47 protein-coding genes, 3 tRNA genes and 1 pseudogene (2 of these 51 only partly in view) are annotated in these 57395 nt (G+C 74.0%); 23 read left to right on the top strand and 28 right to left on the bottom strand.

The genetic code is table 11. The features are described 5' to 3' along the window. Both J2S46_RS15290 and J2S46_RS15285 read right to left on the bottom strand, forming a co-directional pair. Positions 1-1147 carry the 5' portion of a putative bifunctional diguanylate cyclase/phosphodiesterase gene (locus tag J2S46_RS15290; RefSeq protein ID WP_229912710.1) on the bottom strand. It extends 893 nt beyond the left edge of the window, so the window shows 1147 of its 2040 coding nt (coding positions 1-1147); its start codon is at positions 1145-1147; the stop codon falls past the left edge of the window. Positions 1148-1636: 489 nt separating this feature from the next. Next, the gene (locus tag J2S46_RS15285) at positions 1637-2062 is read right to left on the bottom strand and encodes an OsmC family protein (RefSeq protein WP_191290048.1); all 426 of its coding nucleotides are present in this window, start codon (positions 2060-2062) and stop codon (positions 1637-1639) included. A 489-nt stretch (positions 2063-2551) separates the two neighbouring features. Between J2S46_RS15285 and J2S46_RS15280 the strand changes: the two genes are divergently transcribed. Together J2S46_RS15280 and lepB are read left to right on the top strand one after the other, a co-directional pair. After that, positions 2552-2887: a chorismate mutase gene (locus tag J2S46_RS15280; protein ID WP_191290047.1), complete on the top strand. Its 336-nt coding sequence runs from the start codon at positions 2552-2554 to the stop codon at positions 2885-2887. 361 nt (positions 2888-3248) lie between these two features. After that, on the top strand, positions 3249-4001 hold the full coding sequence (gene lepB, locus J2S46_RS15275) for a signal peptidase I (RefSeq protein ID WP_191290046.1): 753 nt from the start codon (positions 3249-3251) through the stop codon (positions 3999-4001). A 1-nt stretch (position 4002) separates the two neighbouring features. On the opposite strand, the gene J2S46_RS15270 is transcribed toward lepB, so the two are convergent. The 13 genes and pseudogenes from J2S46_RS15270 to J2S46_RS15210 all read right to left on the bottom strand — a co-directional run bounded on the left by J2S46_RS15270 (position 4003) and on the right by J2S46_RS15210 (position 18382). Then, a complete protein-coding gene (locus J2S46_RS15270) occupies positions 4003-5136 on the bottom strand; it encodes an EamA family transporter (RefSeq protein ID WP_191290045.1) in 1134 nt (377 codons plus the stop codon). A 144-nt stretch (positions 5137-5280) separates the two neighbouring features. Further along, complete coding sequence (locus tag J2S46_RS15265; protein WP_191290044.1) at positions 5281-7656, bottom strand: transglycosylase domain-containing protein; 2376 nt, start codon at positions 7654-7656, stop codon at positions 5281-5283. Positions 7657-7843: 187 nt separating this feature from the next. Further along, positions 7844-7917 (bottom strand) — tRNA-Lys (locus J2S46_RS15260). A gap of 127 nt (positions 7918-8044) precedes the next feature. Further along, entirely contained in the window at positions 8045-8689 is a 645-nt protein-coding gene (locus J2S46_RS15255) for a GOLPH3/VPS74 family protein (RefSeq protein ID WP_191290043.1), read from the bottom strand. 113 nt (positions 8690-8802) lie between these two features. Then, a tRNA-Lys gene (locus tag J2S46_RS15250) sits at positions 8803-8876 on the bottom strand. A 123-nt stretch (positions 8877-8999) separates the two neighbouring features. Further along, on the bottom strand, positions 9000-9353 hold the full coding sequence (locus tag J2S46_RS15245) for a DUF6755 family protein (RefSeq protein ID WP_229912709.1): 354 nt from the start codon (positions 9351-9353) through the stop codon (positions 9000-9002). Next, on the bottom strand, positions 9350-9934 hold the full coding sequence (locus J2S46_RS15240; protein ID WP_191290042.1) for a QcrA and Rieske domain-containing protein: 585 nt from the start codon (positions 9932-9934) through the stop codon (positions 9350-9352). The genes J2S46_RS15245 and J2S46_RS15240 overlap by 4 nt, the downstream gene beginning before the upstream one ends. Before the next feature lie 167 nt (positions 9935-10101). Further along, positions 10102-10668: pseudogene (locus J2S46_RS15235) on the bottom strand (4Fe-4S dicluster domain-containing protein); the annotation flags it as partial. Positions 10669-10673: 5 nt separating this feature from the next. Beyond that, positions 10674-12992: a molybdopterin oxidoreductase family protein gene (locus J2S46_RS15230; RefSeq protein WP_191290040.1), complete on the bottom strand. Its 2319-nt coding sequence runs from the start codon at positions 12990-12992 to the stop codon at positions 10674-10676. Continuing rightward, a complete protein-coding gene (locus J2S46_RS15225; protein ID WP_370882312.1) occupies positions 12989-14074 on the bottom strand; it encodes an MFS transporter in 1086 nt (361 codons plus the stop codon). Before J2S46_RS15225 ends, J2S46_RS15230 begins: the two co-directional genes overlap by 4 nt. A 197-nt stretch (positions 14075-14271) precedes the next feature. Then, positions 14272-16338 (bottom strand): ABC transporter ATP-binding protein, encoded by a 2067-nt coding sequence (locus tag J2S46_RS15220; RefSeq protein WP_191290039.1) that lies wholly within the window; start codon positions 16336-16338, stop codon positions 14272-14274. Then, on the bottom strand, positions 16335-17399 hold the full coding sequence (locus tag J2S46_RS15215; protein WP_191290038.1) for an ABC transporter permease: 1065 nt from the start codon (positions 17397-17399) through the stop codon (positions 16335-16337). Before J2S46_RS15215 ends, J2S46_RS15220 begins: the two co-directional genes overlap by 4 nt. Beyond that, positions 17399-18382 (bottom strand): ABC transporter permease, encoded by a 984-nt coding sequence (locus J2S46_RS15210; protein ID WP_191290148.1) that lies wholly within the window; start codon positions 18380-18382, stop codon positions 17399-17401. Before J2S46_RS15210 ends, J2S46_RS15215 begins: the two co-directional genes overlap by 1 nt. Before the next feature lie 374 nt (positions 18383-18756). On the opposite strand from J2S46_RS15210, the gene J2S46_RS15205 reads away from it, so the two are divergent. The 4 genes from J2S46_RS15205 (at position 18757) to J2S46_RS15190 (ending at position 25210) form a co-directional block, all read left to right on the top strand. Then, positions 18757-20460 (top strand): ABC transporter family substrate-binding protein, encoded by a 1704-nt coding sequence (locus J2S46_RS15205; RefSeq protein WP_191290037.1) that lies wholly within the window; start codon positions 18757-18759, stop codon positions 20458-20460. Between the two features lie 478 nt (positions 20461-20938). Further along, positions 20939-22126, top strand: a complete 1188-nt coding sequence (locus J2S46_RS15200; protein ID WP_229912708.1) for a low temperature requirement protein A — start codon at positions 20939-20941, stop codon at positions 22124-22126. 156 nt (positions 22127-22282) lie between these two features. Beyond that, positions 22283-22942: a pentapeptide repeat-containing protein gene (locus J2S46_RS15195; RefSeq protein WP_191290036.1), complete on the top strand. Its 660-nt coding sequence runs from the start codon at positions 22283-22285 to the stop codon at positions 22940-22942. A gap of 210 nt (positions 22943-23152) precedes the next feature. Then, complete coding sequence (locus tag J2S46_RS15190) at positions 23153-25210, top strand: phosphocholine-specific phospholipase C (RefSeq protein ID WP_191290035.1); 2058 nt, start codon at positions 23153-23155, stop codon at positions 25208-25210. A 74-nt stretch (positions 25211-25284) separates the two neighbouring features. On the opposite strand, the gene J2S46_RS15185 is transcribed toward J2S46_RS15190, so the two are convergent. Further along, on the bottom strand, positions 25285-26127 hold the full coding sequence (locus J2S46_RS15185; protein ID WP_191290034.1) for a DUF1206 domain-containing protein: 843 nt from the start codon (positions 26125-26127) through the stop codon (positions 25285-25287). A gap of 233 nt (positions 26128-26360) precedes the next feature. On the opposite strand from J2S46_RS15185, the gene J2S46_RS15180 reads away from it, so the two are divergent. Both J2S46_RS15180 and J2S46_RS15175 read left to right on the top strand, forming a co-directional pair. After that, a complete protein-coding gene (locus J2S46_RS15180) occupies positions 26361-28385 on the top strand; it encodes a hypothetical protein (RefSeq protein ID WP_191290033.1) in 2025 nt (674 codons plus the stop codon). A 161-nt stretch (positions 28386-28546) separates the two neighbouring features. Further along, positions 28547-28816 (top strand): hypothetical protein, encoded by a 270-nt coding sequence (locus J2S46_RS15175; protein ID WP_191290032.1) that lies wholly within the window; start codon positions 28547-28549, stop codon positions 28814-28816. Between the two features lie 220 nt (positions 28817-29036). On the opposite strand, the gene J2S46_RS15170 is transcribed toward J2S46_RS15175, so the two are convergent. Further along, positions 29037-32486 (bottom strand): S41 family peptidase, encoded by a 3450-nt coding sequence (locus tag J2S46_RS15170; protein WP_191290031.1) that lies wholly within the window; start codon positions 32484-32486, stop codon positions 29037-29039. A gap of 134 nt (positions 32487-32620) precedes the next feature. Here J2S46_RS15170 and J2S46_RS15165 point away from each other — a divergent pair, with 134 nt between their 5' ends. Further along, positions 32621-34306, top strand: a complete 1686-nt coding sequence (locus J2S46_RS15165) for a chitinase (protein WP_191290030.1) — start codon at positions 32621-32623, stop codon at positions 34304-34306. A gap of 142 nt (positions 34307-34448) precedes the next feature. Here J2S46_RS15165 and J2S46_RS15160 read toward each other — a convergent pair whose 3' ends face one another. Continuing rightward, positions 34449-35201 carry a TetR/AcrR family transcriptional regulator gene (locus tag J2S46_RS15160; RefSeq protein ID WP_191290029.1) on the bottom strand — a complete coding sequence of 251 codons (753 nt, stop codon included), beginning with the start codon at positions 35199-35201 and terminating at the stop codon, positions 34449-34451. Positions 35202-35396: 195 nt separating this feature from the next. Here J2S46_RS15160 and J2S46_RS15155 point away from each other — a divergent pair, with 195 nt between their 5' ends. The 8 genes from J2S46_RS15155 to J2S46_RS15120 all read left to right on the top strand — a co-directional run bounded on the left by J2S46_RS15155 (position 35397) and on the right by J2S46_RS15120 (position 43534). Further along, positions 35397-37148 (top strand): MFS transporter, encoded by a 1752-nt coding sequence (locus J2S46_RS15155; protein ID WP_191290028.1) that lies wholly within the window; start codon positions 35397-35399, stop codon positions 37146-37148. 101 nt (positions 37149-37249) lie between these two features. Then, a complete protein-coding gene (locus J2S46_RS15150) occupies positions 37250-38167 on the top strand; it encodes an NADP-dependent oxidoreductase (protein ID WP_191290027.1) in 918 nt (305 codons plus the stop codon). 175 nt (positions 38168-38342) lie between these two features. Beyond that, positions 38343-38681, top strand: a complete 339-nt coding sequence (locus J2S46_RS15145; RefSeq protein WP_191290026.1) for an antibiotic biosynthesis monooxygenase family protein — start codon at positions 38343-38345, stop codon at positions 38679-38681. Positions 38682-38798: 117 nt separating this feature from the next. Then, positions 38799-39461, top strand: a complete 663-nt coding sequence (locus tag J2S46_RS15140) for a hypothetical protein (RefSeq protein WP_190211396.1) — start codon at positions 38799-38801, stop codon at positions 39459-39461. A 157-nt stretch (positions 39462-39618) separates the two neighbouring features. Next, on the top strand, positions 39619-40887 hold the full coding sequence (locus J2S46_RS15135) for a beta-ketoacyl-[acyl-carrier-protein] synthase family protein (RefSeq protein ID WP_191290025.1): 1269 nt from the start codon (positions 39619-39621) through the stop codon (positions 40885-40887). After that, positions 40884-42101, top strand: coding sequence for a ketosynthase chain-length factor (locus J2S46_RS15130; RefSeq protein ID WP_191290024.1), 1218 nt, complete (start codon positions 40884-40886; stop codon positions 42099-42101). Before J2S46_RS15135 ends, J2S46_RS15130 begins: the two co-directional genes overlap by 4 nt. A gap of 53 nt (positions 42102-42154) precedes the next feature. Further along, a complete protein-coding gene (locus tag J2S46_RS15125; RefSeq protein ID WP_191290023.1) occupies positions 42155-42412 on the top strand; it encodes an acyl carrier protein in 258 nt (85 codons plus the stop codon). Between the two features lie 171 nt (positions 42413-42583). Continuing rightward, positions 42584-43534 (top strand): aromatase/cyclase, encoded by a 951-nt coding sequence (locus J2S46_RS15120; RefSeq protein ID WP_191290022.1) that lies wholly within the window; start codon positions 42584-42586, stop codon positions 43532-43534. 112 nt (positions 43535-43646) lie between these two features. On the opposite strand, the gene J2S46_RS15115 is transcribed toward J2S46_RS15120, so the two are convergent. After that, positions 43647-44768, bottom strand: coding sequence for an acyl-CoA dehydrogenase family protein (locus tag J2S46_RS15115; protein ID WP_191290021.1), 1122 nt, complete (start codon positions 44766-44768; stop codon positions 43647-43649). A gap of 191 nt (positions 44769-44959) precedes the next feature. On the opposite strand from J2S46_RS15115, the gene J2S46_RS15110 reads away from it, so the two are divergent. Together J2S46_RS15110 and J2S46_RS15105 are read left to right on the top strand one after the other, a co-directional pair. Further along, positions 44960-45892 (top strand): NmrA/HSCARG family protein, encoded by a 933-nt coding sequence (locus tag J2S46_RS15110; protein ID WP_191290020.1) that lies wholly within the window; start codon positions 44960-44962, stop codon positions 45890-45892. Positions 45893-46024: 132 nt separating this feature from the next. Beyond that, positions 46025-46438, top strand: coding sequence for a PPOX class F420-dependent oxidoreductase (locus J2S46_RS15105; protein ID WP_191290019.1), 414 nt, complete (start codon positions 46025-46027; stop codon positions 46436-46438). Positions 46439-46522: 84 nt separating this feature from the next. Here J2S46_RS15105 and J2S46_RS15100 read toward each other — a convergent pair whose 3' ends face one another. From J2S46_RS15100 to fabG, 4 genes are read right to left on the bottom strand one after another with little or no spacing between them, the layout of a single operon-like run. Next, entirely contained in the window at positions 46523-47365 is an 843-nt protein-coding gene (locus J2S46_RS15100; protein ID WP_191290018.1) for a DUF6081 family protein, read from the bottom strand. A 52-nt stretch (positions 47366-47417) separates the two neighbouring features. After that, positions 47418-48452 (bottom strand): LLM class flavin-dependent oxidoreductase, encoded by a 1035-nt coding sequence (locus J2S46_RS15095; protein ID WP_191290017.1) that lies wholly within the window; start codon positions 48450-48452, stop codon positions 47418-47420. A gap of 25 nt (positions 48453-48477) precedes the next feature. Then, the gene (locus J2S46_RS15090; RefSeq protein WP_191290016.1) at positions 48478-49215 is read right to left on the bottom strand and encodes an SDR family NAD(P)-dependent oxidoreductase; all 738 of its coding nucleotides are present in this window, start codon (positions 49213-49215) and stop codon (positions 48478-48480) included. After that, positions 49215-50000 (bottom strand): 3-oxoacyl-ACP reductase FabG, encoded by a 786-nt coding sequence (gene fabG / locus J2S46_RS15085; RefSeq protein ID WP_191290015.1) that lies wholly within the window; start codon positions 49998-50000, stop codon positions 49215-49217. Before fabG ends, J2S46_RS15090 begins: the two co-directional genes overlap by 1 nt. Before the next feature lie 184 nt (positions 50001-50184). Here fabG and J2S46_RS15080 point away from each other — a divergent pair, with 184 nt between their 5' ends. Continuing rightward, positions 50185-50613: a nuclear transport factor 2 family protein gene (locus J2S46_RS15080; RefSeq protein WP_191290014.1), complete on the top strand. Its 429-nt coding sequence runs from the start codon at positions 50185-50187 to the stop codon at positions 50611-50613. A gap of 386 nt (positions 50614-50999) precedes the next feature. Here the strand turns inward: J2S46_RS15080 and J2S46_RS15075 are convergent, their stop codons facing one another. Together J2S46_RS15075 and J2S46_RS15070 are read right to left on the bottom strand one after the other, a co-directional pair. Beyond that, positions 51000-51809: an AfsR/SARP family transcriptional regulator gene (locus J2S46_RS15075; protein ID WP_191290013.1), complete on the bottom strand. Its 810-nt coding sequence runs from the start codon at positions 51807-51809 to the stop codon at positions 51000-51002. A 171-nt stretch (positions 51810-51980) separates the two neighbouring features. Then, positions 51981-52586: a response regulator transcription factor gene (locus tag J2S46_RS15070; protein ID WP_191290012.1), complete on the bottom strand. Its 606-nt coding sequence runs from the start codon at positions 52584-52586 to the stop codon at positions 51981-51983. A 212-nt stretch (positions 52587-52798) separates the two neighbouring features. On the opposite strand from J2S46_RS15070, the gene J2S46_RS15065 reads away from it, so the two are divergent. Next, positions 52799-53716: an MBL fold metallo-hydrolase gene (locus J2S46_RS15065; protein ID WP_191290011.1), complete on the top strand. Its 918-nt coding sequence runs from the start codon at positions 52799-52801 to the stop codon at positions 53714-53716. 115 nt (positions 53717-53831) lie between these two features. On the opposite strand, the gene J2S46_RS15060 is transcribed toward J2S46_RS15065, so the two are convergent. Next, positions 53832-54344, bottom strand: coding sequence for a flavin reductase family protein (locus J2S46_RS15060; RefSeq protein WP_190211412.1), 513 nt, complete (start codon positions 54342-54344; stop codon positions 53832-53834). A 179-nt stretch (positions 54345-54523) separates the two neighbouring features. On the opposite strand from J2S46_RS15060, the gene J2S46_RS15055 reads away from it, so the two are divergent. Together J2S46_RS15055 and J2S46_RS15050 are read left to right on the top strand one after the other, a co-directional pair. Further along, on the top strand, positions 54524-56137 hold the full coding sequence (locus J2S46_RS15055) for an acyl-CoA carboxylase subunit beta (RefSeq protein ID WP_191290010.1): 1614 nt from the start codon (positions 54524-54526) through the stop codon (positions 56135-56137). Positions 56138-56209: 72 nt separating this feature from the next. Beyond that, complete coding sequence (locus tag J2S46_RS15050; protein WP_191290009.1) at positions 56210-56854, top strand: DsbA family oxidoreductase; 645 nt, start codon at positions 56210-56212, stop codon at positions 56852-56854. Positions 56855-56960: 106 nt separating this feature from the next. On the opposite strand, the gene J2S46_RS15045 is transcribed toward J2S46_RS15050, so the two are convergent. Together J2S46_RS15045 and J2S46_RS15040 are read right to left on the bottom strand one after the other, a co-directional pair. Then, a tRNA-Lys gene (locus tag J2S46_RS15045) sits at positions 56961-57034 on the bottom strand. Between the two features lie 69 nt (positions 57035-57103). After that, a protein-coding gene (locus J2S46_RS15040) for an NADP-dependent oxidoreductase (RefSeq protein WP_191290008.1) crosses the window boundary here: on the bottom strand, positions 57104-57395 show its end. 617 nt of this gene lie beyond the right edge of the window; only the last 292 of its 909 coding nucleotides appear in the window; its start codon lies beyond the right edge, outside the window; the stop codon is at positions 57104-57106.

Here is a 57395-nt window from a genome sequence, read left to right as displayed (position 1 = left end):
TCCAGCGGGCCCGGCCGTCGGCCTTGGACCAGTACAGCGTCGAGTCGGCGTCCTTGACCAGGTCGGTCGGGGTGGTGCCCTCGACCGGGCGTTCGACCACGCCCACGCTGGCGGTCACCACCAGCTGGTGGCCGGCCACCTCGAAGGGCTTCTGCAGGGCGGCGACCAGCCGGCCGGCGAGGGCCGTGAGCTGCTCGTTGCCCTCGCTGTCGGTGACCAGCACGGCGAACTCGTCGCCGCCGAGGCGGGCCACCAGCCGGCCCTCGCCGCGGGCGAAGCCGATCTCCAGCCGGGCGGCGACCGCCACCAGCAGCTGGTCGCCGATGTGGTGGCCGAGGGTCTCGTTGATGGCGGCGAAGCCGTCCAGGTCCAGGTAGCAGAGGCCGACCCGGCGGCCGTTCGGCTGCCGCTCGCCGGGGGCCCCCGGGCGGCCGCCGGTGACGTTGGTCTTGCTGTTGCTGTTGCTGCCGTTGCCCGCGGTGGTGCCGGCGCCGTCGGCCCGGGGCGGCTGGCCGGGGTGCTGGGCGTGACCGGCGTGCGCGGCGTGCCCGGCGTGGTCGTCGGCCCGCAGGCAGGCGGCGTCCAGCCGTTCGAAGAACAGGGCCCGGTTGGGCAGCCGGGTCAGCGGGTCGTGCAGGGCCTGGTACTTGAGCCGGTCCCAGAGTCTGCGCTGCTCGGTGATGTCCTCGACCATGGCGAGGGTGTACATCGGCCGGCCGGCGCCGTCCCGGATCAGCGAGAGGGTGACCTTGCTCAGCACCGTCCGCCCTTCGCGGTGCTTGAGCCGCTTCTCCATCCGGAGCCGGTCGCGTTCGCCGCGGACCAGCTCGCGGTAGAGCCGGCGCGGGGTGTCCTCGGCCTCGATGATGTCGTGGATGTGAGTGCGCACCAGTTCGGAGACCTCACGCCCGATCATGGCGGCCAGGGCCGGGTTGGCCTCGATGACCCGGTCGGTGGAGTCGATCAGCGCCATCCCGATGCCGGCGTCGGCGAAGGCGGCGCGGAACCGCGACTCGCTGGCCCGCAGGGCGTCGAGCAGTTGGTCGGTCCCGTCGGCCGGCGAGGCCGAGCAGGTGGGGCAGACGGTCATCAGGGGGCTGCCGGTGGTGTCGGGCGCCGGTGCGCCGTCCGTCGTGGTGCCGTTCATGGCGGTGCCGTTCCCGCCCGGTGCGTCGCCGTGATGCGGCCACCGGCGCCGTTCGTCGATGTGTCGAAGTCCCTCGTGCCGCACGCTCTTGTGGTGAGCGTCGGCCCCCTCGGTCTGGCCCGGCACGGCATGCTCCCGTCCGCTGCTGACGCTGGTCCGGCCGACTGTCAGTACCGCGGGGGCCGGAAAACCCGCACACCTGTCATGGCCGCCGGAGCCCGGTGCCGGGCGCTCGCCGCGGAGCACCCGGCGGGGAACGGGGGTGCTGCGGCCGATCATAAAGCGCGCGCGGATCGGGCGGTGACCGCCGCTCGGGTGAGTCGCCCTGGTTTTGGAGCAGTTGTGCCGGTACGTCAGCACACGGCGACGCCCCCGACATGCGTCATAGGAGGCGCGTCAGGGGCGTGTGCGCAGGTCGCGCGCTCCCCGGTCGAGCCGGGTGCCCCGTGCGGGGCCCGTCGGCGTGGCGGCCGGGGAGCGCGCGGGCCGTCAGGCCAGCTTGGCGGTCAGGGTGATGGTGGTCCCCGTCAGGGCCTGGCTCACCGGGCAGTTCGCCTTGGCGTCCTCGGCGGCCTTGACGAAGCCGGCCTCGTCCAGGCCCGGTACCTCACCGGTGACGGTGAGGTGGATGCCGGTGATGCCGGTACCCGGCTGGAAGGTGACGTCGGCCTGGGTGTCGAGCTTGGTGGGCGGGTTGCCCGCGCCGGCCAGGCCGTGCGAGAGCGCCATCGAGAAGCACGCGGAGTGCGCGGCCGCGATGAGCTCCTCCGGGCTGGTCTTCCCGTTCGCCTGCTCGGAACGGGCCGGCCAGGACACGGGGTACGTGCCGATGCCGGACGAGGCGAGGGTCAGCTCGCCCTTGCCGTCGAGCAGGTTGCCTTCCCAAGCGGTGCGGGCGGTGCGAGTGGTTGCCACGATCGGTACCTCCAGTGCTGAGCGACTGCTGATCGGTTACGTCCGGTCATGCCGCGTACAGCCTACGGGCAGGCCCGGCGGCGGTTGCGGGCGGCACTCTGAGCGCTTACACAGCGTCATATCCGCCAGGGCCGGTGGTTTTCGGCCGGTCCGGCGGCGGGTCGGGTGCCCGCGGCACCGACGGCCGCTGCCGGCGCCCGGTGCGGGACCCGCGCCGGACCGCCGGCCGCGCGGTTGCGGCGGTCGGCGGGCGGCCGTTGCGGAGGGGCCCGGCACCGGCCGCGCCCGCGGGCCCGGCGGCCCGGCGCGGGCCCGGCGTCCCGGGCGCCGCCCCGGTGGTCCGCGTCCCACCGGTCCGTCCGCATCGCGGACAACCAGGGCACATGATGGGAGCCCGCGCGGGCCGCCCTGTTAGATTTGCCCGGGCCCGCGCCCGACCACCGGTCCGGCCGGGTGCCACCCCGCCCGCACAGCCCCGGAGCCGCCCCGATGACGGACCACGCCACGACCCCCGACGCCGGCACGCCCGAGGGGATCGACGATGCCGTCCGGGCCGAGCTGACCAGCCTGCGGGAGAGCATCGACAACATCGACGCCGCCGTGGTCCACATGCTGGCCGAGCGCTTCAAAGCCACCCAGCGGGTCGGCCGCCTCAAGGCCGAGCACAAGCTCCCGCCGGCCGATCCGGCCAGGGAGCGCGACCAGATCAAGCGCCTGCGCGAACTGGCGGCCGGGGCCCACCTGGACCCGGTCTTCGCCGAGAAGTTCCTCACCTTCATCATCGCCGAGGTCATCCGCCACCACGAGGCCATCGCCCGCGCCTGAGCTGCGGTGCGCGGCCGGGCGGCCCCGCCCGCGCCCGCCCGGCCGCGCCGCCCGGCCCCCCTCCGGGGCCGTTCGTGTCGGCTGCGGCTAAATGTTTGATTTCGTGGCGCCAGATGGTTGGCGTTAGCGTGCTGTTTCCCTGGATCGGCTGATCCGGTGGACCGCGGTACCCCGCGCAGTCAGGGTGCGGGGCGACCGGCCGCGGTCCGGAGAGGCGGTTCGCGATGGCTTCGGCGATGGCACAGCGGTGGCGGGAGCCCCGGCAGCGGTACGGAGCCGGACCGGTGGTGCACCGCGCCGCGCGGCCCTGCGCCCCGACCTCCCGCACCGCGCGGACGGCCGCGGCCCAGGGGTGTACGCGATGACGACCGAGCTGACCGGCCCGCGCCGGGCCGACCGCCGCCGCAGAGCCGCCCCCGACGGCCGCCCGCGCCGGGCGCGCCGCGCCGCCGGCCGGACGGGCCGCCGCCGTCGCTGGCCCTGGTGGGCCGAGATCCCCGCCATGGTGGTGGTCGGGCTGCTCGTCGCGCTGCTGATCAAGACCTGCCTCTTCCAGGTGTTCACCATCCCCTCGGGGTCGATGGAGAACACCCTGCGGATCGGCGACCGGGTCGGGGTCAACAAGCTCTCCCCGCTCTTCGGCTGGGAGCCGAAGCCGGGTGAGCCGGTGGTCTTCAAGGACCCGGGGGACTGGCTGCCCGCCCAGGCCACCAGCGGCGGCAACCCCGTCACCGGAGCGGTGGGCGACGTCCTGTCCTTCGTCGGCCTGGTACCGCCAAAGGACGACAACTACCTGGTCAAGCGGGTGATCGCGACCGGCGGCCAGACCGTGCAGTGCTCCGGTACCACCCTGAAGGTCGACGGCGCGCCGGTCTCCGAGCCGTACCTCTTCCGCGGGGACGACTCCTGCGCGGGGATGAACTTCGGGCCGGTCACCGTCCCCGAGGGCTACGTCTGGGTGGAGGGCGACCACCGCAGCGACTCCGCGGACTCCCGCTACCACCAGCAGGAGAAGGGCGGCGGCGCGGTGCCGGTCGAGAACGTGGTCGGCCCGGTCTCGGCCGTGGTGTGGCCGCTCGGGCACCTGGACTGGTTCGGCTGGGCCGGCCACTGACCTACGGCGTGACCGCCTTCCGGCCCTGCTCGTGCCCGATCGCGTGCCCGGGGCCGGCCGGTCCGGCGGGGCCGGCCGTGAGGTCGGCCGGCACCGGGCCGGCCGTCGCCTCGTCCGCCGCCTCGGCCGGGGGCCCGTCCGCGGCCCCGGTGACGACCGCCGCGCCCGCCGCGCCCGCCTCCCCGGTCGGTTCGGCCCCCTTGCCGCCGTCCGCCTTCCCGGTCTGCGCGGCGAAGGCCCCGGCCAGCACCAGCAGGCCGCCGGCCAGCTGCGGGGCGCCGAGGTGCTCGCCCAGCAGGACCCAGGCCAGCACGGTGGCGACCACGGCCTCCAGGTTGGCCACCACGCCGGCGACCGGCGGTGAGAGGTGCCGGACGGCGATGACGCCGGTCAGGTACGCCAGGACGGTCGCCACCAGGACCATCCAGGCGGCCGGCAGCAGCGCGGGCAGCTCGTGCCCGTTCATCCGCACGTCCCCGCCGAGGATGCCCCAGTCGGCCTGCCAGGGCCGGGTGACGACGGTCAGCACCAGCGCGCCGATCAGCAGCCCGTACGCGCTGACCGCGATCGGGTCGACCGGGCGCTCGCCCCGGCTGCCCGCGTCGGCCAGCACGAAGTAGCCGACCTGGCAGCAGGCGGCGCCGAGCGCGAAGAGGACGCCGAGGGCGTCGAAGCTCAGCCCGTTCCAGACCTCGACCACGCAGGCCAGCCCGGTGACGGCGACGCCGGCGCCGATCGCCGCGCCCCGGCCGACCGGCCTGCGCTGGACGAACCTGACGTAGGCGAGCAGCAGCGGCGGCCCGAGGTACTCGATCAGCAGCGCGACCCCGACCGGGATCCGGGAGATCGCGGCGAAGTAGCAGGCCTGCACGCCGGCCACGGCGAGCAGCCCGAAGCCGAGCAGCAGCCCGGGCCGGCGCAGCACCGCGGCGCGGTGCCGGTAGGCCAGCGGGAGCAGCACGAGGGCCGCTCCGGTCACCCGCAGCCAGACCACGTGCAGCGGCGAGAGTCCGGCCTCGATCAGGGGTTTGGCCGCTGTGCCGGAGCCGCCGAAGGCGCAGGCCGAGACCAGTGCGAGGGTCAGGCCGAGGGACCGGCCGGACGCGCCGCGGGGGAGGGACTGAGAGCTGTGCATCGGGGCATTCTGCCAGCCGCGGGGCCATTTCGGTAAGGTGCTACCCCGAGTTTTGCTCCTCACCTGCCGAGGCGGCCCGGGCCGTCGGCGCCGGGCCGGTCGTACCCGTCCCGCCCGGGCCCCGCCCGCCCGCCGCCGGGGTGGCTAACCGCCGTCGCCCGCCGCCGCGTTGGCGGCCGCCCCGCCCTGCTGCGCCGGGCCGGGCGCCGGGGCCGAGGGCTGGGCCGGGACGGTGGACGGCGTCCGGCTCGGCCGCGGGGTGGCGGCCGGGGTGGTGGCGGCCGGGCCGGTGGGAGCACCGGAGGCGCCGCCCGGGCGGGTGGTCGCGCCGCCGCCCTGACCGCCCGGCCGGCCGGATCCGGTGGAGGCCCCGGAGCTTTGCCCCGAGGGGTCGGAGGGGCCCGCCCCGCCGCTGCCCGCGGTCGGCGCGCCGCTCTCGGTGGCCGGCGCCGAGGGGGTCGGCGAGGGCGAGGCGCTCGCCGAGGGGGTGGTGGCGGCCCCGCGGCCGGAGCCGCCGTCGGCCTGGCCCGCCACGACGGGGAAGCTCGTCACCTGCGTCCCCTTGAGGGCGGCCTTCATGTAGGCGGTCCAGATCTGGGCGGGGTACTGCCCGCCGGCCGCGCCGTCCGTCCCGCCGGTGCCGCTGAGGCTGACCTGCGCGCCGGTCGCCGGGTCCTGGCCGAACAGGGCGACGGCGGTCACCAGCTCCGGGGTGTAGCCGACGAACCAGACGGACTTCTGGTCGTCGGTGGTCCCGGTCTTGCCGGCCGCCGGGCGGCCGAGCGCCTGGGCCCGGAACCCGGTGCCGCCCGGGTCGTCGACGACGCCCCGCAGCATCGCGGTGACCCGGTTCGCGGTCTGCTCGCTGATCGCCTGGGTGACCTGCGGCGCGGGCAGCGCCATCGGCCGGCCCTCGTACTCCAGCGACTGCACCAGCCACGGGGTGATCTGACGCCCGCCGTTGTCCAGCGTGGCGTACACGCCGGCCATGTCCAGCACGCTGGGCGTGGCCACGCCCAGCGGCAGGGACGGCTGCGCGCCGAGGCTAGGGGTGCCGGCGGGCAGACCCAGCGCGACCGCGGTGTCCCGGACCTTCTCCAGTCCGGTGTCCTGGGCGAGCTGGGTGAAGACGCTGTTCACGGACCAGTCGGTGGCCTGCTGCAGGGTGATCTGGCCGTAGTCCTTGCCGCCCTCGTTGGGCGCCGCGTACGGCGTTCCGGTGCCGCCGCGGACCTTGCGGCCGCTGGTGCCGTCGTAGACCGTGCGCGGGCCGATGGTCTGCCCGGACTGCGTCCGTGCGCCGCTGTCCAGGGCCGCGGCCAGCGCGATCGCCTTGAAGGTCGAACCGGCCTGGTAGTCGCGCCGGGCCGCGTTGTCGACGAAGTGCTTGGTGTAGTCGGTGCCGCCGTACAGGGCGAGCACCGCGCCCGTTTTCGGGTCCACCGAGACGGCGCCCGCCTGGGCGCCTGCGTCCTTGGGGCGGGACTCGGGCTTCAGGTTGGCGGTGAGCTGGCTCTGCACGGCGTTCGAGAGGTCCTGCTCGCGGGCCGGGTCGATGCTCAGTCTGACCGTGTAGCCGCCCTTGGCCAGCGCGGCCTCGCTGAGGATCTGGTGCGAGACCAGGTAGTCGGTGGCCGCGTTCACCAGGTACCCGGCCTGGCCGGAGAGCCCGGGGGCCGCCTGCGGCTCCTTGACCTCGGGGAAGGTCACGGCGGCCCGCTCGTCGGCGGAGAGCCAGTTCTCCTTGACCATCCCGTCCAGCACGTAGTTCCAGCGGTTCATCGCGTTCTGCTTGCCGGTGGCCGTCGCGGTGGCGACGTCGTAGGCGCTGGGGGCGTTGAGCAGCGTCGCGAGGTAGGCGCCCTGCGCCGGGTCCAGCGCGGCGGCGTCGACGCCGAAGTAGGCCTGGGCGCCGGCCTGGATGCCGTAGGCGCCGCGGCCGTAGTACGAGGTGTTGAGGTAGCCCGCGAGGACGTCGTCCTTGGTCTCGGTGGCGTCCACCTTCAGGGCGATGAACAGTTCCTTCACCTTGCGGCCGACGCTCTGCTGCTGGCTGAGGTAGGTGTTCTTCACGTACTGCTGGGTGATGGTGGAGCCGCCCTGGGTGCCCTCGCCCTTGGCCGTCTTGACCGCCGCCCGCAGCAGCCCGGGCACGTTGACCGCGCCCTCGTGGTAGAAATCGCGGTCCTCGGCGGCCAGCGCGGCGTGCTGCGCGGCGGGGGAGACCTTGTCCAGGGCGACGTTCTGCCGGTTGGTCTGCCCGGTCCGGGCGATCACCGAGCCGTCCTGGTAGAGCCAGGTGTTGCTCTGCGCGACCGCCGCCGCGTGCGCGTCGGGCACCTGCACCAGGGAGACGGCGAGGACGAAGCCGCCGATCCCCAGCAGCAGCGAGGCGACCAGGCCGGCCACCGTGACCCGCCAGGTGGGGATCAGCCGCCGCGGGCCGGTGCGTCGGGGGCGGCGGCCGGACGGGCTCTTGCTGGACGGCGCGCTGCGCTCACTCCGGGAGGTACGTGGCAAAGCAGCGGGCCTTTCCTGCGGGCGGATCGTGCCAGCCTGCACAGGTGTTCGCGTAAAGGGCCAGGGACCTTTGTCCTATTTTTGCCCGATGTGGCGCCTCTCACGTCCGCTGCCCGGCCGCCCGGTGCCGTCGCGGGGGCAACGCGAAGAGGCCCTTCGCTCTCGCGAAGGGCCTCTCGGCTGTCTGTGCGCCGCCAGGGACTCGAACCCCGGACCCGCTGATTAAGAGTCAGCTGCTCTAACCAACTGAGCTAGCGGCGCCTGCTGACCTGGAGAACAATACACGCTCCGCCCGGTCGCGACGAAACGCCCGCCCGCGCGCGGGCGGAACGGCCGATTCCGTGGTGGTCCGAGGCCGTCCCCGGCCGGGCCGCGCGGGCGCCGGGGCTCAGCCCGAGTTGGCGGCGGCCGCGTCCGAGCTGGTCACCCGCTGCACGGCCCGGGCGATCGGCAGCTCCCGGCCCAGCGGCCTCAGGGCGCGCCGGACGTCCGCCCCGGCCGGCCCGGGGAAGACCTGCCGGGCCAGTCCGCCCGCCGCCAGCAGCCCGGCCAGTTGCCGGTCGCGCTCGCCGGCGGTGCCCGGGGCGAGCACGGCGGCCCGGATCCGGGCGGCGATCTCCCGGCCCGCCGTCGGCGGCACCACCCGGTGGCGCCGGTACGGGACGACCCCGAGGAAACGCCGCCGTTCGGTGTTCAGCAGGCCGCGGGCGGTGAGTGAAGCCAGGACGGGCCCCACGGCGTCCCGGCCGATCCGCCGCACCGCCAGGTCGAGGGAGGGCGGGCGCCGCCGCTTGCCGGCCTCGCCCAGCCGGGCCAGCACCCCGGCCGCCACCGGATCCTGGCCGGCGAACGGCTGGTACTGCGTGATGTGCCTGCCCTCCACCGCGATCGCGCCGCCGACCAGCAGCTCGGCGAGCACCGCGCCGGCCAGGACCCGGTGGAACCCGCCGCGCATCCGGACCACTCCGCCGGCCGGCTCGGCGCACACCAGCACCAGCTCCTCGGGGATCGTGCGGACGTACGGCTGGGTCACGGGCGTCTCCTGTCCGGTGCCGGGCACGGTCCTGCCGCCGCCCTTGCCCGGTGCGGCCGGCGGTGAAACGCCGAGAGGCCCTTCGCTCTCGCGAAGGGCCTCTCGGCTGTCTGTGCGCCGCCAGGGACTCGAACCCCGGACCCGCTGATTAAGAGTCAGCTGCTCTAACCAACTGAGCTAGCGGCGCCTGCTGACCCGGAAGACATTACACGCCGGTGAGCGGATCCGCCGAATCGCCACCGTCCGGTCACGACGGGTGACCGGACGGGCGGGCCGGCGGGACGCGGGAACCCGGCCGGCCGGCCCGGGGTCAGCGGTCGCGCGGGCCGATCCGCCAGGCGACCAGGACGACCAGGAAGGAGGCCGCCGAGAACCCGGTGGACCACCAGGCGGTGGCGGTGCGGCCCTCCATCCAGGCGTTGGTGGCCACCGTCAGCGCCCACAGCTGGCCGATCACGACGGTGATGGCGACGACCACCCTGGCGGTGAGCATCGCGGAGCGTTCGGGCTCCTGCTCGGTGCCGGCGCCGGGACCGGGCCCGGTGCGGCGCACCCGGGGGTCGGCGTAGCCGCTGGTGGCGCGGATCTGCGGGTACCGCTCCGGCACCGGCCGGTTCAGCCAGGGCTCGGCGCTGCCGGGGGAGTACTCGGGCGGGTAGCTCACGGCTGCCCCCCGCAGCCGGCCCGCTGCGCCAGTGCCGGGTTGCGTCCGCGCAGGCCGCGGCAGAGACCGGCCTCCTCGCTCTCGCCCGAACGCGCCGTGCCCACCGCCCAGACCGCGCCCAGTTCGTCCTCCACCACCAGCACCTTGGGCAGCGGGCGGGGCGGCGGACCGGAGGTGACCTCGCCGGTCCGGGCGTTGAACACGCCCTCGTGGCACGGGCAGTACAGCCCGTCCTGCTCGGGGTGGTCGTCCCGCCAGAGCACGCCGCAGGCCAGGTGGGTGCAGACGGTGGACCAGCCGACCAGCGTGCCGTCGGCCAGCCGGATCGCCATCGCGCGGTCGTCCTCGCCCGGGTAGTCGAAGGTGACGGCCTCGCCCGGGGGCAGTCGGTCGGCGACCTTCAGCGGGGCGGCGCTGCCGTCCCCGTGCCGGTGCAGGACGCCGGCCGAGACCAGGGTCGAGCCGACGGCCAGGCCGCCGGAGACGGTGGCGACGATCCGCAGGTAGTCCCGGCGGGTGGTCAGCGAGTCGGCGCTGATCCGGTCGACCAGGGCCTGCTCCTCGGGTGTCGGTCCGCTCACGCCGGTGCTCCGTTCCCGGGCGTGGGCCGCCCGTTGACCTCGATCACCCTGAGCAGGCCGCCGGTCGGCCGCCCGCCGTCCGCCGGCCCGCTCGCGGGCCGTCCGTCCGAGCGGGAGCCGTCGTCCACCGTGCCGGCCAGCACGTCCGCGACCAGCAGGCCGCCGGCGGGCAGCCCGCCCGGCAGCGGGGCGGCCCGCTGCTCGGCGGGCACCACCATGGCGACGCCGGTGCTCACCGTGACGGCCCCGAAGGCGAACATGGTGGAGACGTCCACCCCGGGCCGCTCGGCCTGCAACTCCTCCAGCGACCCGTAGAACAGCGCACCGGTCGGGCAGACCGTGGCGCACATCGGCGCCAGCCCGTACGAGGTGCGGTCGTAGCAGAGGTTGCACTTCATCTGCAGCTTGGATTCCAGGTCGATCTTCGGGACGCCGAACGGGCAGGCGTTGACGCAGTTGGCGCAGCCGATGCAGCGGGTCGGGTCGGCCTCCTGGACGACGCCGTCGGCGGTGATCAGGATCGCGTCGGCGGGGCAGACCTCGGCGCAGGGGGCGACCGGGTCCTCGCAGTGCATGCAGACGGTCGGCAGCGAGGCCACCGAGCGGCCCTCGTCCGGGTAGTCCAGGTGGATCATCGACCTGCCGCGGTGCGAGTCGCACTCCCGGCAGGCCGAGACGCAGGCCTGGCAGCCGATGCAGCGGCCGGGGTCGATGAAGATGGTGCGTCCGAGCATGCCGGTCAGCCCCTCTCGGCGGTGCCGCGGCCCTGCGGGGCGGTCGGCGGCAGCGGGTCGCTGCGGGAGCGCTGCGCCTCGGGGTAGGCCTCGCGGCCCGGCGGCATCGGCGGCGCGGGGACGGGGTCGAGCCCCTCCGCGCGCTCGATCCGCACCGCGCAGACCTTGTACTCGGGGATCTTGGAGCGCGGGTCCAGGGCGTCGTTGGTCAGCGCGTTCGCCGCCACCGGGTGGGGCCAGTGGTACGGCACGAAGACGTGGTCGGCCCGGATCGCCTCGGTCACCAGGGCCGGCAGCACGGACGCGCCGCGCCTGGTCACCACCCGGACCGCCTCGCCGTTACGGAATCCGTGCGAGGGGTGGACCTCCACCCAGGGCCGCGGGGTCTGCTCGACCAGCGCGCCGAGCCGTCTGGTCTGGTTGCCGGACAGGAAGTGCGCGACGGTCCGGCCGGTGGTGAGCGTCATCGGGTACTCGTCGTCGTACGGGTCGGCCGGCGGGTGCCACTCGACCACCTGCAGGTGCACCTTGCCGTCCGGGTGGTACGTCCGCCCGTCCTCGAACAGCCGGGGAGTGCCGGGGTGCGAGGTGTCCGGGCACGGCCAGGCGATGCCGCCGGTCTCCTCCAGCCGCTCGTAGGTGATGCCGTAGTAGTCGATCACCGTGCCGGCCGAGGCCCGGCGCAGCTCGTCGAAGACCTCCCGGGAGCCGGCGAAGACGAACTTGTCGCCGACGCCCAGCCGGCGGGCCAGCTCGCACATCACCCAGGTGTCGGTGCGCACCCCGCTCGGCGGCTCCTGGGCCTTGTTGTGCTTGACCACCCGGGCCTCGGCGTTGGCCATCACGCCCTCGTCCTCGGCCCAGGTGGTCACCGGGAAGACCACATGGGCGTTGGCGGAGGTCTCGGAGAGGAAGAAGTCGAACTGGGCGTGGAACTCCAGCTTGTCGTACCCGTCCTTGACCACCGCGTAGTTGGGCAGCGAGACGAAGGGGTTGTTGCAGATGCCGATCAGCCCGCGGATCTCGCGCCGCTGCATCTGCCAGACCATCTCCATCATCGAGGTGCCGGCCTGCGGGAGTTCGGCCTCCTCGATGCCCCAGATCGCGGCGATCTGGCGGCGGTGCTCCGGGTCGTTGACGGAGCGGCCGCCGGGCAGCAGGTCGGACTTCTGGCCGTGTTCGCGGCCGCCCTGCCCGTTGCCCTGCCCGGTGATGGTGCCGTAGCCGGCGCCGGGCCGGCCCAGGTTCCCGGTGGCCGCGCAGAGGTTGATGACGGACAGGCAGTTCTCCACGCCCTGGGTGTGGTGCTCGATGCCGCGCGCGTGCCAGGCCATCGCCCGCCCGGCCGTCCCGAACAGCCGGGCGACCTGGACGATCTGCTCGGCCGGGACGCCGCAGATCGCCGCGGCCCGCTCCGGCGGGTACTCGGCGACCTTGGCCTTCAGCTCGGGCCAGCCGGTGGCGTGGGCGGCGAGGAAGGCCTCGTCGGTGAGGCCGTCCTGGACGATCACGTGCAGCACCGCGTTGAAGAACGCCGAGTCGGTGCCGGACTTCAGGGCGACGTGGACGTCGGCGGTGCGGGCGACCGCCGTCTCGCGCGGGTCCACCACGATCAGTGTGGCGCCGCGGTCCCGGGCGCCCCAGACGTACTGGGTCATCACCGGGAAGCACTCGCCGACGTTGGAGCCGGCGATCAGCAGGCAGTCGGTCCGCAGGATGTCCGAGAAGGGGTTGGCCGCACGGTCGATGCCGAAGGCCAGCTTGTTGGCCCCGGCGGCGCTGACCATGCACAGCCGCCCGTTGTAGTCCACGTGCCGGGTCTTCAGCGCCACCCGGGCGAACTTGCCCACCAGGTACGTCTTCTCGGAGAACAGGCTGGCGCCGCCGAGCAGCCCGAAGGCGTCCACCCCGTGCTCGCGCTGGATCCGCCGGATCTCCTCGACGGTGTACGTCAGCGCCTCCTCCCAGCCGACCTCCCGGAACGGATCCTCGCGGGAGCGGCGCAGCAGCGGCGCGGTCAGCCGGTCCGGGTGGTTGACCTGCTGGTACGCGTTGATGCCCTTGGGGCACAGTCGCATCCGGTTGATGTCGTGGTTGCGCGGCTCCACGCCGAAGACCTTGCCCGCGGCGTTCACCCGCAGGTACATCCCGCACTGCACGCCGCAGAAGCAGCAGTGGGTGGGGACGAGGGTCTGCTCGGCCTGGTCGGCCCGCCAGCCGGAGGCGGGCAGGCCGCCCGCGTCGCGGAAGTCGCGGGTGCCGGGCGGGGCGACGGCCGGGTCGAGCGGCGGGGGCGGGTCGAGCGGGACGGGCCGGCCGGTCATCTGAATCCCCGCTTCACCTGGGAGAGGTACGCGGTGCCGCGCAGCACCCGCTTGCAGCGCGGGCAGTACTCGGCCCAGCCATCGAAGCCGAGCCGCAGGTCCCGCATGGTGGCGCGCAGGTTCTCCACGTAGGGGGCTGTGTCGACCGGCTCGCCGCACCTGCGGCAGGCGAGCAGCTCCCCGCCGGGGTGCCGACGGGCGGTGTACTTGAACAGCTGCATCCCGACGGCGGCCGGGCGCTGCACGATGTGGAAGAACTTGCCGAACGGCAGGTACACCAGGGTCAGCACCACCGAGGCCATGTGCAGGATCGACAGGAACTCGTAGCCGCCGCCGTCCAGGGCCACCTCGGAGAAGGTCAGCAGCAGCCCGGTGACCGAGATGGTGAGCAGCGCGATCAGCGGGACGAAGTCGTAGCCGAAGCGCTGGCCGGTGATCGCGCCGCGGTCGCGGAAGCGCCGGTGGAGGAAGTACCCGGCGCCGGCGATCACCAGGACGGCGGCGAGGTCCAGGCCGTGGTACATCGCCCAGCCGAAGAGGCTCGCGGAGTCGAAGCCCAGCACCTTGAAGCCCCAGATCCGCATCTCGTAGCCGGGCCCGGCAGCGCTGGAGGCGGTGAAGGTGAACCAGCCCCAGGTGAGCGGGAAGGTGATCGCGGCGGCCAGCAGGCAGCCCCAGAACATCAGTTGGTGGGCCAGCCAGCGGGCGTGCGAGCGGGCGCCGAGGAACTTCTGGAAGCCCAGGTAGGTGGCGGTCATGCGGGGCAGCGCGGTCGGCGCCTCGCGCAGGTTCCGCCAGGACAGGGCGGCCTGCCGGCCCTTGCGGAAGAGGCGGCGGGAGGCCGGCGCGGACACCCAGACGGTGTACCGGTAGGCGACGCCGAAGGCGAGGAAGAGGGTCGCCACCGTGTAGGGGACGAGGGCGGAGTCGAAGTCCCGCAGGCCCCGGCTGCCCAGCACGACGGCGACCAGGAGGAGCGCGGTCACCCCGGCGGCCACCAGCGAGGCCCGGACGGTCACCGGCCGGCCGGGCCCCGGGTCGGGCGGACGCTCGTGCGGCGGGGCGTCCGCCGGCTCGGTCACTGCCACCGGGGCTCCTCCGTGCAGGCGTGGGTGCGACTGCTCCGGACGCTACTGACGGCCCGTCGGGTCCGCCTGTCGGGCGGCGCGAACGGGTGACACGGGGCCACGGGCCGGGCACCGGGACGGTGTCGGCGGCCCGGGTGGTCCCGGTGGCCCCGGTGGCCCCGGCGGTCTCTGCGGGCAGTGCGGGCGGTGCGTCAGCGGGCGTCCGGGTGGTGGCAGGCGGCCGCGTGGTCCGCGCCCGGCGCGGCCTCGGCCAGCACCGGCGACCGCTGCTCGCAGGCGGTGCGGCGGTCGTCGGTCAGCGCGGCGTAGACCGGGCACCGGGAGCGGAACCGGCAGCCGGTGTGCCGCTCGGTGGGCGAGGGCGGGTCGCCCGCCAGCAGCACGCGCTCGCGGGCGCGTTCGGCGGCCGGGTCCGGCAGCGGGACGGCGGAGAGCAGGGCGCGGGTGTAGGGGTGGCGCGGGTGGTCGAAGACGGCGGAGACCTCGCCCTGCTCGACCGTCCGGCCGAGGTACATCACGCTGACCCGGTCGGCCAGGTGGCGCACCACCGACAGGTCGTGCGAGACGAACAGGTACGCCGGGCCGAGGTCGGCCTTCAGCCGTTGCAGCAGGTTGAGCACGCCCGCCTGGACGGAGACGTCCAGGGCGGACACCGGCTCGTCCAGGACGAGCAGCCGGGGCCGGACGGCGAGGGCACGGGCGATCGAGACCCGCTGGAGCTGCCCGCCGGAGAACTGGTGCGGGTAGCGGGCGGCGTGCGCCGGGTCGAGCCCGACCTGGCGCAGCAGCTCCGGCACCCGCAGGGCGACCAGCTCGCGGGGGGTCCGCTGCGCGCGCAGCGGTTCGGCGACGATGTCGCCGACCGGCATTCGGGGGTCCAGGGCGGCCGTCGGGTCCTGGAAGACGATCTGCAGTTCGGCGCGGAGCCGGTGCGCGGCGGCCCGGGTGAGCCCGGCGGTGTCCTGGCCGAGGAACTCGATCCGGCCGGACTCGGGCTTCGCCAGGTTCAGCAGCTCGAACAGGGTGGTCGACTTGCCCGAGCCGGACTCGCCGACCAGTCCGAGGGTCTCGCCCGCCCGGATGTCCAGGTCCACGCCGTCGACGGCGTACACCTCGCCCGTCCGGCGCCGGAACACGCTGCCCTTGAGCACCGGGAAGGTCTTGGTGAGTCCGCTGACCCGCAGCACCGGCGCGCGCTCCGCCCGGGGCGGTGCGGGGGGAGCGGCGGGCACCGGCGGCATCGGGTAGATCTCGGTCGGGGCGGGCCCGCGGGCGGCCAGTTCGCCGGCCCGGACGCAGGCGGCGAGGTGGCCGTCGGTGCCGGACAGCGGCGGCTCGGCGGTGCGGCAGCGGTCCTGCACCAGCGGGCAGCGCGCGGCGAACGGGCAGCCGGCGGGCAGCGCGCCCATCGGGGCCGGGGCCCCGGGGATCGGCACCAGCGGGCCGCCCCGGGTGTCCACCCGGGGGACGGCGCCGATCAGCCCGAGGGTGTACGGGTGCCGGGGCCGGGCGAACAGCTCGTCCACGCCGGCGCTCTCCACCACCCGGCCCGCGTACATCACGGCGACCCGGTCGGCCATGCCCGCGATCACCCCCAGGTCGTGGCTGACCAGCACCAGCGCGGCGCCGGTCTCCCGCCGGGCGGTCCGCAGCACGTCCAGCACCTGGGCCTGGATGGTGACGTCCAGGGCCGTGGTGGGCTCGTCGGCGAGCAGCAGGTCCGGGTCGTTGGCGACGGCCATCGCGATCATCGCGCGCTGGCGCATGCCGCCGGAGAACTCGTGCGGGAAGCTGTCCAGGGCCCGGCCGGGATCGGGGATGCCGACCAGGTCGAGGAGTTCGGCGGCGCGCTCGCGGGCGGCGCGGCGGCCGATCCGCCGGTGGATCCGCAGCGCCTCGACGATCTGGTCGCCGATCCGGTGGACGGGGGTGAAGGCGGAGAGCGGGTCCTGGAAGACCATCGCCATCCGGCGGCCGCGGATCGGGGCCAGGGTGTCCCGGGGGAGGCCGACCAGCTCCCGGCCGTCCAGGCGCACCGAGCCGCGGACGTCCGCGGTGCCCGGCAGCAGCCCGAGCACCGCCAGCGCGGTGACCGACTTGCCCGAGCCGGACTCGCCGACGATGCCGAGGGTCTCGCCGCGCCGCACGGTGAGGTCGACCCCGCGGACGGCGGGCACCGGGCCCCGGCCGCGCGGGCCGGCGAAGTCGACCCGCAGGTCGCGGACGGTCAGGAGGTCGGTGCCGACGGCGGTGCTCAACTGCTGCTCCGGTTGCTGCGGGGGGTCGTGGGGCGGGCCGGTCGAGGCGCGCTCGCCCCCGAGGCGCCGCGATCCGCCTTCACCTCGCCCCCGGGGTCCGCGCTCCGGCCGGCCGGGCGGCCGCGCCGGGGCCGCCGGGCGGGGCGGGCGGCCCCGGAGGTGGGGTCCAGCGCGTCGCGCAGCCCGTCCCCGATCAGGTTGACCGCCAGGACGAACAGCACCAGCAGGCCGGCCGCGAAGTAGAAGAGCCAGGGGAAGACCGGGGCCTCGGAGGTGCCGGCGGCGAGCAGGGTGCCGAGCGAGACGTCCGGCGCGCGGACGCCGAAGCCGAAGTAGGACAGGGCCGTCTCGCTCATCACCGCGCCGCCGACGGCGATCGTGGCGTCGGTGATCAGGAAGGAGGCGGTGTTCGGCAGGATGTGCCGCAGGATGATCCGCAGCGGCCGCACCCCCATGAACTGCGCGGCGCGGACGAATTCGCGGGACTTCAGCGAGATGGTCATCGAGCGGACCACCCGCGCCGTGATCATCCAGTTGAACAGGGCGAGCAGCGCGACGAAGCCGATCCAGCCGGAGCCCTTCAGCCGGGGCGAGACGATGGTGATCACCAGGAAGCTCGGCAGCACCAGCATCAGGTCGACCAGGAACATCAGCAGCCGGTCCGTCCAGCCGCCGAAGTACCCGGCGCAGGCGCCGACCAGGGAGGCCAGGGCGGTCGAGAAGAGCGCCACCAGCAGGCCGATCACCAGGGACTTCTGCAGGCCCCGCAGGGTCTGCGCGAAGACGTCCTGGCCGATCCCGTTGGTGCCGAACCAGTGCGCGGCGGACGGCGGTTGCCGCAGTGCGGTGTAGTCCGGCGCGGCGTAGTCCCACGGGGTCAGGTAGGGCCCGCCGAAGGCGAGCGCGAACAGCAGCAGGACGGTCACCGCACCGGCCAGCGCCCAGCGGGCGCCGAGCAGCCGGCCGAGCACCAGCCGCCCGCGGCCGGCCGGGCCCGGCGGGCGCCGCGGAACGGCGGGCGCCGGGGCCGGGGCGGTCACGCTCTGCGGGACGTCGGTCATCAGCGGCGCACCCTCGGGTCCAGGGCGGCGTGCAGGGTGTCGGCGAGGAAGCCGGAGGCTAGCACCACCACCGCCGCGAAGAGGTTGACGGCGACCACCGCGTTGACGTCCTGTTCGTTGATGGACTGGATGAACCACTCGCCCATGCCGTGCCAGCCGAAGATCGTCTCGGTGAAGGCGGCGCCGGTGAAGATGCCCAGGAAGCTGTAGGCGAACATCGTCGACATCGGGATCACGGCCGTCCGCAGGCCGTGCTTGAGCAGCGCCCGGTTGCGGGTCAGGCCCTTGGCCTCGGCGGTGCGCAGGTAGTCGGAGCCGAGCACGTCGAGCATGGTGCCGCGCTGGTAGCGGCTGTACGTGGCGAGGCCGCCGAGGGCGAGCGAGAGGGTCGGCAGCAGCAGGTGCAGGCCCCAGTCGGCGAGGTGGGCGCCGAGCCCGCCGGTGAGTCCGGGCGTCTCGTAGCCGGTGAACGGCACCACCTCGTGGCCGGCCATGTCCTTGGCGGCGATGGCGCCGTTCTTCAGGAGCAGCGCCAGCAGGAAGACCGGGGTGGAGAGCAGCACGAAGGAGACCACGGTCAGCGCGCCGTCGGTGATCCGGTACTGCTTGACGGCGCTCCAGGCGCCGCCGGCCACCCCGAGCAGCACGCCCAGCACGCTGCCGATCAGCAGCAGCCGCAGCGAGACCTGGACCCGGCGGCGGAAGTCGTCGTTCACGGGGGTGTCGTGGATGGTGCGGCCGAGGTCGCCGTGCAGCAGGACGCCGCCGGCCCAGTGGCCGAACCGCTCCACCACGGGGGTGCGGTCGTTGATGTTGAGCGCGGTGAGCTGGCGGTCGACCGAGGCGGCGGCCGGCCGGGGCACCTTGGACTCGAAGTAGGTGCGGGGCTGCAGGGCCCCGGAGGCGAGCGCGTAGGAGAGGAAGACGGCGGCGACCAGCAGCACCGCGTAGTAGGCCAGGCGCTGTGCCAGGTAGCGGTGCATCAGCCACCGCCGGGGGCGGTGGCATCGTTCGTGCACCTGGTGGACATGGTGATTTGCCTTCGCTCAAGGGGTGGTTGCAGCAGGTTCGCGCAACGCGGTCGCGGCGCGGCCGGTGGGCCGCGCCCGGGGTGCGGGGCGCGCCGCTTCGCCCGGGTCGGGGAAGCGGCAGGTCAGAGTGTTGCACCGGTCCGCAGCCGGGGTGTTGCGGCAGTGTTGCGGCCCGTTTCATTCCGATCAGATCTGAACATCCCCCTCTGGTAGCGGAACTGATCGGCTGTTACGTTCGGCTGGTCGGCACCGACTTGGCTGCCCACGCTCAAGTGCCGCCACACCTGGTGGTGCCGAAAACGTCGAAACTCCCGGGGAGACCCCTCATGGACGCAACCGCCACCGCCCGCCGGATCAGCCGGGCGGCCGCCCTCGCCGCCGCCCTGGCGCTGGCCGTCACCGCGTGCGGCTCGGGCGGCGGCGGCTCGGCCGACGGCGTGGCCAGGAGCGAGCCGCCGCGCCAGGGCGCCAACGACATCAACCCCAGGCCGGCGGCCCAGGTCAAGGACGGCGGCGAGGTCCGCTACCCCCTGTACCAGTGGATCACCCAGTGGAACCCGTACCAGGTAGACGGCAACTACGGCGACGCCGTCGAGATCATGCGGGCCCTGGAGCCCAGCCTGTTCCGGGTGGACGCGAGCGGCACCTTCCAGCCGGTGGCCGACTACCTGGTCGAGGCCAAGGTGACCTCCACCTCCCCGCAGGTGATCACCTACAGGCTCAACCCGAAGGCCAAGTGGTCCGACGGGAAGCCGCTGAGCCACCTGGACTTCAAGGCCGTCTGGCAGGCCGGCAGCGGCAAGGACCCGGCGTACAACATCGCCAACCCGGCCGGCTACGAGCTGATCTCCGGCGTCGAGCAGGGCGCGGACCCGAGCGAGGTCAAGGTCACCTTCGCCGAACCGTACGCGGACTGGCAGAACCTGTTCCGGCCGCTGCTCCCGGCGGCCGGCATCGCCACCCCGGACGACTTCAACAAGGGCTGGGTCGAGAAGGTGCCGATCACCGCCGGCCCGTTCCGGATCGGCGTCGCGGACAAGACGGCGCAGACCCTCCAGCTCGTCCCGGACCCCGGCTGGTGGGGGGAGAAGCCCAAGCTGGACAAGGTCACCTACCGGGTGATGACCCAGTCGGCCACCACCCAGGCCTTCCTCAACAACGAGATCGACCTCGCGGCGGCGGGCACCGCGACGGCCTACGGGCAGCTGAAGGACGCCAAGGACGCGGTCATCCGCTCCGCCAGCCCCTGGGACGAGGTGCACATCTCCTTCGGCGGCGGCGGCGCGCTGGCGGACCGGAAGGTGCGTCAGGGCCTGGGCCGGGCGCTGGACCGGCAGTCACTGATCAAGATCGCCAACAACGGTGTACCGGTGGACTTCAAGCTGCTCGGCAACCACATCTTCATGCCCAACCAGGCCGGCTACCAGGACAACTCCGGCGACTGGGGCCGGTTCGACCTGGCGGCGGCGAAGAAGCTGCTGGACGAGGCGGGCTGGAAGGAGGACGGTCCCGGGCGGCCGCGCACCAAGGACGGGCAGGCGCTGGAACTCCACTGGATCCTCAACGACGGCACCACGCAGGCCCAGGTCGACCTGGCCACCGCCGCCCAGAACATGTGGCTGGCGGTCGGCGCCAAGGTCGACATCGACAAGGTGCCGAGCAACGACTTCTTCGCCAAGTACGTCAACCAGGGCAAGTTCGACATCGCCAGCTGGCGCAACACCGACTCGTTCCCGCTCTCCACCAGCCTGTCCAACTTCCGGCTGCCGCAGGGCGACAACGTGTTCGGCAACTTCTCCAAGCTGGGGTCGCCGGAGATCGACGCGCTGCTGAGGAAGGCCGCCGGCACGGTCGACCCGGCCGCGGCCGCGAAGCTCTACAACGAGGCCGACGCCAAGATCTGGGAGCTCGGGCACACCGTCGAGCTGTACCAGCGGCCCTCCGTGCTGGCGGTCCGCAAGGGCCTCGCCAACGACGGCGCGTTCGGCCTGGCGAGCGGGGATCTCGCGCTGATCGGCTGGGAGAAGTAGGGCCGGCCCCGCCCCGGAACTTCCCGGCCGCCCACGGCGGCCCGGCCGACGGCGGGCGCTGACGAGCAGCGCGGTGATCACGGGGCCGGTGGCGGGGGCGCGGGTGGTACGGCATCGCCGCCCCCGCGTCCCACCACCGGCCTTGACCTTCCGCGTTGCCCGCAGGGCGCCCGGGTCGTCCTTCCAGGTGATTCCGATCGGGGACGAATCTAGCCGTGAGCCGGAGACGGACAGGACATGCCGCACGGGGCGCGCCCGGAACCGGCCGAGCTGTCACCCGGATCGCGCACCGCACCGTCAACTATGGCTGACGGCAGGGCAAAACGGGTGAAACCGGCCCGCCCGGCGTGCCGCGGTGCCCGCACGGCGCGCGCCCCGGCCGCCGGACCACCGCGCGGGCGGGCGGCCCGCGGAGGTGCGTGCGTGCGGGCGGCCCGTGTCAGGATCACCGGGACAGCACCCTCCCGGAGGCCGAACCATGACCAGCGGACCCGCCGCACCCCGCCCGCAGCACCCGTACCCCCGGCCGGTCCAGCGGATGGTCCCGCGCAGCCGCGACGAGCCGCACCGCACCGCGACCCCGCTGGAACTCTTCTTCGACCTCTGCTTCGTGGTCGCCGTCGCGCAGGCCGGGCGCGAACTCGCCCACGACCTCGCCGAGGGGCACCTGCACGTGGCGCTGGTCGGCTACCTGTTCGCCTTCTTCGCGATCTGGTGGGCCTGGATGAACTTCACCTGGTTCGCCTCCGCCTACGACTGCGACGACGTCCCGTACCGGATCACCACGCTCGTCCAGATCACCGGAGTGCTGATCCTCGCGGCCGGCGTGCCCCGGATGTTCGCCGACCAGGACCTCACCCTGGCCGTCACCGGGTACGTGGTGATGCGCCTCGCCATGGTCACCCAGTGGCTGCGGGCCGCCGCCGCCGAGGAGGGCGCCGCCCGGACGGTCGCCCTGCGCTACGCGGTCGGGATCACCCTCGTCCAGGTCGGCTGGGTGCTGGTGCTCCTGGTGCCCGCCGACGTCCGCCCGTACCTCGTCCCGCTGGGCATCCTGGCCGAGCTCGCCGTCCCGGTGGTCGCCGAGCTGGCCGCCCGGACCAGCTGGCACCCGCACCACATCGCCGAACGGTACGGGCTGTTCACCCTGATCGTGCTCGGCGAGACGGTGGCCGCCGCGACCGTCGCCGTGCAGTCCGCCGTGGACGAGCACGAGGCGCTGGGGGAGCTGATCCCGATCGCGGCCGGCGGCATCCTGCTCTGCTTCTCGGCCTGGTGGATCTACTTCGCCCGCCCGGTCGAGGACGTCCTCACCTCCAGCCGGCAGGCCTTCCTCTGGGGTTACGGCCACTACCTGGTCTTCGGGGCCGCCGCCGCGATCGGCGCCGGGCTGGAGGTGGCGATCGAGCAGGCCGTCGGCAAGGCCCACATCTCCGCCGCCGCCGCGACCGCCGCGGTCACCGTCCCCGGCGCCGTCTACCTGTTCACCGTCTGGCTGCTGCACGCCCGCCACGGCAAGTCCGGCGCCGCCCAGGTGGTGCTGCCGGTCGCCGCGGTCGCCGTGCTGGCCTGCACCTTCCTCGGCGGCTCCGGCGTCCTCGCGGCCGGCCTGGTCGCGGCGGCGACGGTGGCGGTGGGGGTGGCCCTGCACGCCCGGGAGGGGTGAGCGGCGCCCCGCCCTGCTCCAGGTTCGGGGCCGGGCGCCACCCGGCGGCCGGGCCCGGACCGGACGCCGCCGGGTCGCTCTGGCGGGACTGTCGGTGCCCCGTGCGACGATGCCGGGGCCAGCACCAGGACCAGCACCCGATCGTGAGGCCGTGCCATGCCCTCGTCCGTACCCGACCAGCTCGCCGACCTGCCGTACGGCCACCTGCTCCGGCCGCACGACGGGCCGCTGCGGCGCGACGAGCGGTACGACACGGCGCACTTCGACGGCGGTGAGTACACCGACCAGGCCGCGTCCGGCGCGAGCTTCCTGGAGTGCGCGTTCACCGCGGTCGCGATGAGCGGCGTGAAGCTGCGCCAGGCACGGTTCAACGAGGTGTGGGTGCAGGGCAGCCGGTGGGTGGCCTGCGACCTGTCGGAGAGCGAGTGGCAGGACGCCTCCCTGCTCGGCGGTGTGCTGGCCGGGGTGGCGGCGCACGGCTCGGCGCTGCGCCGGGTGGTGCTGCGCCAGTGCAAGCTGGAGGCGGTCAACCTGCGGGCGGCGGTGCTGCGCGACGTGGTGTTCGAGGACTGCGTGCTGCGGGACGTGGACTTCGGCGACGCGAAGCTGACCGGTGTGACCTTCCCCGGCTCCACCCTGGAGGAGGTCAGGCTGCGCGGCGCCAGGTTGAGCCGGACCGACCTGCGCGGCGCCGTCCGGCTGGGGCTGTCGGACGGGCACGAGGGGCTGCGCGGGGCGCTGATCAGCAGTACCCAGCTGTTCGAGCTGGCGCCGCAGTTCGCCCAGGCGCTGGGCATCACGGTCGAGGACCGCTGAGGCGGTCGCGCGGAGGGTGTGCCCGGGGCATCACGGGTACCGCCCCGGCCGTTCATCTCCAGGCCGCTCAGCGACAGTTGGGCGAACAGTCCGACAATCATGCTGCACGAGTCTGGTCACCCCGGGCCGCCCTGCGTGAGGATGCTCCGCGACCGACGTTGTCCACAACCTGTGTGTACAACATCGCTAGCGAAGGGACGGGCCGGGCAGATGTCCGAGCTGAGCCGTAGGAAGTTCATGGCACTGTCGGCGAGCGCGGCGGCCGGTGCGGCGGTGGCGGGCAGCGCCACCGTCGGCGCCGCCGCTCCCGCCTCGGCGGCGGGGCTCACGAGCACCGGCACCATCACCGACGCCCAGCACATCGTGGTGCTGATGCAGGAGAACCGCAGCTTCGACCACTACTTCGGGACGCTGCGCGGCGTCCGCGGCTTCGCCGACCGCAGCGCGATCCAGATCGCCGGCGGCTACAGCGTCTTCAACCAGCCCAACGGCCTCGGCCGGCAGTACCCGTGGGCCTTCAGCGCCACCAAGCCGGCCGGCGGCGCCGACCCCGAGCGCCTGGCCCAGTGCAACGGAGACCTCGCGCACTCCTGGAACGACCAGCACACCGCCTGGAACGGCGGCAAGCTGGACTCCTGGGTGCTCGCCAAGGGCAACGTCCGCACCCTCGGTCACCTGCAGCGCGCCGACATCCCGTTCCACTTCGCGCTGGCCGAGAACTGGACCATCTGCGACGCCTACTTCTGTTCCACGCTGAGCGCCACCGGCCCCAACCGCACCTTCCACTGGAGCGGCACCATCGACCCGGCGGGCACCGCCGGCGGCCCCGCCTACAACGGCGGCGACGAGTCCGGGCTGCGCTGGCAGACCTACGCCGAGGCACTGGAGAGCGCCGGGGTCAGCTGGAAGGTCTACCAGAACGCCGCCGACAACTACGGCGACAACGCCCTCGCCTACTTCAAGCAGTTCACCGACGCCCCGGCCGGCAGCCCCCTGGCCGTCAAGGGCATGGGATCGGTCCCCAGGGTGACCGGCCGGACGCCGGACGACATCGCCGCCGCGATCCGCGCGGACGTCCTGAACGGCACCCTCCCGCAGGTCTCCTGGGTGGTCGCCGACGAGGCGTCCTCCGAGCACCCGTACGCCACGCCCAACGACGGCGCGCACTTCGTGCACATGGTGATGGACGCGCTCAACGCGGACCCGAACGTCTTCAACTCCACCATCATGTTCCTCAACTACGACGAGAACGACGGGTTCTTCGACCACGTCCCGCCGCCCTCCCCGCCGGCCGGCACCCCCGGCGAGTTCTACAGCAACACCGCGATCGGCCTCGGCTTCCGCGTCCCGATGATCGCCATCTCGCCCTGGAGCCGTGGCGGCTGGGTCAACTCCGAGACCTTCGACCACACCTCGGTGCTGCGCTTCCTGGAGCGCTGGACGGCCGCCATCGGCAAGCCGGCCACCTGCCCGAACATCAGCGTCTGGCGCCGCAAGGTCACCGGCGACCTCACCGGCGTCTTCGACTTCGCCCACCCGGTGTACGGGATGCCCGCGCTGCCAGACACCGACGCCGTGATCGGCCTCTCCGCATGCGGTCCGCTGCCCAACCCGGCGCCGGTCACCAACGCGCTGCCCGCCCAGGAGAGCGGCACCCGCCCGGCCCGCGCTCTGCCGTACCAGCCGAACGCCAACCTCGACCACCTGGAGTTCGGCTCCGGCGGCGTGATGAAGGTCTGGCTCAAGATGTCCAACACGGGCACCGCGGCGGTGAGCGCCTCGCACTTCGCCGCCTACGCCAACGCCTACCGCAGCGGCGGTCCCTGGCAGTACACGGTGGACGCCGGCGCCGAGCAGAGCGACTTCTTCAACTGCGGCCCGGGCTACGGCAACGGCCCGTACGACCTCGGCGTCACCGGCCCCAACCGCTTCCTGCGCCGCTTCAAGGGCGACGCCACCAAGCCGGGCAGGACCGCGGCGGTCACCGCCTCGTACGCGATCGAGCCGGGCAGCGGCAAGCTGGCGATCTGGTTCAAGCTCGCCAACTCCGGCACCTCGGCGGTGACCTTCACCATCACCTCGAACAACTACCGCACCGGCACCTGGACGTACCAGGTGCCGGCCGGCGGCAACGTCAGCGACTTCTTCAACGCGGTGGCGGGCCAGAACGGCTGGTACGACTTCACCGTCACGGTGAACTCGGACAGCAGCTGGTCGCAGCGCTTCTCCGGTCACCTGGAGACCGGCGCGGCGAGCGTCACCGGCTGACCGGTCGGCTCGCGGTTCCGGCCACCCCGGGTGGCCGGAACCGCTGCGCGGGTCGGCCGGTCCCGCCGGAGGGCTCAGCGCAGCCGGTACCAGCGGGCCTGGCAGAACGAGAAGCACCCGTACAGCGCCAGTCCGCAGCCCACCGCGACCAGCAGGGCCGGGCCCGCGGCCGTGCCCGCGAAGGAGCGCAGCGTCTCGTCCAGGCCCTTCGCCCGAGCCGGGTCGAAGGCCACCGCCGCCAGCAGGACGAACAGGCCCGCGCCGGCGAACACCAGTCCCCGCACCCCGCCGCCGACCACGCCGAGGGCGCGGACGGCCGTGTGCACCCGGGGGCCCATCGCCCCGGTGTCCAGCTTCTTCTCGAACTTCCGCAGCGCGGCGCGCACGCCCAGCACCACGCCGGTGACGATCACCCCGAGGCCGGCCGCGCCGACCAGCCACCGCCCGCCGGGCCACCCCAGCACCGTCGCCGTGTACTCCTTGGACGACTCGTCGCCGGAGCGCGTCCCGCCGGAGCCCGTCAGCAGGGTCTGCAGCACGCCGGAGCAGAGGAAGGCGTTGAAGACCGCCCGCCCCAGGTCGGCGGCCCGCTTGGTCCAGCCGTCCTCCCCGGTGCCCCGGCCGAGCACGGCCACGGACAGCCGCCACAGCGCCATCCCGGCCAGACCGGCCGCCAGCGCCCACAGCATCACCTGGCCGAAGGGCTGCTCGCCGATGGCGGCCACCGCCCCGGAGCGGTCCGCCTCCTTCCCGTCCGACCCGCCGAGGGCGATCCGCACCGCCAGGACGCCGACCAGGACGTAGATCACCCCGCGGGCCGTGAACCCGGCCCGCCCCGCGGCCCGGACGACGGGGCCGCGCCCCAGCCGTCGTCCCCAGGAGGGGAGGGAGCCGCGTCTACCGCTGTTGATGGCCATGGGCCTCGCCTGCCCCGGCCCGGTGCGGGGAAACGGGCGGGGAGCGAGCCGGGCCCGGCCGGCGCCGGCCGCCGGGGGAGCGGGCCGGCCCGACGGGCCGCGGCGGCCGGAACCCGGGCCCGGACGGTGGGACATCGTGACGATCCCATGATCCGTTCGTTTGGCAGTGGGTCAGGCGGGGCCCGGCCGGATCCGGCGGGCGTCAGCGCGGCGCACAGCAGGGGAGTCTCCGCATGAACGGTCGGGAAGCCGCCACCCCCGTGGCACCGATAGCGCTCGAACCGTCCGGCCCCGAGCAGCCCCCGCGGAAGGTCCGGCAGGAGCCCCGGGGACCGGCCGCCGCCGCGCCCCCGCGCACCGCGGCCCGCCGGCTGCCCGGCGCCGCCCGGCGCGCCCGGCTCAAGGAGCACGAGGCCGCCCTGGTCGGCGGCTACCGCGAACTGGCCAGACTCGCCTACCTGGTGCTGCCCGGCGGCACCGACCGGCACCACCGGATCCTCGCCGCCCACGCCGTCGTTCAGCAGGCCCTGCGCGCAGCGCCGCCGGACGGGCCGGCCGCCGACCCGTCCACCGGGCCGTACGAGGGCCGCGCCCACGAGACCGTCCGGCTGCAGGTGCTGCGCGGCGCGCTGGCCCGCCCGCTGCGGCGCCGGCTGCTGCCGCTGCCCCGGCTCTGGGGGCTGCGCCTGTTCACCGCGGCCGGCAGCCCCGAGGACCTCGCCCTCGACCAGGAGCTGGCCCGGGCCACGCCGCACGCCCGGGCCGGCTACGCCCTGCGGGTCCTGGAGGGGCTGCCCTCCGACCGGGTCGTCGCGCTGCTCGACCTGGCCGGCGTGCCCGACCCCGGCCGGGCGCTGGCCGAGGCCGAGGCCATCCACGCCGGGCACCGCGCGGCCGGCCGGGACCTCGACCGCTCGCCCGAGTTCGACCCCTGCGCCGTCCGGGCCCAGCCCACCGACCTGCTCCGGCGCCGGGCCAAGGGCCGGCTGCTGGCGGCGGCGGCCGCCGCCGTGCTGGCCGCCGCGGTGGGTCTGTCGCCGGCGCAGGGCCCGGCGCCGGCGCCGCAGGCCGCCGCCGATCAGGCCGGGCGCGCCCTCCCGCCGCCGCGCCGGGCGGCCGCCGACGACTGGCGGCGGACCGCCCGGCTGGACTTCGGCGTCTGGCCCGCCCGCGGCGACCTCACCGCTGACCGGGCCCTGCTCGGCCGGGCGGCCGCCGCCTGGGCCGGCCCCTCCCCGCAGGTCCGCCGGACCACCGAGCCGGGCACTCCCGACGGCCCGCCCGGCGCCGCCCAACTGCTCTACGCCGGGCGGCCGGACGGCACGGCCGTGGTCGTCCTGTACGGCGAGGGCCGGCTGGCCCGCTACACCGAGGGCCCGCAGCCGGAGCTGACCCTCGCCCGGGCCGACGACGCCGACGTCACCACGGCGGCCGCGCTCGCCCTCACCCGCACCGCCGAGGGCGCCCGCTACCTGCTCGCCCCCTGGGTCGACGCGGCCGACACCCGCGACCTGCGCACCCCGGACGCGGCCGCCCGCCCGGTGCCGCACCCCGACGGCCTCACCCCGCCGCTGGCGCTGACCGGCGACGGCTCCTGCGCCCGGCGGCCCGTCCTGCAACTGCGCTCCTCGCCGGTGGTGGCCGAGCAGCACGCCTTCCTGCTGGCCGACGTCGGCGGCCTGCTGCCCGCCCACCTGACCTGGACCCCGCCCCCGGACGGCAGCCCGGCCCGTCCGCCGCGCGAGGCGACCGGCCCGGAGGCGCTGGCCGCCTGGGCCCGGACCTCCTGCGGCCTGCCGGGGGCCGGCCCGGCCGACGCCGGCCCGGGCACCCGGGCGCTGAACACCTGGGCCTTCGCCACCCAGCAGCTCCCGGAGGGGGAGGGCGCCGCGACCTGGGTCTGCGTCCGCCGGGACCGCTGGGACGGCGGCGGTTCGGCGGCCACCGCGCTCCTGCTGCCCGACCCGCGCCGCACCTCCCCGGCGCCGCTGCGCACGGGCGGGGCGCCTGAGACCCGGGCCTGCAGCCGCTTCGACCAGAACGTGCTGGCGGCCACCTGGTGGCGGGGGAAGTCCGGCAGGTCGTACTTGCTGATGGCGGGCAGCCGGCGGCTGGTGAGCATGTCCGCCACCGGCGCGCTGACCATGCCGGAGACCAAGGCGCCGGCCCGTGCGCTGGCCGTGCCCGGGGCCGGGCAGGGCGAGGTGCGGCTGACCGGCCTGCTGGACACCGGCGCCCGGATCGGCACGCTGCAGTGACGGGGCGCGCGGGCCCGGCCACCCGCGCTCGGCGCGGGGGCCGGAGCGGCGCCGGTGGCGGGCGCGGGTGGTGCGGGCGGACCTGCTCCGGCCTGCGGATGCGCCCGGTGCGGCGTGGTGTGAGAGTGAGGACAGCCCGGTAACCACCCGGAGGAGGAGACATGGGCATCTTCGACAGGTTCCGCCACAAGGCGCACGATGCCGGCGAGGAGGCCAGGTCCTCGCTCGGCGGGACGCAGGAACAGGACTCGACGGCCATGACGGACGCGGCGCAGCGCGCGGCCCTCGCCCACGACGAGGCGGCCGACGCCTTCCCCGACCGGACGGAGCGGGCGCGCGAGCCGGAGCGGCCCCCGTCCGCGATGTCCGCCCAGGAGGAAGAGGAGCGGGCCCGGGAGAACATGACGGCCGAGGGCGATCCCTGGGACTGACCGGTCCCGGCCGGACCGGGTGGGTCGCGGGCCGGAGTACCGGCGCGGACCACCGGAACGACTGCCACCGGAACGACTACCACCCGAATGAGTACCACCCGAATGAATTGGAGGGGCGCGCCTGCCGGGGCGCGCCCCTCCGCCGCGTCCGTCCGCCCCTCGCGCTCCCGCCCTCGTACTGCCGCCCCTGGAGAACCCGCCGTCCGGCTCCCGCCGCCGCTCAGCGCGGCGGCAGCGGCGGCCGGCGCAGGTCCGGGCGCGGGATGTCCTCCGGCGGCGGCACCGCGGCCGGGCTGTCCTCCAGCAGCTCCAGCGCCAGCCCGACGGCGCAGGAGAGGTCCGGGTGCCGGCCCCGGGCCCAGTCGTTGGGGGTGCGCAGCACGTGCACGTCCGGCTCCGCGCCGTGGTTCTCCACCGACCAGCCGAGGCCGCCGGTGAACCAGGAGGCGTTCTTGGGCACCGAGATCTGGGTGCCGTCGCCCAGCTGGTGCCGGCCGGTCATGCCCACCACCCCGCCCCAGGTCCGGGCGCCGATCACCGGGCCGAGGCCGAGCAGCTTGATGGCGGTGATGATCACGTCGCCGTCCGAACTGGTGGCCTCGTCGGCGAGGGCGACCACCGGCCCGCGCGGGGCGTCCCTGGGGTAGCGCACCGGCTGCCGCCCGCGGCTGAAGTCCCAGCCGAGGACGCGGCGGGTGAGCTTCTCCAGCACCAGTTCGGAGACGTTGCCGCCGGCGTTGCCCCGGACGTCCAGCACCAGCGCCGGCTTGTCGAGCTCGCGGCGCACGTCCCGGTTGAACTGGGCCCAGCCGGAGCCGCCCAGGTCGGGGATGTGCAGGTAGCCGCACCGTCCGTCGCTGAACTCCCGCACCAGCTCCCGCCGCCGGCCCACCCAGGCCTGGTAGCGGATCGGCCGCTCGTCGGTGAGCGGGGTGACCGCGATCCTGCGCACCCGCCCCTGGGGGCCGGTGCGCAGGGAGAGTTCGACGCTGGTGCCGCCGGTGCCCGCGAGCAGCGGCGCGGGCCCGCGTACCGGGTCCGGTGGGCGCCCGGCGACGGCCAGCAGCTCGTCGCCGTCCCGGACGCCGTGGGCCGCGAGCGGGGCGCGGGCCCGCGGGTCGGAGGACTCGCCGGGCAGGACCCGGTCCACCAGCCAGTGGCCGTCTGGGGAGCGCCGGGCGTTGGCCCCGAGCAGTCCGAGCGGCTGCTGGACGGGGGAGGGCCCCTCGCCGCGCCGGGCCGGGGTGACGTAGGCGTGCGAGGTGCCGAGTTCGCCGAGCAGCTCGCGCAGCAGGTCGGCGAAGTCGTCGGGCCCGGCGATCCGCTCCAGCAGCGGCTCGTACTGCGCGGTCAGGGCCGGCCAGTCCAGGCCGCACATGCCCTCGTCCCAGAACTGGTCGCGGACGATCCGGGCGGCCTCGTGGTACGCCTGGCGCCACTCCTCGGCCGGGTGGACGGTGTGGGTGATCCGCCGCAGGTCGACGCTGAGCCCGCCGCCCGGGCCCGGCACCGGGACGATCCGCAGGGTGCCGGCCGAGTACACGGAGACCGAGCCGCCGTCCCCGGAGACGGCGTAGCCGTCCAGCTTGTCGACCAGCGTGGTGCGGGTGCCGCGGGCCAGGTCGAAGTACTCCAGGGACGGCCGGCCGGAGGTGTCGTCCGGATTGGCGAAGGTCTGGCCGAGGGCACCGGAGATCGGCCAGCGCAGCCAGACCAGGCCGCCGCGCACGGCGTCGGTGGCCGAGTACTTGGAGGCGATCACGGGGAACTGCACCAGCCGCTCCGAGATGCCCTGCGGCTCGACCGTGACGGTGCCGTCGCCGGGGGCGGCGCCGGCCGCCGGCACCGCCCCGCCGGGCCGCCCCTCGGCCGGGGCGGCGAAGGGGGACGGCGTGTCGGCGGCCAGCGGGACGAGATAGGGGCGGCAGCCGAGCGGGAAGGACATGTCACCGGTGTGCACGTCGTGCACCGGGTCGAAGCCGCGCCAGGAGAGGAACACCAGGTAGCGGCCGTCCCGGGTGAAGACCGGCTGCTCGTCCTCGAACCGGCCGTCGGTGACGTCGGTGATCGGCGCGAGGGTGTCCGCCCGGGTCATCCGGATCTTGCGCAACGAGCGGCCGGCCACCGGCTGGGACCACGCGACCCAGAGCGAGTCGGGGGAGAAGACGGCGCTGCCGACCGGCCCGTAGGTCGAGGCCGCCAGCTCGCGCACCTCGCCGTCGGCGGTGCCCACCAGCAGCAGCCGCCCGTCGGAGGTGGCGGCCGCGAGGGTCCGGCCGTCCGGGGCGGCGGTCAGCTCCAGCACCCGGCCGATCCGGCCGCCGGCGATCCGCCGGATCCCGGGATGCTGCCCGGACCGGTGCTCGTGGTGGTGCTCGCTGCCGGGCAGCGGGGCGATCTCGACGGCGTCCTCGCCCTCGGCGTCGGTGATCCAGCAGACCTCGTCGGTGTGGCCGAGCACCACCGGCAGCCTGGTGCGCACCCCGGGCGTGTCGGCCAGCGCCCGGGCCGGCCCGTCCCGGTGGGTCAGCCAGTACTGGCTGCCGCGCACGGTGATCACGCCGGTCCGGCCGGTGGCGTCGCAGGCGAGGTCCTTGACGTGCGAGGCGGCGTTCACCTGGTACGGGCGGCGGCCGGCCCGGGCGCCGCCGAGCGGTACCCGCAGCCGGCGTGGGGCGGGGGCGTCCAGGCTGTCGAGCAGCCAGATGTCACCGGCGTGCTGGTAGACGATCCGGGTGCCGTCGGTGGCGGCCTCGCGGGCGTAGTAGGAGGCGTGGTCGGTGTGCCGGCGCAGGCCCGAGCCGTCGGGGCGGCAGGAGTACAGGTTGCCGATCCCCTCGTGGTCGGAGAGGAAGGCGATCCTGGGGCCGTCGGGCCCGTCCACCGGCATCGGTGAGGCGAGGTGGCCCGCGTGCTCGGGCAGCAGGCGCCGGCCGTCGACCCAGAGCCGCCCGGTGGCGCCGCCCCGGTAGCGCTTCCAGGCGGCGGGCTCGTGCGGGGCCGCGCCGGTCAGCAGGACGGTGTGCTCGCTGTTCACCTGGGCGTCGCCGACCGGGCCCCAGGGCATCTTCCGCCCCGGTGAGCCGTCCAGCGGGAGCGCGTGCGCCCAGGTGTAGTGGGCGAACGGCTCGTGGTACGAGGTGACGGCCAGCACCTCGCCGTCGGGGAGCCAGCCCCGGACCCGGGTGTCCTGGCTGCCCCAGTAGGAGAGCCGGACGGCCTCGCCGCCGTCCGAGGGAGCCGTCCAGACCTCGGGGGTGAGGGTCAGCCAGCTGGTCCAGGCGAGGGTGCGGCCGTCGGGGGAGAGCCGCGGGTGGCTGACCCGGGTGCGGTCGCAGCTGACCCGCCAGGCCCGGCCGGCACCGGCGCCGTCGGTCAGCGGCGCCACCCAGACGTCGTCCTCGGCGGTGAAGGCGAGCAGGCCACCGCGCAGGTGGGGGTGTCTGAGGTAGCCGGGCGCCGTCACCTCTTCATGGTTCGGCGCCGGCCTACCGGTCGCAACCCGGGCCCGGCGCGGCCGCGGGGCCGTCGCGGGTCGCCCGGCGGTTGCCGAGGGCCCGTCGGCAGCGGCCCCGGCGGGCCCTGCGGGGCGGTGCCGGCGGGCCGTCCAGGGGTGTTCGGACACCGGCGGCCGGGCCGGGGAGGCAACTCTCGGTCGCCTCGGGGGCATTGACACAGAACCGGCGGATCCACTTCAGTGGTCTAGTCCAACTGGTTGACGGAACGGCCGCACCCCCACCTGGCCGCAGCTTCCCCATGCCCTCGGACACCCCCACATCCCGCGCCCCAGCAGGAGTCCCCCGCATGCGCAGAACAGCATCCCCCACCAAGCACCGGGGCAGGCCCGGCCGCCTCGCCGCCATCGGCACCGCCTGGGCCGTCGCGGCCGCCGGCGCCGTCGGCCTGGCCCTCGGCACCGCGCCCGCCGCCTCGGCCGGCGAGTTCCTCACCAACGGCGGCTTCGAGAGCAACGCGCTGGCCCCCTGGAGCTGCGCCGCCGGCACCGGCAGCGTCGTCAGCGGCCAGGCCCACAGCGGCAGTTACGCCCTGGCGGGCGCGGCCTCGGCCAGCTCCTCGGCCCAGTGCTCGCAGACCGTCACGGTCGCGCCGAACACCACGTACACGCTCAGCGCCTACGTCAAGGGCGCCTACGTCTACCTCGGCGTCGACGGCGGCACCAGCACCTGGACGCCCGGCACCGGCGGCGCCTACCAGAAGCTCACGGTCAGCTTCACCACCGGCGCGGCCCAGACCAGCGCCACCGTGTACACCCACGGCTGGTACGGACAGGGCACCTACTACGCGGACGACGTCTCGCTGGACGGGCCGGGCGCCCCGAGCCCCTCGCCGTCGGCCACCGCCACCGCGAGCCCGACCGCCACCGCCTCGCCGACGGCCACCGCCACGCCCACCGTGACGGCCACCCCGACCACCACCGCGACGCCGACCAGCACCGGCACGCCGACCCTGCCGCCCGGCAACCACGCGCTGGTCGGCTACCTGCACGCCAGCTTCGCCAACGGCGCCGGCTACACCAAGGTCGCCGACATCCCCGACTCGTGGGACTTCATCAACCTGTCGTTCGGCGAGCCGACCTCGGTCACCTCCGGCGACATCCGCTTCAACCGTTGCCCGGTCGCCGAGTGCCCGTCGGTGGAGTCGGACGCCGACTTCAAGGCGGCCATCGCCGCCAAGCGCGCCAAGGGCAAGAAGGTGCTGATCTCGATCGGCGGCCAGAACGGCCAGGTCCAGCTCACCACCACCGCGGCCCGGGACACCTTCGTCTCCTCGGTCTCCGCGATCATCGACAAGTGGGGCCTGGACGGGCTCGACATCGACTTCGAGGGCCACTCGCTGTCGCTGGCCACCGGCGACACCGACTTCAAGAACCCGACCACCCCGGTCGTGGTCAACCTGATCTCCGCGCTGAAGACCCTGAAGGCCAAGTACGGCGCCGGCTTCGTGCTGACCATGGCCCCGGAGACGTTCTTCGTCCAGCTCGGCTACCAGTACTACGGCTCGGGCCCGTGGGGCGGCCAGGACCCGCGCGCCGGCGCGTACCTGCCGGTCATCTACGCCATGCGCGGCGACCTGACCCTGCTGCACGTCCAGGACTACAACTCCGGCTCCATCATGGGCCTGGACAACCAGTACCACTCGATGGGCGGCGCCGACTTCCACGTCGCGATGACCGACATGCTGCTCAAGGGGTTCCCGGTGGCGGGCAACACCGCCAACATGTTCCCCGCGCTCAACCCGTCCCAGCTGGCCATCGGCATGCCGGCCACCACCAACGCGGGCAACGGCTGGGTCAGCCCCACCGAGGTGAACAAGGCGCTGGACTGCCTCACCAAGCTGGCCAACTGCGGGACGTACGTGCCGCGGGCCGGCGCCCAGCCGAACCTGCGCGGCCTGATGACCTGGTCGATCAACTGGGACCAGTTCGGCGGCCGGGAGTTCTCGAAGAACTTCGACAGCTACTTCGGCTGATCCCGCCGCTGCGGCCGGCCCCGCGCGGGCCGGTCGCCCGCACCGCCTGACCGCATCATTCGATCCACCGCACCGCCCGCTCCACCCGCCGGCCGGCGGGCACGTGTCCCGTGCCCGCCGGCCGGCGGCGTTCCCGCGCCGTTCAGGCGCCGGGGAGCTTGGCCGCCAGGCCGGTCAGGATGAGGTCCAGCCCGAACTCGAACCGGTCGTCGCCGCCGCCGGAGGTCAGGATGTCGGCGTTGGCGCTGGTACAGGGGAAGGTCTCGCTCGGCAGCGAGGCGTAGAACGTCCTGACCTGTTCGCGGAAGGCCGGGCCGAACTCGCGCATCGGCAGGCCGCTCTCGCGCTGACGGGCCATGAACTGGGAGCCCTCGTAGGCGTCGGCGCTGATGTAGAGCAGTATCCGGTCGACCGACCAGGCGGCCTGCTGGATCGGCACGCCGCCGGCCACCAGGACGGCCAGGAGTCCCTCGGTGACCCTGAGCATGTTCGGGCCGGTCGGGATGGTGGCGAGCGCGATCCTGGCCACGTCCGCGTTGGCGGAGAAGACCCGGTAGATGGCGCGGGCGACGTCCCTGGCCTGCTCCTGCCAGTCGTCCGGGTCCGCCTTGGGCACGTCGATGCCGGCGGCCACCCGGTCGAGCATCAGGTCGAGCAGCTCGTCCTTGTTGATCACGTGCGCGTAGATGCTCGACGGTCCGGTGTCGAACTCCTGGGCGATCCGGCGCATCGTCAGTGCGTCGATCCCCTCCGCTCCGGCGATCCGGAGGGCGGCGTCCACGATCAGGTCGGCGGACAGCGGCACGCGTTGGGGCGCGGGCTGCTTGCTCGCGCGCCCCTTTCGCCATGGTGCGGCAGGGATCCCCGGGGTGTCGTGGGACCGGGAAACGTCCATGGTTCGTGAGCTCCTTCCTGGCGGCGACTCCCCGGAGGGGCTCGTTCCGGACCAGTGTACCAACAGACGAACACTGTACTTGACGAGAACGGTGTTCGGGTGCTCGAATGGCGTTCTCCACTCAGCGATCATTGTTCGTCGGGGGCCTGGCCGTTCGTCGGACGTCACTCCGCACACACCTGATGGGTTCAGCCAATGACGACATGGCAGCAATCACCGACGGAGGCCGACGAGGCTCCGTACAAGTGGCGCTGGCTCGCCTTCTCCGCGATCCTGGCCGCCTCGATCATGAATCTGCTCGACGCGATGATCACCAACATCGCGGCCCCCTCGATCCGCGCCGACATCGGCGGCGGCCTCGCCCTGATCCAGTGGCTGGGCGCGGGCTACACCCTCGCCCTGGCCGCCGGCCTGATCACCGGCGGACGGCTCGGTGACATCTACGGACGCAAGCCGGTCTTCCTGATCGGCGCCGTCGGCTTCACGATCAGCTCCGTGCTCTGCGCGGTCTCGGTCTCGCCCGGCACCCTGATCGCCGCCCGCATCGCCCAGGGCCTGTTCGGCGCCCTGCTGCTCCCGCAGGGCCTGGGCACCATCCGCTCGATCTTCCCGCCCCGGGAGCTGGCCACCGCCTTCGGCGCGTACGGCCCCGCGATGGGCCTGGCCACCGTGGCCGCCCCGGTCGTGGCCGGCGCGCTGATCAGCGGCGACCTGTTCGGCACCGGCTGGCGGATGGTCTTCCTGATCAACGTCCCGATCGGGCTCTTCGTCATCATCGCCGGGTTCAGGTACATCCCCAGCAAGCAGGCGCCGAGCGCGGCCAAGCTGGACGTCCCGGGAGCGGTGCTGGCCGGTGTGGCCGCGCTGCTGATGATCTACCCGGTGGTCCAGGGGCGCTCGCTCGACTGGCCGGCCTGGTGCTTCGTGCTGATGGCGCTGTCGCTGGTGCTGTTCGTGGTCTTCGCCAAGGTGGAGAACCGGATCCAGGCCCGTGGCGGCGACCCGCTGATCGTGCCGACGCTGTTCCGCAAGCGGGCCTTCTCCGGCGGTCTGGTCACCGGCCTGGCGGTCTACACCGCGCTGACCGGGTTCGGCCTGATCTTCACCCTCTTCCTCCAGCTCGGCCTCGGCTTCTCGCCGCTCAAGGCGGGCCTGTCCGTCCTGCCGCAGGCCCTCGGCAGCGTCTCGGGCTTCGTCGCCTCGGGCGCCGGGCTGACCCAGAAGCTCGGCCGCAAGTCGCTGCACCTGGGCACCACGCTGATGGCGGTCGGCGCGATCGGCATCTTCCTGATCGTCCGCGGCGTCGGCACCGACGTCTCGCCGTGGCACACCGCGCCGGCCCTGGCGGTCTACGGCGCCGGGCTCGGCCTCTTCCTCGCGCCGTTCTTCGACATCGTGCTGGCCGGCGTGGAGTCCCACGAGTACGGCTCGGCCTCCGGCACGCTCACCGCGATCCAGCAGTTCGGCAGCGCGCTGGGCGTGGCCATCATCGGCACCGTCTTCTTCGGCATCCTCGGCGCCCAGGTCACCCAGGCCACCGACACTCCGGACCTGCGGGCCAGGCTGGCCGCCGTCCAGGTCACCGGGGCCGCCCAGGACAAGATCATCACCGGCCTCGGCGACTGCGGCCACGACCGCGCCACCGCCACCAACCCCGACGTGGTCCCCGCCAGCTGCGTGCAGCTGGAGACCGACATCAAGGCCGCCGTGAGCACGTCCGGCAACCCGCAGGGCGTGGCCGCGGCCGTGCAGAGCGGGGCCACCGACTCCTTCAAGCAGGGCTTCAACCAGACCCTCCAGCGCACCATCTGGGTCGTGGTCGGCCTGCTCGCCCTGGGCTTCGCGCTCGCCTTCCTGCTCCCCAAGCACGCCCGCGGCCACAAGCCGCAGTCCGGCGACGGCGACGGCAAGGACGAGCAGCCGCAGGAGGAAGCAGCCCTGCTCTGAACCCACCGGCCGGGCGGGGTGCGCCCAGGGCGCACCCCGCCACCCCACCGGATCGTTTCCACCCCCGACGAGCCAGTTGTCATTCCACGAGAGGTAACGACATGTCCACCGCGATCGTCTTCAACGAGTACGGCAAGCCCGAGGTCCTCGTCCCGGTCGAGATCCCGGACCCGGAGGCCGGCACCGGCCAGGTGCGGGTGCAGGTGCGCGCCGCCGGCGTGCAGCCCTTCGACACCGCCTGGCGCCGGGGCGACTTCGCCCAGTGGAACCCGGACACCTTCCCGGTGCGGCTGGGCAACGAGGTGGCCGGTGTGGTCGACCAGGTCGGCCCCGGCGTCACCGGCGTGGCCGTCGGCGACGAGGTGATCGGCTTCCTGGACGGCACCGGCTACTCCAGCGTCGTCCTGCTGCAGGCCGACCAGCTGGTGCAGAAGCCGGCCGGGATGCCCTGGGAGGAGGCCGGCGTGCTGTCCGCCTCCGGCCAGACCGCGCACACGGCGCTGGACGAGCTGCGGGTCGGCGCCGGCGACGTGGTGCTGATCCACGCCGCCGCCGGTGGTGTCGGCTCCAACGCCGTGCAGATCGCCAAGGCCCGCGGCGCGGTCGTGATCGGCACCGCCAGCGAGCGCAACCACGACTACCTGCGCTCGCTCGGCGCCATCCCGGTCACCTACGGCGCCGGCCTGGTCGAGCGGGTCCGCGCCGCCGCGCCCGACGGCGTGGACGCGGTCTTCGACGCCATCGGCGGCGAGGCGCTGGACGCCTCGGTCGAGATCCTCGACGGCAACACCGAGCGCGCCGTGACCATCGCCGACTCCTGGGGCGGCCCGCGGCTCGGCGTGCGCCGGATCGGCACCCAGCGCTCCGTCGAGCGGCTGTCCGAGCTGGTCCGCCTCTACAGCGAGGGCCTGCTGAAGGTCACCGTCGCCAAGGCCGTCCCGCTGGAGAAGGCGCCCGAGGCGCACCAGGAGGTCGAGACCGGCCACGTGCGCGGCAAGGTCGTGCTGACCGTCGGCTGACGCCCGCCCGCCGCACGCCGCAGCCGGCTCCTCCGCTCGTCCGCCCGCCGGTCGAGTCCGAATCGAGCGCACCGGTATTCCCTGGGAGGCCGGTCGCCCCGCCGCACACGCGGTGGGCGCGGCCGGCCTCCGGCCGTACCCGCGGCCGCAGGCCCACCCACACTGCGGAGGAAAGATGTCCGATCTCGCTTCGTCCGGTGCCGGCTTCATCGCGATCGTCACCCTGGGCACCGAAGGACCGCAGGTCCAGCAGGAGCTGGTCGAGCTGCTGGTGAAGGACGTCGAGGAGTGGGTCCGGCACTGCCCGGGCTTCATCGCGGCGAACTACCACGCGAGCGTCGACGGCCGGCACGTCGTCAACTACGCCCAGTGGCGCGACGAGGCGGCCTACCGGGACTCGTTCCGGGACAACCCGCGCGCGGGGGAGCTGCGCGCGACCATCACCGCCATGCCGGGGGTCACCGCGCCCTCCATGGTCGGGTACACGCTGGTCCGGACGGTGCCGGCGGCCTGACCCGGCCGTCCTTGAGCTGTCGTCAAGCGAGTCTCGACGGCCCGCCGAAATGCTGACGGTGTCGCGGGGTGGACAGTCACCCCGCGCTCACCACTCGCACTTCGCGGAAGGACTGGCATGTCGACAGTTAAGAGCTGGGCCAAGAGAATCGCAGCCGTCGGAGCCGTCGCGGCGGTGGCGATCCCCGTGTCCGTGGGGTCCGCCGGCGCCGAGACCACGGCCGAGGCCCAGGCTCAGACGGCGGCCACCGCCTCCGTCCCGGTGGGGTACAACTGCTACGTCGAGTTCCCGGGCGGCCACAACGTGCTGCCCTACAGCCTGACCTTCGCGACCAAGGCCCCGGCCAAGGTCGCGCCGCACAAGAAGTTCACGGTCGAGCTCGACCCGCCGGTGATCACGCCCAACCCGCAGTACAACAGCGGCGTCAAGGACGTCCAGGTCCAGTACCAGCTGCCGGCCAACGCCTCGCTGGTGAAGTACGAGCTCGTCGGCGGCAGCGGCCTGGCCGGCACCCACGCGGTCGTCACGGTCGACTACGGCACCAACACGCTGACCTACAAGCAGGCCGGCACCCTGGCCGCGGGCCAGCCCTTCGACCTGCCGACGCTGAAGCTCAAGCTGGAGTCGGGCGCCTCCGGTGTGATCAACACCGGCACCGCCGGCACCTCCTTCGACGACCCGGCGTTCACCTGGGTCCGCCTGGACCTCCAGGGCGCCCCGGCCCCGTTCAAGTGCGTGGCGAACCCGCAGACCACGTTCACCACCACCACCGTCCGCTGACCCGGTCCGGTCCGGGGCCCTCGCCGGGCCCCGGGCCGGAATCCCTTCCCGGACCGGACCGCAATCCCGCCGTCCGCGTGGAACACCGAATCCGACCGGCGTTTGGGCGAATGGCGAAAGGAACGACATCCATGTTCCCCGTGATAGGAGGCAGCCGGTGAACCGGCGCGTCGTGATTACCGGAATCGGAGTGCGCGCACCCGGCGGCTCAGGGGTGAAGGCATTCTGGGACCTGCTGACGGCCGGGCGCACGGCGACCCGGCGGATTTCCCACTTCGACGCCTCACCGTTCCGGTCCCGGATCGCCGGCGAGGTCGACTTCGACGCCCCCGCCGAGGGGTTCTCGCCCCGCGAGATCCGCCGGATGGACCGGGCCACCCAGTTCGCCGTCGCCTGCACCAGGGACGCCGTCGCGGACAGCGGCCTGGACCTCTCCGCGCTGGACCCGCACCGCGTCGGCGTCAGCCTGGGCAGCGCGGTGGCCTCGGCGACCAGCCTGGAGAACGAGTACCTGGTGATGTCCGACGCGGGCAAGGACTGGCTGGTCGACCCCGGCTACCTCTCCCCGCACATGGCCGACTACCTCAGCCCCGGCATCATGCCGGCCGAGGTCGCCTGGACGGTCGGCGCCCAGGGCCCGGTCACCATGGTCTCGGACGGCTGCACCTCGGGCCTCGACTCGGTGGGTTACGCCGTCCAGCTGATCCGCGAGGGCAGCGTCGACACCGTCGTCGCGGGCGCCTCCGACACCCCGATCTCGCCGATCGTCGTGGCCTGCTTCGACGCCATCAAGGCGACCACGCCCCGCAACGACGACCCCGAGCACGCCTCCCGGCCCTTCGACGGCTCGCGCACCGGGTTCGTGCTGGCCGAGGGCGCGGCTATGTTCGTGCTGGAGGAGTACGGGGCGGCCGTGGCGCGCGGCGCCGAGATCTACGCCGAGGTCACCGGCTACGCGACCCGCTGCAACGCCTACCACATGACCGGTCTGAAGAAGGACGGCCGGGAGATGGCCGAGGCGATCCGGGTGGCGCTCGACGAAGCCCGGCTGGACCCGACCGGCATCGACTACGTCAACGCGCACGGCTCCGGCACCAAGCAGAACGACCGGCACGAGACCGCCGCCTTCAAGCGCAGCCTCGGCGACCACGCGTACCGGGTGCCGGTCAGCTCCATCAAGTCCATGGTCGGCCACTCGCTGGGCGCCATCGGCTCGATCGAGATCGCCGCCTCGCTGCTGGCCATCAAGCACAACGTGGTGCCCCCGACGGCCAACCTGCACACTCCGGACCCGGAGTGCGACCTCGACTACGTACCGCTGACCGCCCGCGAGCAGCGGGTGGACACCGTCCTGTCCGTCGGGAGCGGCTTCGGCGGCTTCCAGAGCGCCATCGTGCTCCGCCGCCCCGAGGGGGTCTCCGCATGACCGTCCGGACCGTCGTCACCGGGGTCGCCGTCGCGGCCCCCAACGGCCTTGGCACCGAGGACTACTGGAAGGCGGTGCTGGCCGGCCAGAACGGGATCTCCGAACTCGTCCGGTTCGACGCCACCGGCTACCCGTCCAGGCTCGCCGGGCAGATCCTCGACTTCGAGGCCAAGGACCACATCCCGAGCCGGCTGCTGCCGCAGACCGACGTCTCCACCCGCTACGCCATCGCGGCCGCGGCCTGGGCACTGGAGGACGCGGCGGTCGGGCCGGACACGCTGCCCGACTACGACATGGGTGTCAGCCTGTCGACCGCCCAGGGCGGCTTCGAGTTCACCCACCAGGAGTTCCAGAAGCTCTGGAGCAAGGGCCCCGAGTACGTCAGCGTCTACGAGTCCTTCGCCTGGTTCTACGCCGTCAACACCGGCCAGGTGTCCATCCGCAACGCGATGCGCGGCCCGGGCATCGCCCTGGTCGGCGAGCAGGCCGGCGGGCTGGACGTGGTCGGCCACGCCCGCCGGGTGATCCGCCGGGGCACCCGGCTGGTGGTCAGCGGCGGCGTCGACTCCGCGCTCGACCCGTGGGGCTACACCTCGCAGCTCTCCGGCGGCCTGGTCAGCACCGTGGACGACCCGGCCCGCGCCTACCTGCCCTTCGACCGGGCGGCCTCCGGCCACGTGCCGGGCGAGGGCGGCGCCGTGCTGGTCCTGGAGGAGGCCGGCTCGGCCCGCGACCGCGGCGCCCCGAAGGTCTGGGGCGAGATCGCGGGCTATGCCGCGACCTTCGACCCCCGGCCCGGCTCCGGCCTGCCGCCGGGCCTGCGCCGCGCCGCCGAACTCGCCCTGGCCGACGCCGGACTGGAGCCGGGCGACATCGACGTGGTGTTCGCCGACGCGGCCGGCAGCACCGCCGGCGACCGGGCGGAGGCCGACGCGATCCGGGAGGTCTTCGGGCCGCGCGGGGTGGCGGTGACCGCGCCCAAGGCCAGCATCGGCCGGCTCTGCGCGGGCGGCGGCCCGGTGGACCTGGCCACCGCGCTGCTGTCGATCCGGGACGGCGTCGTCCCGGCGACCGCGCACACCTCGGACGTGCCCGAGGAGTACGGCATCGACCTGGTCACCGGCGAACCGCGGACGCTGGCGGTCCGCGCCGCGCTGGTGCTCGGCCGGGGCCGCTGGGGGTTCAACTCGGCTGTCGTGGTGACCGCCGGCTGACCCGCAGAAGCACAGCTACGGACGACAACAGCGAGCAGGACGAGGGGACAGACATGGCAACGATGGAGATCGACGACCTGCGGCGGATTCTGGTCGCCTGCGCGGGCGAGGACGACGGCATCGACCTCAGCGGGGAGATCGAGGACAGCACCTTCCAGGAGCTGGGCTACGACTCGCTGGCCCTGATGGAGAGCGCCGCCCGGATCACCCAGGAGTACGGCGTGGTGCTCCCGGACGAGGCGGTCAGCGACGCGGCCACCCCGCGCACGGTGCTCGCCGTGGTCAACAGCATGGTGACCGCGGCCGCCTGACCGCACCGGCCCGACCGCACGCCGTGGCGCCCACGCCGCCCGCACCCCGCGCCCGCCGCGGGGTGCGGGCCCCGTGGGCGCCGTACCGGCCCGCCGTCCGGCCGGCCGGAGGGCGGGACACCCGCACCCGGGACGCCCGTAGGACATCCGTACCGAGGAGAGCGCACCGTCATGACCGAACCCCGGCAGCACCCGATCGAACACCGCACCGAACACACCCTGGTCGTGGCCGCGCCGGCGCGGGCGCTCTACGGCCTGGTCGCGGACGTCACCCTCTGGCCGGCCGTCTTCGGCCCGAGCGTCCACGTCCAGCACCTGGAGCGCGGCGAGGGCACCGAGCGCTTCGAGATCTGGGCCCTGGTGAACGGCGAGGTGTCGAACTGGACCTCCCGCCGCACCCTCGACCCGGAGCGCCTGCACGTCACCTTCCGCCAGGAGCGCAGCCGGGGCCGGATCGGCTCGATGGGCGGCGAGTGGATCTTCAACGAACTCCCCGGCGGCCGGACCGAGATCGTGCTGGTGCACCTGTTCACCCCGGCCGACGACGACCCGGACACGGTCGAGTGGATCAACGCGGCGCTGGACCGCAACAGCCCGCAGGAGCTCGCCGCGCTCGGCCGGATCGCCGAGTTGGGGCACCCGGTGGAGGACGTGGTCTTCTCCTTCACCGACACCCTTCCGCTGCAGGGTTCGGCCAAGGGCGCCTACGAGTTCGTGAACCGCGCCGACCTCTGGGCCGAGCGGCTGCCGCACGTCGGGCGGGTCGGCCTCACCGAGACCGTGCCGGGCATCCAGGAACTGGAGATGGACACCGTCACCGCGGACGGCTCGGCGCACACCACCCGCTCGGTGCGGGTCTGCCGCGCCCCGGAGTGGATCGCCTACAAGCAGCAGCTCACGCCCCGGCTCCTGCTCGGCCACAGCGGCCTGTGGACCTTCACCGACGGGCCGGACGGGCCGGTGGCCCACGCCCGGCACACGGTGGCGATCGACCCCTCGGCCGTCACCGGGGTGCTCGGCGCCGACGCCACCCTGGCCGACGCCCGGGCCTACGTCCGGGACGCGCTGGGCCGCAACAGCCTCACCACGATGGAGCACGCCGCGCGGGCCGAAGCGCTCTGAGCGCGGCGGACAGGCGAGGGGCCCGACGGCAGCGCTGCCGTCGGGCCCCTCTCGCGTGCCCGGCCCGGTACCGACCGGCGGCCGAACGGGCCGGCGGTCACCGGCGGGCGGATCAGCGCAGGGCGAATACCTCGTCCGCGTACGCCTTCGCGGCCGGGTCGAACTGCAGCACGATATGGCTGGCCGCCGAGTTGGCGTCCCGCCAGTGGCGCTGCAGGGCCGAGGAGTCCTGCTGGGCCCGGGTGCCGCCGGCCCGGAACAGGCGGTTGACGGCGGCCAGGGCCAGGTCGGCCGCCAGGGCGCAGTCACGGGTGCTGCGGGCCACGTCCAGGGCGGTGACGCGCTCCTGGTCGGCGGCCCGGGCGGCGCGGTCCAGCAGCAGGCCGGCCGCGTCGATCTCGCCCGCGGCGCGGGCCAGCACGGCGGCGGAGGCGGCCGGGATCCCGCCGGGCGCCCCGGCGGCCCGCAGGGCGGTCTCGTCGGTCCAGGCGTCCAGCGCGCCGCGGGCGGCGCCGAGCACCGGGGTGGCGAAGCAGAGCCCGTTCACGGCCTTGAGCGGCACCCGGTGGCAGGCCGCCTCCGCATCCCCGGCCGCGCCGCCGGTGACGGCGTCCCGGCCGAACGAGCGGGCGGCGGGCACCAGCACGTCCTCGATCACCAGCGTGTTGCTGCCGGTGCCGCGCATGCCGACGCTCTCCCAGGTCTCGACGATCCGGTACGAGGCCCGCGGGACGGCGAAGAACCGGGCCTGGCGCGCCTCGTCGGTGGTGACGGCGCAGACCAGCGCCCAGTCCGAGTACTCGATCACGCTGACGTACGGCCAGCGGCCGGATATCCGCCAGCCGTCGGCGTCCGGCTCGGCCTTGCCGAGCGGCATCAGCGCGCCCACGATCAGCGGGTCCGGGCCGTCCTGCCAGAGCTCCTGCTGCCCCGCCGCGGGCAGGTAGGCGGCCATCCGGCCGAGGCTGGCGGTCAGGGAGGCGGCCCAGGCCGCCGAGGTGCAGCCCTGGCCGACCGTCGCCACCGCCTCGGTCACGGCCGTGAAGGTGCCCGCCGTGCCGCCCCACCGGGCCGGCACGAAGTGGCGCGCGAACCCCGCGTCCAGCACCGCGCGCACCACCCGGGCGTCGAGCCGGCGGTCGCGCTCCGCCTCGCCGGCCAGTTCCGCCGCGGTCTTCGCCACGTCGGCGGCCGCCTCGACGAGGTCCGGGCCGCTCGTCACGCTGTTCGCCATCCTGTCCAACTCCTTGAATCCGGGGTGCCCCTACGCTGACGAACCAGGCTCCCCGGCGTCGCTCGACCGGCGCTGGAGGCCCGCCGGACCCGTCGCGCGGGCGTCCGCCCGGCGGGATTCGAGTGAGGCTAGAGCCTCCCCTGCGACCGTGGGCCGCAACGACCAGCAGGCGTGAGATTGGGGAGCAGACCGTGTCAGCACCGACCACGGAAACCGACGAGGGCCGGTGGGTCCTCGTCCTGGGCGCGACCGGCAACCAGGGCGGTACCACCGCACGCCACCTGCTGGCCCGGGGGACGGCCGTGCACGCCTTCGTCCGGGACCCGCAGGCCCCACGGGCCCGGGAACTGAGCGCGGCCGGGGCCACCCTGGTCCGGGGCGACCTGGAGGACGCGGACTCGGTCCGCGCGGCGATGCGCGGCGCGCACGGCGTCTTCAGCGTGCAGACCCCGCTCGGCCCGGGCGGCGTGCCGGCCGAGGAGCGGCACGGTCTGCTGCTCGCCGACATCGCGGCCGAGACCGGGGTCGCGCACTACGTGCACAGCTCGGTGGGCGGCGCGGAGGAGCCGGCCGGGGTGTTCTGGCGGGAGGCCAAGCTCCGCATCGAGGAGCGGGTGCGCGAGCGCGGACTGCCCGCCACCTTCCTGCGGCCGACCTACTTCATGGACAACCTCAACCAGTACCCGCCGCTGCTGGAGGACGGCGAACTGGTCTACCGCCGCGGCCTGGAGCCCGGCAAGTCGCTCCAGATGATCGCCAGCGAGGACATCGGCTTCTTCGCCGCCGAGGTGTTCGCCGACCCGGAGCGGTTCGTCGGCGCCAAGCTGGAGATCGCCGGCGACGAGCTGACGGGCGACCAGATCGCGGCCGCCTTCCAGAAGCACACCGGCATCACCACCCGCTACGACGCCGTCCCGATGGCGGAGCTGCGGGCAACCAGCGAGTGGCAGGCCACCGCCTACGACTGGCTGAACCGGATCGGCTACCACGCCGACATCGCCGACCTGCGGCGCCGCCACCCCGGCCTGCTCACCCTGGAGGGGTGGCTGGCCAGGACGGGCTGGGCCCCCGCCGAGCACCATGTCGCGCCGGCCGCCGCGGGCGTGCCGAAGGCGGCCGGGTAGCCCGCCGGGCGGCCCGGGGCCAGGCCCCCGCTGTGGCGCGTGCCGCCACAGCGGGGGCCTGCGCTCGTTAGTCTGCTGGGGGCGGCTCCACGCCCTGCGTCGTTGCGGCACAAGCATCTTGAGGAGCAGGACATGGCATTCACCGAGGTCGAGCTCGCCTATCTGGCCGGCCAGCGGTTGGGCCGGCTGGCCACCGTCGCGCCCGACGGGACGCCGCAGAACAGTCCGGTCGCGTTCCGGTACAACCCGGAGACCGGCACCATCGACATCGGCGGTCGCGCGCTCGGCGACAGCCGCAAGTTCCACAACGTCGAGGCGAATCCCAAGGTGTCGTTCATCGTCGACGACATCGCCTCGTTCCAGCCGTGGCGGGTCCGCGCGGTGGAGATCCGGGGTCGCGCCGAGGCGCTGCGGGACGCCGAGTCCACCGGGTACTTCAGCGGCGAGATGATCCGCATCCACCCCCGCCGGGTGCTCTCCTGGGGCCTGGACCCGGAGGTGTCCGGCATCCAGGCCCGGACGGTCGGGGAGAGCGGGCGGGTCTGAGCCGCCGGCCGGTGACGACGGCGGGGGAGGATCCGGGCGTCCGGTTCCTCCCCCGCCGTCGTCACCGGCCCGTTCCTGCGGAGCTCAGTCGGTGGCCGAGACCCGTACGGCCGCCCGCCGGACCCGCAGCCGGACGCCCTGGCCCCACACCGGGTCGGCGAACATGCCGAAGCCGAAGGAGAACTGACGCGGTTCCACGTCCTCGTCCGGCCCCTCGGTGGAGCGCGCGAGGTAGGTGTCGTCGGCCAGCCGGCGACCGATCCGGTCGACGGTGAAGGCCTCGGTGCCGTCCACCGACCAGGTGGTGCGGCCCGCGCCGGCGTCCACCGAGATCGCGAAGCGGTGCTGCTGCCCGGGCGTCCGCTCGGCCACCGGTACGGCGTACGAGAAGACGCCGTGCGCGGCGCCCGGCCGGGGCAGCCGCTCGTACAGGGCCCAGACGACCTTGTTGGTGAGCGCGAAGTCGAAGACGATGCCGCTCTCCAGGTCCACGCAGACCATCGCGCCCATCCCGCAGCGCAGGGTGGTGTCCGGGTCCTGGACCTCGTCCCCGTACGGGTGCAGGGCGGTGTTGAACAGCTCGGCGGAGAGCTGCAGTTCGGCGGTCAGCCGGCCCTTCCCGGGCACGTCGAAGCCGAGCGTGCCGCCGACCGAGGTGCGGTTGGCGAAGGAGACCCAGCGCAGGTGGCCGGGGCCGCCGTCCAGGGCGAAGGCCGGCAGGCCGGTGGTGGGCTCGGTGGAGGTGGGGGTCACCACCAGCCCGGCCGGCGAGGAGGAGACGACGCCGTCCCCCTCGGGGCGGCCCGCGCCGGGGCGCAGCTGCCAGCGGGCCTGCGGCCCCTCGTGGTCGAGGCCGGCGGTGAAGTCGTCCTCGAAGATCAGCCGTTCGGTCCCGGCGGCTCCCGCGGGTACGTCCTGGGCGGTCATGAGTGTGCTGCCTTTCGGTAGGTGGCGTGGGTGGGTGGGGGCGGGCCTGCGGTCAGCTCGCGACGCCCGCGAGGTCCAGGGCCTCGGCGGCGCGGCGCAGGATGGTCAGCCGGCCCTCGTGGTCGGTGGCCGCGGCGGAGACCATCACGCCCAGGGTCGTGACGCCGGCCTCGGCGAAGGCCCGCATCCGGTCGGCGATCCGGGGGACGGGACCGGCCAGCGAGGTGCGGTCGATGAAGTCGGCCGGGATCGCGGCGCCCGCGCCGGCCCGGTCGCCCGCCGCCAGCCGCTCGTGGAACAGGGCGATCTCCTTCTCGTGGCCCATCTCGCGGGCCATCGCGCAGTAGAAGTTCTGCGCCGGGTCGCCGATCCCGAGCATGTAGACGTAGTGCGGGCGCAGCAGGTCGAGGGCGCTGCCGAGGTCCTCGGCCACCGCGGTGGGCAGGCTCGGCAGGACGTCGAAGCCGGTCATGTCGAGGCCGGCCAGCTCCCGGCCGGCCCGGATCTCGCCGACCGACTCGGCGACCGCCTCCGGGGAGGTGAACACCCCGATCCAGCCGTCCGCGATCTCCCCGGCCAGCCGCAGGCTGCGCGGGCCGACGGCCGCCAGGTAGACCGGGATCCGGGGGCGCGCCAGCTCGGTGAACAGGTGCAGCGGGGCGTCCTCGCCGCCGGGTCCGGGCAGCGTGAAGTGCTCGCCCCGGTGGCTGACCGGACCGCCGGCCACGGCCTTGCGGACGATCTCCACGTACTCGCGGGTGCGGCTCAGCGGGCGGGCGAAGTCCACCCCGTACCAGCCCTGCGAGACGCCGGGGTTGGAGACGCCGAGGCCGAGCCGGAACCGGCCGCCGCTCAGCGAGTCCAGGGTCGCCGCGGTGAGGGCGGCCAGGCCCGGCGGGCGGGCCGGGATCTGCATCACGCCGGAGGCCAGACCGATCCGTTCGGTCTGCCCGGCGACCAGGCCGAGCACGCTGGCGGCGTCCGAGCGGTAGCCCTCGGGGGCGAGTACCACGTCGTAGTCGAGGCTTTCGGCGGCCCGCGCCAGCGCCCCGACGCCCTGGTAGACGAGATTTGCGCCAAGTCGCACGGGTTCTCCCAGATGTGACGGTTGATCAGATGAGGTGGGCGCCGCCGTCGACCAGCAGGACCTGGCCGGTCGAGTAGGTGGCCGCCACCAGCCCGAGCACCGCCTGGGCCACGTCCTCGGGCTGCCCCACCCGGCGCAGCGGGGTGCTCTCCCTGACCCGTTCGGCGATGGTGGCGAAGAAGTCGCTGCCGGCCGTCCAGGGCGTCTCGACCAGGCCGGGGGCCACCGCGTTCACCCGGATCTCCGGCCCGAGGGTGTTCGCCAGCAGTCGTGTCATGTGCTCGATGGCGGCCTTGGACACGGCGTACGGGATGGAGCTGCCGGCGGGCCGGCTGCCGGCCACCGAGGAGATGTTGACGACGGCCCCGGAGCCGGTGGCCCGCAGGTGCGGGACGGCCGCGACGGTGGTCTGCCAGGTGCCGAGGATGTTCAGGTCGAAGATCTCCCGCCACACCTCGGGGCCGGCCGCCGCGAGGTCGGCGTGCGGGATCGGCCTGGTCCGTCCGGCGTTGTTCACCAGGATGTCGAGGCGCCCGTAGTGCTCCACGGTGGTGGCGATCAGCTGCCGGGCCTGCTCCTCGTCGGAGACGTCGGCCCGGACGTACAGGGCGTCCGGGAGCGAGGCGGCGAGCTTCTCGCCGGCCTCCACCGAGTGCGCCGAGTTCACCACCGTCCGGATCCCCTCGGCGGCGAAGCGCTCCACGACGGCCCGGCCGATCCCGGACGAGGAGCCGGTGACGACGGCGACGCGCGGGGTGCCCATCAGTAGTTCCCCAGGCCGCCGCAGACGTTGAGCGCCTGCGCGGTGACCGCGGCGGCGTCGTCGCTCACCAGGTACTCGACCATCGCGGCGACCTCGCGGACCTCCACGTAACGGCCGAGCGGCACCCGGGTGGTGATCCGGTCGTGGGTCTCCTCCTCGGTCACGCCCCAGATCGCCGCGTAGTGCTCGCGCACCCGCTCGGCCATCGGCGTCTCCACGAAGCCCGGGCAGACCGCGTTCACGGTGATGCCGGTCCGGGCGAGCTCCAGGCCGAGGGCCTTGGTGAAGCCGACCACGCCGTGCTTGGACGCCGAGTAGGGGGCGGCGTGCACCACGCCCTGCTTGCCGCCGGTGGACGCGATGCTGATGATCCGGCCGCGCTCCTTGGCCAGCATGCCGCCGGCGTTGAGCACCTCCTTCGTCATCAGGAAGACGCTGTTCAGGTTGGTGTTGATGACGTCCAGCCAGAGCTCGTCGGGGATCTCGGCGGTGGCGCCGCCCCCGCTGCGGCCGGCGTTGTTCACCAGGATGTCGACCGGCCCGAAGCGTTCCACCGCGGCGGCCACGTAGCTCTTGATCTGCGCGTGGTCCGCCACGTCGCAGACCGAGCCGTCGACCTCCAGGCCCTGCTCGGTGAGCTGCTTGATCGTCGCGCTGAGCTCCTCCTCGCGGCGTGCGCAGATGTACACGCGGGCGCCGAGCCCGGCGAGCCGGGTCGCGATCTCCAGGCCGATGCCGCTGGTCGCGCCGGTCACCAGTGCCACCGGCTTCGCTGCCACAGTCATGCTTCCTCCAGTGCTGTCGTCCGCACGTCGTCGTCGGGCCCGCGGCGAGCATGGCCGCGGTGGCTAGAGGCGGAGTGGAAACCTGATGGAGCGCAGGCCGGAGAGTGCCAGGACCCGTTCTCAAGCCTCGTTCGAGCGGGCCCGGTCACCGTGAACGTGACCACCCGTCTTCCCTGGAGGCCCGATGACCACCGCGCCCGTGCGCACCGACCTGTACGCGCAGGTCCAGCACTTCTACGCCCACCAGATGCAGGCCCTGGACGGAGGCCGGTTCGAGGAGTACGCCGCGACCTTCACTCCCGACGGCAGCTTCCAGCACTCGCCGGGCGCCCAGCCGGCGGTCGGGCGGGCCGGGATCGTCCACGAGCTGGTGGAGTTCCACAAGCGCTTCGACGGCGACCCGGTGCAGCGCCGGCACTGGTTCAACCACGTCGCCCTGGAGCCGCAGGCCGACGGGTCGCTCCGGTCCACGGTCTACGCCCTGGTGGTGACCGTCCGGCCGGGCGGCAAGCCGGAGATCGCCCCCAGCTGTGTCGTGCACGACGTCCTGGAGGTGGACGGCGAGGGGGTGCTGCTCCGCTCTCGGCTCGTGACCCACGACCAGATGTTCTGAAACCGCCCGGCGCCAGGCCCGGCCGGCCCTCCGTGGTGGTCGGTCCGCGGCTGCACGGTCCGCGCCGTCCTCCGTCCGTCCGGGGGCACGGTACGCGGCGCTCCGTCCGTCCGCTGGTCCGTCCGTCCGCTGGTCCGTCCGTCCGGTGCGCCGGCCCCGGGCGGACGGACGCCGGCGGTGCGGTGACGGATCCGGGCCGAAGGACGTGCGGTCGGCGGCGGGGCCGGGGGCAGGGCGGCGGGGCCGGGCAGCGCGGCGGGGCGACGGCCCTTCGGCCGCCGCCCCGGTTCCTTCCCGTCGCGATTCGGTACGGTCCGCGCCGCCGGTCCGGCCGGCTCCCCGGTGCCGGGGGCAGGTTGCCCCGGCACCGGGGAGCCGGCGACCGGTCAGCTGGCGAGTTGCCGGAGCAGGCTCTGGCCGGGCAGGTCGAGGGCGGGGTCGTTGGCCAGGACGGCCCGGTGCAGCCGCTGCAGCCTGGGGGAGGGCTCCACGCCGAGCTCCTCCCGCAGGGTGGCCCGCAGCTGGCGGAACACCTCCAGCGCGCGCCAGGGGCTGCCCGAGCGGTAGAGCGCCAGCATCAGCTGGGCGCACAGGTTCTCGTGCATGGGGTGCTGGGCGACGAGCATCCGCAGCTCGCCGAGCAGGACGGTGTGCATGCCGAGGCGCAGGTCCGCCTCGATCCGGTGTTCCAGGACCTGCATCCTCGCCTCGTCCATCCCCAGCACCTCCATGCTGAGGATGCGTCCGACCGGGACGTCCACCAGGGCGGGGCCGCGCCACAGGGCGAGTGCCCGGCGCAGCTGGTCCGAGGCCTGCCGGTCGTTGCCGGCCTCCAGGTCGGCCGCGCCCTGGTTGGCCAGCCGGCCGAACTCGGCGAGGTCGCTCCGGTCCCGGCTCGCCCGCAGCTGGTAGCCGCCGAGCGAGGTCGCCAGCACGTCCTTCGCCGACTCCCCCGAGTCGGCGCCGAGCACACCGGTGATCTTCTTGCGAAGTTGAAGAATGTACGTCTGCAGGGTGGTGGCCGCACTCCGCGGGATGTCGTCGCCCCAGGCTTCCTCCATGAGGGTGGCCACCGGGACGACGCGTCCCGCGCGCAGGGCGAGGAGTGCCAGAATCTGGCGGGGTTTTCCGGCGCTCGGAACCACCGAGACGCCGTTATTTCTGATGGAGAGTGGCCCCAGAACTGCTATTTCCACAGTGGATCCCCCGGTTTGTGGTCGGTTGCTACTCTGCTTCGAGGATGGCAGCAAGGTCCCTTTCCTGACAAGTGAGGATTTCACGAGAAAGGGCCCGGAGGTTTGACGGGCGAACGGCAATGTGCTTCACGTCACGCGGATATCCGGAATCAATGGTTCCGGATATCCGGATCAGATCAGCCAGCCCGCCTCGCGGGCAATCCTGACCGCGTCCAGCCGGTTCCGCGCGTTGAGTTTGGTCACCGTGGAGGTCAGGTAGTTGCGTATGGTACCCACGGACAGGTGGACCCGGGCGGCGATCTCGGCGATCTCGGCGCCGTCCGCGGCGAGCCGCAGCACGTCGATCTCCCGCGGGGTCAGCGCCGGGCACCGCCGGTCCCGCGCGACGCGCGCCAGATGGGGGTCGACCACGCGGTGCCCGGCCGCCACCCGGCGGACCGCGCGGGCCAGTTCCATCGGCGGCGCGTCCTTGAGCAGATAGCCTCCCACCTGTGCCGCGAGTGCCTCGCGTGCCACCGCGGGGTGGTAGAGGTTGGTGAGGATCAGGGTCTTGCAGGAGGGCAGTTCCTCCTTGAGCCGGACCGCGGTGCTGATGCCCTGCGATCTCTGTTCGCCGACCGCGATCACCGCCACCTCCGGATGGTGTTCGAGCGCCGCGGCCATCGCGTCGTCGCACCCGACGTCGGCGACGACCCGCAGGTCCTGTTCGAGTTCCAGCAGGGCCACCAGGGCGCCCCGGATCATGTGGAGGTCTTCGGCCACCACGACACGTATCACGATTTCCCCCCGTTGCGTGGCAGCATGATCTTGCTCGTGCCGCACCCCTGGGTCGATACTACTGAGCCCGGGCTTTGCCGGCATGCACGATTGTGTTGCGGCCACGTAATCAACAGTCGTCGGGTAATCGTCCTGGGGCGCCCTTCGAGCAAGTCTCCAGTGGGATCGCCGATCATCGAGGAAAAGTGATCGCAAAACCACAGGGAGCGACCATGTCCGGGTCAAAGCAATCCACCGACGGCAGTATCGAGGAGATCGCCGACGGGATTTTCGCCTATGTCCAGCCGGACGGCGGGTGGTGCCTGAACAACGCAGGTGTCATCACGTCGGACGGACAGAGCGCGCTGGTGGACACCGCCGCCACCGAGGGCCGGGCCCGGCGGCTGCGCGAGGCCGCGCTGTCCGTGGCGCCGGCCGCACCCCGGGCGGTGGTCAACACCCACTTCCACGGCGACCACACCTTCGGGAACTTCGTCTTCCCGGAGGCCGTGGTGATCGGTCACGAGCGGCTGCGCACCGAGATGGCCCAGGCGGACCTGCACCTGACCACCCTGTGGCCCGACGTCTGCTGGGGCGACCTCGAACTGGTCCTGCCCACCGTCACCTTCGCCGACCGGATGACCCTGCACGTCGGCAGCGTACGGGCGGAACTGATCCACCTGGGCCCGGCGCACACCACCAACGACACCGTGGTCTGGCTGCCCGAGCAGAGCGTGCTCTTCACCGGCGACCTGGTGATGTCCGGGGTCACACCGTTCTGCCCGATGGGCTCGCTCTCGGGTTCGCTGGACGCGATAGGGGAGTTGCGCGCACTGGGTGCGCGCACCGTCGTCACCGGGCACGGCCCGGTCGCCGGGGCGGAGGTGCTCGACACCGCGGAGCGCTACCTGTGCTGGGTGCGCGACCTGGCCCGGGAGGGGATCGCGGCCGGTCTCAAGCCGGTGGAGACGGCCCGCGGGTGCGAACTCGGCGAGTTCGCCGGACTCCTCGACCCGGAGCGGCTGGTGCCCAACCTGCACCGGGCGTACGCCGAGGAGCTCGGCGCCGCGCCCGGCGACCCGCTGGACATCGGCGCCCTGTTCGCGGAGATGATCGAGTTCCACGGCCGGCTGCCGGCCTGCCACGCCTGACCCGGTCCGGCGCCGCCACCCGCGGGGTGTCGGCGCCGGGGGGCGTGCCGCTCCCGCCGGGCGCCGGTACGAGGGCTCGCCCGGTTCGGCTCGGCACGCTCCGGTGCGGCGTCGCTCAGCGCGCGGGCGCGGCGAACGCGCCGGAGCCCTCCCAGGCGGAGAAGGCGCCCCGGTGGTACAGCATGGGCGGGCGCCGGAGCACCTCGACCCCGTCCACCCGCGCGAAGAAGACCACGTGGTCACCCGCCTCCACCGTCTGCACCACGTTGCACTCCGCGTACGCCAGCGCGAGCGAGCGGAGCACGGGGGCGCCGCCCGCCACCTTCGAGGGCTGCCAGTCGACCTCGGCGAACTTGCCGTCGGAGCGGCTCGCGAACACGAGCGCCGCGTCCTGCCCGCCGTCCGCGAGCACGTTGACGACGAAGGACTTCGAGGTGCTCATCGCCTCCAGTGTCTGCGAGCGCAGGTCCACGCAGACCAGCAGCAGGGGCGGGTCGGCCGAGACGGCGGACATCGCGTTGCAGGTGAATCCGCGCGGCTCCCCGTCGGGGCCCAACGCCGTGACGATCGAGACGGCCGTCGGGAAAGAGCCGAACAGTTCACGAAAGCTGCCCGAGTCCACTGCCATTCCGCTTCACCGCCACCGTTCCGGTACTGGTTCCTGGGTTCATCAGGAGGCTGCCGGAGCCGGCTGGAACCCCGGTGGACCGGTGCTGGAGGCCCCGTGTCCAGGAGGTTTCGAGCCCGGCTTGAGCCGGGTCGCGGACGCTCGCTCGGTACGGCCGAGCACTCCGAGGAAGGGCAGCCATGAGCATCGTCGAGGAACGGCCCCTGCGCGAAGACGTCCTGCCGCCCGTCGAGCCGGTCCCCGACGAACTGCGGGACCGGGTGGCCGCGCTGGCCGGCCTCCACCGCCTGGTGCAGGAGGGGCCGGGTGAGCGCGCCACCGCGACCCAGCACGCCAAGGGCAAGCTGACGGTCCGTGAGCGGATCGCGCTGCTCTTCGACGAGGGGTCGTTCACCGAGGTGGAGGCGCTGCGACGGCACCGGGCCACCGGCTTCGGCCTGGAGCACAAGCGGGTGCACACCGACGGCGTGGTCACCGGCTGGGGCACCGTGCACGGGCGGACGGTGTTCGTCTACGCGCACGACTTCCGGATCTTCGGCGGCGCGCTGGGCGAGGCCCACGCCGAGAAGATCCACAAGATCATGGACCTCGCGGCGGCCGCGGGCGCGCCCCTGATCGGGCTCTGCGACGGCGCGGGCGCCCGGATCCAGGAGGGCGTCACGGCGCTCGCCGGCTACGGCGGCATCTTCCGGCGCAACGTCCGCAACTCCGGGGTGATCCCGCAGATCTCGGTGATGCTCGGGCCCTGCGCGGGCGGGGCCGCCTACTCGCCGGCGCTGACCGACTTCGTCTTCATGGTGCGCGGCACCTCGCAGATGTTCATCACCGGCCCGGACGTGGTGCAGGCGGTGACCGGGGAGGTGATCACCCAGGACGCGCTCGGCGGCGCGGACGCCCACGCCTCCACCTCCGGGGTGGCCGCGTTCGCCTACGACGACGAGCGGACCTGCCTGGAGGAGGTGCGCTACCTGCTGTCGATGCTGCCGTCCAACAACCGGGAGCTGCCGCCGGCCGAGCCCACGGCGGATCCGGCGGGGCGGCGGGTCGAGGCGCTGCTGGACATCGTCCCGGCCGACCCGAGCCGTTCCTACGACATCCGCCGGGTGATCGAGGAGATCGTCGACGAAGGCGAGTTCCTCCAGGTGCACGAGGCCTGGGCGCAGAACGTGGTCTGCGCGCTGGCCCGGCTGGACGGCCGGGTGGTGGGCATCGTCGCCAACCAGCCCGCGGTGCTGGCCGGGGTGCTGGACATCCACGCCTCGGAGAAGGCCGCCCGGTTCGTCCAGATGTGCGACGCCTTCAACATCCCGCTGGTCACCCTGGTCGACGTCCCCGGCTTCCTGCCCGGCGTCGACCAGGAGCACGGCGGGATCATCCGGCACGGCGCCAAGCTGCTGTACGCGTACTGCAACGCCACCGTGCCGCGGATCCAGGTGATCCTGCGCAAGGCGTACGGCGGCGCCTACATCGTGATGGACTCCCGCTCGATCGGCGCCGACCTGTCGCTGGCCTGGCCGGTGAACGAGATCGCGGTGATGGGCGCGGAGGGCGCCGCCAACGTGGTGTTCCGGCGCGAGATCGCCGCCGCGGACGACCCGGCCGCGGCCCGCGAGCGGCTGGTCAAGGAGTACCGGAGCGAGCTGATGCACCCGTACTACGCCGCCGAACGCGGCCTGGTCGACGACGTGATCGACCCGGCGGAGACCAGGTCCCGGCTGATCGGCGCCCTGGCCATGCTGCGCGCCAAGGACGCCCCGCTGCCGAGCCGCAAGCACGGCAACCCGCCGCAGTGACGGCGGACTTGACCTCAAGTCCGCTTCAAGGTGAATAGTCGGACCAGGTGTCTCACAGCGAAGGGGAATCAAGTGAAGGTCGAGATCTGGTCCGACGTGGTCTGCCCGTGGTGCTACCTCGGATCCCGCAGGTGGGCCGCCGCGCTGGAGCGGTTCCCGCACGCGGACCAGGTGGAAACCGTCTGGCGCGCCTTCGAGCTGCGCACCGACGCGCCCACGGTGCCGGGGGTCACCCTCACCGACCTGATGGGCCGGCGCGGGCTGCCGCCCGAGCAGGTCACCACGATCTTCGGCCGGATCCGCGGCCTCGGCCGGGAGGCGGGCATCGACCTGCGGCCGGGCGAGGTCCGGCCGGTGAACTCCTTCGACGCGCACCGGCTGCTCGGGCTGGCCTCCGACCTCGGGGCCGGTCAGGCGATGGCCGACCGGCTGTTCCGCGCGTACCACTCGGAGCTGCTCAACATCGCCGACCACGCGGTGCTGGCCGCGCTGGCGGCCGACGCCGGGCTGCCGGCCGGCCCGGTGGCGGAGCTGCTCGCCGGGGACGCCCGGACCGCCGAGGTCAGGGCGCAGGAGGCGCGGGCCGCGGTGGTGGGGGTGACCGCCGTGCCGTCCTTCGTGCTGGACGGGCGCCCGGCGGTCTCCGGCGCACTGGACACCGACGAACTGCTGGCGCTGCTCACCGACGCCTGGGAGGCGGACTCCGCGCGGGTCTGACCGGCGGACCGGCGGCGGCCGCCCGGGCCCCTGGAAGGGCTCGCGGAAGGACGTCGCGGAACGACCGAGGGCCTCCCGCCGTCGCGGGAGGCCCTCGGTCCGTCTGTGCGCCGCCAGGGACTCGAACCCCGGACCCGCTGATTAAGAGTCAGCTGCTCTAACCAACTGAGCTAGCGGCGCCTGCTGACGCGGAGAACATTACCTGGTCAGCAGGGGAATCCGCCAATCGGTTCGGAGCGGGCCGGCCGGTCAGGGGGTGAGCACGACCTTGCCCCGGACGTGGCCGCCGGCGACCAGCCGGTGGGCCTCGGCGGCACGCTCCAGCGGGAAGGTCTCGGCGATCTCCAGGCGCAGCCCGCCGGCCGCCCAGAGGTCGGTCAGCTCGGCCAGCCGGGCCGCCGAACGGGGGCCCCGCAGGAACTGGACGCCCAGCCGCTGGGCGCCCTGGAAGTCCGTGATGGTACCGATCCGGGCCCGGTCGGCGACCAGCTCGACGGAGGCGTCCAGGGCGCCGTGCCCGGCCGCGTCCAGGGCCGCGTCC

The organism is Kitasatospora herbaricolor, from assembly GCF_030813695.1.
GTDB lineage: Bacteria > Actinomycetota > Actinomycetes > Streptomycetales > Streptomycetaceae > Kitasatospora > Kitasatospora herbaricolor.
The sequence above is the reverse complement of the archived record's forward strand: the minus strand, read 5'-3'. Positions and strand labels throughout refer to the sequence as shown.

Coding starts and splice junctions, on each gene's coding strand:
- J2S46_RS15190 (WP_191290035.1), top strand. CDS start 23,153: ATGTCCGAGCTGAGCCGTAGGAAGTTCATGGCACTGTCGGCGAGCGCG.
- J2S46_RS15125 (WP_191290023.1), top strand. CDS start 42,155: ATGGCAACGATGGAGATCGACGACCTGCGGCGGATTCTGGTCGCCTGC.
- J2S46_RS15055 (WP_191290010.1), top strand. CDS start 54,524: ATGAGCATCGTCGAGGAACGGCCCCTGCGCGAAGACGTCCTGCCGCCC.
- J2S46_RS15065 (WP_191290011.1), top strand. CDS start 52,799: ATGTCCGGGTCAAAGCAATCCACCGACGGCAGTATCGAGGAGATCGCC.
- J2S46_RS15185 (WP_191290034.1), bottom strand. CDS start 26,127: ATGGCCATCAACAGCGGTAGACGCGGCTCCCTCCCCTCCTGGGGACGA.
- J2S46_RS15145 (WP_191290026.1), top strand. CDS start 38,343: ATGTCCGATCTCGCTTCGTCCGGTGCCGGCTTCATCGCGATCGTCACC.
- J2S46_RS15130 (WP_191290024.1), top strand. CDS start 40,884: ATGACCGTCCGGACCGTCGTCACCGGGGTCGCCGTCGCGGCCCCCAAC.
- J2S46_RS15165 (WP_191290030.1), top strand. CDS start 32,621: ATGCGCAGAACAGCATCCCCCACCAAGCACCGGGGCAGGCCCGGCCGC.
- J2S46_RS15115 (WP_191290021.1), bottom strand. CDS start 44,768: ATGGCGAACAGCGTGACGAGCGGCCCGGACCTCGTCGAGGCGGCCGCC.
- fabG (WP_191290015.1), bottom strand. CDS start 50,000: ATGACTGTGGCAGCGAAGCCGGTGGCACTGGTGACCGGCGCGACCAGC.
- J2S46_RS15170 (WP_191290031.1), bottom strand. CDS start 32,486: ATGCCCCCGAGGCGACCGAGAGTTGCCTCCCCGGCCCGGCCGCCGGTG.
- J2S46_RS15080 (WP_191290014.1), top strand. CDS start 50,185: ATGACCACCGCGCCCGTGCGCACCGACCTGTACGCGCAGGTCCAGCAC.
- J2S46_RS15105 (WP_191290019.1), top strand. CDS start 46,025: ATGGCATTCACCGAGGTCGAGCTCGCCTATCTGGCCGGCCAGCGGTTG.
- J2S46_RS15160 (WP_191290029.1), bottom strand. CDS start 35,201: ATGGACGTTTCCCGGTCCCACGACACCCCGGGGATCCCTGCCGCACCA.
- J2S46_RS15140 (WP_190211396.1), top strand. CDS start 38,799: ATGTCGACAGTTAAGAGCTGGGCCAAGAGAATCGCAGCCGTCGGAGCC.
- J2S46_RS15210 (WP_191290148.1), bottom strand. CDS start 18,382: ATGCACCGCTACCTGGCACAGCGCCTGGCCTACTACGCGGTGCTGCTG.
- lepB (WP_191290046.1), top strand. CDS start 3,249: ATGACGACCGAGCTGACCGGCCCGCGCCGGGCCGACCGCCGCCGCAGA.
- J2S46_RS15215 (WP_191290038.1), bottom strand. CDS start 17,399: ATGACCGACGTCCCGCAGAGCGTGACCGCCCCGGCCCCGGCGCCCGCC.
- J2S46_RS15205 (WP_191290037.1), top strand. CDS start 18,757: ATGGACGCAACCGCCACCGCCCGCCGGATCAGCCGGGCGGCCGCCCTC.
- J2S46_RS15230 (WP_191290040.1), bottom strand. CDS start 12,992: ATGACCGGCCGGCCCGTCCCGCTCGACCCGCCCCCGCCGCTCGACCCG.
- J2S46_RS15120 (WP_191290022.1), top strand. CDS start 42,584: ATGACCGAACCCCGGCAGCACCCGATCGAACACCGCACCGAACACACC.
- J2S46_RS15150 (WP_191290027.1), top strand. CDS start 37,250: ATGTCCACCGCGATCGTCTTCAACGAGTACGGCAAGCCCGAGGTCCTC.
- J2S46_RS15200 (WP_229912708.1), top strand. CDS start 20,939: ATGACCAGCGGACCCGCCGCACCCCGCCCGCAGCACCCGTACCCCCGG.
- J2S46_RS15280 (WP_191290047.1), top strand. CDS start 2,552: ATGACGGACCACGCCACGACCCCCGACGCCGGCACGCCCGAGGGGATC.
- J2S46_RS15175 (WP_191290032.1), top strand. CDS start 28,547: ATGGGCATCTTCGACAGGTTCCGCCACAAGGCGCACGATGCCGGCGAG.
- J2S46_RS15090 (WP_191290016.1), bottom strand. CDS start 49,215: ATGGGCACCCCGCGCGTCGCCGTCGTCACCGGCTCCTCGTCCGGGATC.
- J2S46_RS15155 (WP_191290028.1), top strand. CDS start 35,397: ATGACGACATGGCAGCAATCACCGACGGAGGCCGACGAGGCTCCGTAC.
- J2S46_RS15270 (WP_191290045.1), bottom strand. CDS start 5,136: ATGCACAGCTCTCAGTCCCTCCCCCGCGGCGCGTCCGGCCGGTCCCTC.
- J2S46_RS15060 (WP_190211412.1), bottom strand. CDS start 54,344: ATGGCAGTGGACTCGGGCAGCTTTCGTGAACTGTTCGGCTCTTTCCCG.
- J2S46_RS15180 (WP_191290033.1), top strand. CDS start 26,361: ATGAACGGTCGGGAAGCCGCCACCCCCGTGGCACCGATAGCGCTCGAA.
- J2S46_RS15100 (WP_191290018.1), bottom strand. CDS start 47,365: ATGACCGCCCAGGACGTACCCGCGGGAGCCGCCGGGACCGAACGGCTG.
- J2S46_RS15195 (WP_191290036.1), top strand. CDS start 22,283: ATGCCCTCGTCCGTACCCGACCAGCTCGCCGACCTGCCGTACGGCCAC.